This window comes from Carboxylicivirga linearis, assembly GCF_018271995.1.
Lineage (GTDB): Bacteria > Bacteroidota > Bacteroidia > Bacteroidales > Marinilabiliaceae > Carboxylicivirga > Carboxylicivirga linearis.
The window spans coordinates 1-57,671 of record NZ_JAGUCO010000002.1 but is presented as its reverse complement, the minus strand read 5'-3'; the positions used below and the strand labels follow the sequence as shown (position 1 = coordinate 57,671).

The following is a 57,671-nucleotide window of genomic DNA, read 5'->3' as shown; positions in this document are numbered from 1 at the left end:
CCAGCGTATGTATATGGCCCAATGAATCCCAGAACAGTCTATTTTGGAATTAAATTAAGTAACATACTCTAATTTTTATAATGTCAATTGCTAGACCTATTCGGCCTCAACGAGTATGAGAAGTATTACAAATTTGAATATTCATAAAACCAGAAACCTGATACCGAAACTGCTGGAGACAACTTTACCGTTGCACATAGTTTTTAGGAAGCAAACAAGAGTCATTTTAATTATTACTTCTTAATATGAAAAGCCTCTTCGGAATAGTTCTGAAGGGGCTTTTTTTATGCATCATGTTGTAAACTTATCTAATCCATTTCTTTTCAGGAGTGGTGCAATCATACACTTTTAAATCAAACATCTCTCCTATTTTCAAAGCCTCTTCAATTGCTTTTTCTTTTTCTAATGATGTTAATTTCACAACTCGTTTGTGATCATCCACAGCTAAAATTAATTTATACTGATAATCACTGGAATCTGACTCTCCACTATCAGCATCACTTACTGAGATGTAACGCACCACAGATACATATTTAACAGGTGGTAAGTGTTTCCACCCACCTAAATTATATCCTAAAATTTTGGAATAGTTACGGTAACGATTATTCTTAACATCAATCTCTAAACCTGCTGAGTAAGTTAAGGCTGTAACACCTATGGCTAAAGCAATTAAGCCCGTTTCAATATAAAATACAGAGAGGACAATACAGGCAATAAAATAAGATATAAAGCTCAAATTGAGCCTATTGGCAGTGTAGGTAGATTTATACATTTCGGATATTAGTTAGTTGTTTCCGCCTTAAATATATAAAAGATATTTTAATCTCCAAGAAATATTACGATAATGATTTTAGTAATATTACACAGAACAACAAACACTACCTAGCTAAAAATCAAAAGGCTACCTATAAGGCAGCCTTTTGCATATATATAAATAAATAAGATGTTATGACAAACCGGTAATAACCCCTTCAGTATTAATATCCATTCCTTCAGCAGCAGGCACGGCCGGAAGTCCCGGCATACGCATCATTTTACCCAAAATAGGTATCAAAAATCCAGCACCGGCAGCAAATTCAAATTCTCTTACTGTAACATTAAATCCTGATGGTCTTCCTATTAGTTTATCATTATCTGAAAATGATTTTTGAGTTTTTGCCATACAAACAGGCAATTTATCTAATCCCAAAGACTCAATCTTCTTTATATCAGCCAAAGCTTGTTTTGAAAAATCCACACCATCAGCACCATAAATTTCGCGCGCAATGGTTTCAATCTTCTCAATAACTGGTGATTGATAATTGTACAATGGTCTAAACTGACTTTCTCCCTGCTCAATGGCTTCTACAACCGCCTGAGCTAACTCCATTGTACCATCTCCGCCAAGTCCCCAGCCCTGACTAACAACAGCTTTTACGCCCATCTCTTTGCATCGACATTTGACTAATGCAATTTCTTCCTCGCTATCAGACACAAAGTTATTAATGGCCACAACAGGTTTTAAACCAAACTTAAGTGCATTTTCGATGTGCTTTTCAAGATTGGCAAATCCAGCCTCAACTCTTGCTTTGCTAGGCATGTCATATTCTTCTTTAACAGCACCACCATGATGACGTAAAGCCCTGATAGTAGCCACAATCACCATTGTATCCGGACTTAAATCACCCGCAACTGATTTGATATTTAAGAATTTTTCAGCTCCTAAATCAGCACCAAAACCAGCTTCGGTTACTACATAATCAGATAATGATAAGCCCATTTTAGTTGCCAAAATAGTATTGGTTCCCTGAGCGATATTAGCAAAAGGTCCGCCATGAATAATGGCAGGATTTCCTTCCAATGTTTGAACCAAATTAGGTTTAATGGCATCTTTTAACAATAAAGCCATTGGTCCTTGTGCATTTAAATCACGCGCATAAACCGGCTTTTTATCAAAAGTAAATCCAACAAATATATTACCTAAACGCTCTTTTAAATCATCCAGACTTGTTGCCATACAAAGAATGGCCATCACCTCAGATGCAGCAGTAATGTTAAAACCATCCTGACGAGGAATACCATTGGCAGTTCCACCCAAGCCAATTGTTATATCGCGCAAAGCTCTATCATTCATATCAATCACACGCTTCCAAACCACTGTACGAGGATCGATATTTAAGCTTCGGCTTCTACTTTGAATATTGTTATCTATTAATGCAGACAAAAGGTTATTTGCCTTTTCAATGGCTGAGAAATCACCTGTAAAATGAAGGTTGATATCTTCCATTGGTACCACCTGCGAGTAACCTCCTCCTGCTGCTCCACCTTTAATTCCAAAAACCGGTCCCAACGAAGGCTCGCGCAGAACAGCAGTAGCTTGTTTACCAATTTTATTTAATCCTTCCGTTAAACCAATCGAAACGGTTGTTTTGCCTTCTCCCGCAGGTGTTGGAGTTAGAGCAGTTACCAGAATTAATTTATTTGATTTAACCTTATCTTCATCAATCAGATTTAAAGGTAGTTTAGCTTTATACTTTCCATAAAGCTCAAGGTCGTCCTCATCTATGTTCAGTTTAGCGGCAATTTTTGAGATATGCTGCATTTGAGCCGACTGGGCAATCTCTAAATCTGTTTTAATTGTTTTGGTTGTATTCAATTCCATTGATAACTACTCTTAATAATCAGTTTTTACTCCCTTCGAATTTGAAGCTGCAAAAATACCTTCTTATTATTAATTGTCTATGTGATTTTTATCAGATTTTTGAACTCTTAACATTTAATAAAGAAAAACCCGTTAAAATTTAACGGGTTTTATTCATTTTCAATCTATTATATTCTAATGCCGAACTCGGCAAATTACTTGAGCAGAATTGTTTCTTACTCTATAATAACCATTTTCAAACGGAATATAATAGTAGTCGGAATTATGATAGTAATTATAACCATTTAGTCTTGTAATACGGCAATGATGGGGAGCATACCTTACGGTTGGTAATTGCAATTCAATTTCAAGATATCCTCTGCCCGGCACGTAGGTATAAAATCTTCCCTGGCAATGATAAAAGGTATCATAACCAATGGCAAAACTAATGTAATGTTTGGATGGTAATCGTCTGTGATACACATAATGATTGTAGTGTGTATGATGATTATAGCCTTTACTATGAACATGCATTTTTGAAGGATGATGATCAACTACTGTACACCCTAAATGACAATGATTTTCTGCATGCTGTTGATGTATATTTCCTTTCTTTTGTTTGTATTTATTACTGTTATTATGGGCTTTTGACTGATAAGAATAATTGCGTGTTGACTGACGTTTAACGCGACTTCGGCTATTCTCATTTGATCGTTTCCCCTGACTTCTGCCCGATCTTCTTTCTTGTGAAGTAATTGTATTACCAGAAAATAAAATGAAGATCCCTATTAAACCTGTATATAATAATTGTTTCGCTTTCATGGCTTCTAGTTTAAGTTAGACATGTAATCAGGCTGAATGCATTAGCTGACTATTCCAATTCAAACTTTATGCCAAAACTTAACAATTATTAACTTTAAAACTTATCACGCCCCTTTTATAGCTAATAATATGAACGTTACAAAGCATCTGTTTTTTTAGCTTCATTCCATATTTTATCCATTTCTTCGAGCGACATAGCTTTTAAATCAACTCCCGCCTTAATGGTTTTTTCTTCCAGATAATTAAATCGATGAATAAATTTACGGTTGGTTCTTTCCAAAGCATTTTCAGGATTTACGCCATATAAACGAGCTGCATTGATAACTGAAAACAATAAATCGCCAAACACGGCTTCAATTTTGTCTTCATCCATTTGAGCAATTTCAACCTTCAGTTCATCCAATTCTTCATGCACTTTATCCCAAACCTGCTCTTTATGTTCCCAATCGAAACCAACACCCCGCGCTTTATCCTGAATACGATTGGCTTTAACCATGGCTGGTAAACTCATAGGCACTCCTGAAAGAACAGATTTATTACCATCTTTTTCTTTCAACTTTAACTGCTCCCAGTTCTCCTCCACCTGACGTGCATCTTGAACTTTTTCTTCACCAAATATATGCGGATGACGATATATCAACTTCTCATTCAAAGCTTCAATCACATCTTTCATATTAAAATCATTGGTTTCAGAACCTATTTTTGCATAAAACACAATGTGTAAAAGCACATCTCCCAATTCCTTTCTAATTAATTTAGGATCGTTTTTAATAATGGCATCGGCCAGTTCGTATGTTTCTTCAATGGTTAAAGTGCGCAACGACTCATTCGTCTGTTCCTTATCCCACGGACATTTGCTGCGTAACTCATCCATTATTTCCAATAATTCTTTAAATGCAACCAGGGTTAAATCGTGTTTTTTATTACTCATTATCTAAAGCCTTAAATGTTTTCTCACCTACAAATATATTGGAAAGTTAGCCCTTATTTAAAATATCAATGACCTATTTAAACAATTAACCACTATTCAGCTAATTCATGATTTATGTAATGGCAAAAGATGACTTTTTCATCCATAAGAAATGCAAAATTTGTTGTTACTTTGTGATAGAGTAAATGACGGAATTGAAACCTTTATATGATAGAAAAATTGATTTATCTCGAATCAGTTGATTTGGTGGAGTTTTTAGGTGTTAAAAACTCAAAGCTTGAAATTATTAAAAACCGTTTTCCAAAATTAAAAATTGTAGCACGCGGCAATTGGCTTAAGGCCATTGGTGATGCAGAAGAAATGGCTGATTTTGAGGAAAAAATCAATAACCTGCTGGAGCATTATAACGAATATAATGTTTTGAAAGAAGCCACTATTAGTGAGATTCTGGAAGGTGACAGGATTACAGAAGCAAAAAGTGATAGCGATGTTATTTTATATGGTGTTAGCGGACGCCCCATAAAAGCCCGTACTGAAAACCAGAATAAATTGGTACAGGCTTTTAAAAAAAATGACTTGTTATTTGCTGTAGGCCCGGCTGGTTCAGGAAAAACCTATACAGCCATTGCTTTAGCTGTTTCGGCATTAAAAAACCGACAAGTTAGACGAATCATCTTAAGTCGCCCTGCCGTTGAAGCCGGTGAGAAATTAGGCTTTCTTCCGGGTGATATGAAGGAAAAAATAGATCCGTATTTACAACCTCTTTATGATGCACTACAGGATATGATCCCTCCAGCCCGCTTAAGAGAATACATGGAAAACGGAACCATACAAATTGCACCTTTGGCATTTATGCGTGGACGAACTTTAAATGACGCCTGTGTTATATTAGATGAAGCTCAGAACACAACAAATAACCAACTTAAGATGTTTCTTACCCGTATGGGGGCTTATGCTAAGTTTATTGTTACGGGTGATGTTACCCAAATTGACTTGCCAAACCCTCGTAGCTCGGGCTTAATACAAGGTATGAACATCCTAAAGAACATTAATCGTATTTCAATGATTGAGTTCAATAAAAAGGACATTGTACGCCATCAATTAGTGCAAGATATTGTAGAAGCTTACGATAAAAAACAAAATCAAGACGATAAAAAGTAAAAACAAATATCAAATATCTATTATAAAATGAGTAAAGCAATTGTAAAGACCGACTATCAGTTTCCGGGTCAAAAAAGTGTTTACAAAGGTAAAGTTCGTGATGTTTACAACATTAACGACGACTATTTAGTAATGGTTGTTTCCGACCGTCTTTCTGCCTTTGACGTTGTACTTCCAAAAGGAATTCCTTACAAAGGACAAGTATTGAACCAGATTGCAGCTAAGTTTTTAGATGCGACAGCCGATATTGTACCAAACTGGAAAATTGCTACTCCGGATCCAACCGTAACTGTTGGTCACATGTGCGAACCGTTTCCTGTTGAAATGATTGTACGTGGTTACCTTACCGGTAGCTCCTGGAGACTTTATAAAGATGGCGGACGCGACATTTGCGGTGTGCCACTACCTGAAGGATTAAAAGAGCATCAGGCTTTTCCTGAGCCAATCCTTACTCCAACAACAAAAGCTGAGCAAGGTGCTCATGATGAAAACATCACGCGTGAAGAGATTTTAAAGCAAGGCTTGGTTTCAGAAGAAGATTACCTTGAACTAGAAAGAATTTCTTTGGAGCTTTTTAAACGTGGTAGCGAAATTGCTAAAGAAAAAGGTTTGATTTTGGTAGATACCAAATACGAATTCGGTAAAAAAGATGGAAAGATTTACTTAATCGACGAAATTCACACACCAGATTCATCTCGCTATTTTTATGCTGATGGTTACCAGGAACGTTTTGATAAAGGCGAAAATCAAAAGCAATTATCAAAAGAATTTGTTCGTGAATGGTTAATGGAAAATAATTTCCAGGGACGTGAAGGTGATGTTCTTCCAGAGCTTCCGGATGATTTTATAAATGAAATTTCGGAACGCTACATCGAATTGTACGAAAGTATTACCGGCGATAAATTCGAAAAAGCGGATGTTTCAACTGTAATTGACCGCGTAGAAAAGAACGTGACAGATTATTTGAACAATCTGTAATAATATTCCATTACACAATAAGTTAAGGCACTCCTTTTGAGTGCCTTTTTTATTTATAAACGGGTTAATTAATCTTCGACATTGAGCAAAACATGCCGTACAACATGTTAATGTTTGTTAAATATTTTGGCATCAATCATTCTAAATAAGATTGTAATCTATACATTACAACTTAAACTTTTGTTTTGCAATCTACACATTACACTTACCCAACATCAATGATATCAGACTATTTCAATTTAGATATCCCAAAAACAGAAATCGCCTTACTATTTAGAATGGTTGAAATTCAATCGCTTAAATAAGACCTAGATATCTTTTATTGCATTGAATAATTGGTTTTTTGATATTTACTTTGCACCCGCAATACAATTAGAAATAATAAAAGTATATCATATACAAGCTAAATAACAATTAATCATGAGCAAGATTAAAGACATGTTTAGAGATGGACTTTGGAACAACGAAGTAAATGTTAGAAACTTCGTTCAAATGAACATCACACCATACGAAGGTGACAGTACTTTCTTATGTGGTCCAACTGAAAGAACCCAAAAATTATGGGAACTTTGTAAAGAAGCCATCAAAGAAGAAACTGAAAACAATGGTGTACGTGCTATCGACACAGAAACAGTATCTACTATTGCCGCTTTCGATGCTGGTTATATCGATAAAGACCTTGAATTAATTGTGGGTCTTCAAACAGATCAACTATTAAAGCGTGCCATGAAGCCTTATGGTGGAATTGCTGTAGTTGAAAAAGCTTGTAAAGAACAAGGTTTGGAAGTTTCGGACCGTGTGAAGGATATTTTCCGCAATTATGCTAAAACACACAACGATGGTGTGTTTGATGTATATACTGAAGAAATCCGTAAATTCCGCTCTCTAGGTTTCCTTACTGGTTTGCCAGATAACTACGCCCGTGGTCGTATTATCGGTGATTACCGTCGTTTGGCATTATACGGTATCGATCGCTTGATTGAAGCTAAAAAAGAAGATTTACGTGGTTTGTTAGGTCCTATGACCGATGACAAAATTCGCTTGCGCGAAGAAGTTGCTGAGCAAATCAAAGCTTTAGCTCAAATGAAAGATTTAGGTGCTAAATATGGTTTAGACCTAAGTCGTCCGGCTGAATCAGCACAAGAAGCTGTACAATGGGTATACATGGCTTACCTTGCTGCTGTAAAAGAGCAAGATGGAGCTGCCATGTCATTGGGTAATGTTTCTTCATTCCTTGACATTTATATGGAGTACGATCTTCAAAAAGGAATTATTACCGAAGAGCGCGCTCAAGAATTTGTTGACCAGTTTGTAATGAAATTACGTATGGTTCGTCACCTGCGTATGAATGCATATAATGAGATTTTTGCGGGTGACCCAACCTGGGTAACTGAAGCAATCGGAGGTCGTTTAATGGATGGTCGTCACAAGATTACCAAAACATCATTCCGTTTCTTACAAACACTATACAACTTAGGCCCTTCCCCAGAGCCAAACATGACTGTACTTTGGTCGAACACATTGCCTGAAAACTTTAAAAACTACTGTGCTCAGGTTTCTATCGACACTTCATCTATTCAGTACGAAAACGATGATTTGATGCAAAGTACCCGTCAATCTGACGATTATGGTATCGCATGTTGTGTATCATTCCAGGAAATCGGAAAACACATTCAGTTCTTTGGAGCACGTACCAACCTTGCTAAAACATTGTTGCTGGCTATTAACGGTGGACGTTGCGAGATGTCAGGTAAACAAATGATTGAAGGCATTCCTGCATTGACGAGTGATGAATTGAACTTCGATGAAGTAATGGCGAATTATAAAATTGCTATGAAAGAAGTAGCTCGTGTTTACAACGAGTCGATGAATATCATCCACTACATGCACGATAAGTATTACTACGAAAAAGCGCAAATGGCTTTTGTTGATACCAACCCTCGCATTAACCTTGCATACGGTATTGCTGGTTTATCAATCGTAGCTGACTCTTTATCGGCCATTAAGCATGCAAAAGTAAAAGTAGTTCGTAACGATGAAGGTTTAAGTACCGACTTTAAAATCGATGGCGAATTCCCATGTTACGGTAACGATGATGACCGCGTAGATAATTTGGCTGTAGAAGTATCAGGATATTTCAATAGCATACTGTCTCAATTAGGTGTATACAAAAACGCTGAGCCAACCATGTCAATCCTTACCATTACTTCAAACGTAGTTTATGGATTGAAAACAGGTGCTACTCCTGACGGACGTGCTCATGGTGTACCATTTGCACCGGGTGCAAACCCAATGCACGGACGCGACAAAAACGGAGCTATCGCATCGTTGAACTCAGTTGCTAAATTGGATTACAAAAATGCGTTGGATGGTATCTCAAATACCTTCAGTATTGTACCAAAATCATTAGGTGCTGATGAAGATGTTCGTCGTGAGAACTTGGTGACTATGATGGATGCTTATTTCTCAAAAGAAGCGCATCACTTGAACGTAAACGTGTTGAACCGCGAACTTTTGGAAGATGCAATGGAAAATCCAGGAGAATATCCACAGTTGACCATTCGTGTATCGGGTTACGCAGTTAACTTCGTAAAACTGACTCGCGAGCAGCAATTAGAAGTGATTTCAAGAAGCTTCTTCGATCGTATGTAACAGACAAATGAGCAAAATACAGAAGGCAGTGGCTAAATAGCTTCTGCCTTCTTCTCATATTTACTTTTTTAAACTATCGCCATGCTAAACGTTCATTCATTTGAATCGTTGGGGACTTATGATGGTCCCGGAATTCGCCTTGTTGTATTCTTACAAGGGTGTAATTTTAAATGTTTGTACTGTGCCAATCCCGATACCATTGAATGTAAAGGAGGCACCCCTACTTCGGCTGAAGAGATTGTAAGCATGGCTAAAAACCAGCAACCTTTCTTTGGCAAAAAAGGAGGTTTGACCTTTTCTGGAGGCGAACCATTGCTTCAGGCAAAGGAGTTGATTCCTGTATTAAAGGCTTTAAAGGCCGAAGGATTCCATATTTGCGTTGACACCAATGGAAGCGTGTTAAACGATTTTGTTAAAGAAGCCTTAGAATACATCGATATTGTATTGCTCGACATTAAGCAAATGAATGATGAGCGTCATCGTGCATTGGTTGGACAAGGCAATGATAAAACACTAAAGCTGGCTCAATACCTTAATGAAATCAACAAACCGGTTTGGTTAAGATATGTATTGGTTCCTGATTATAGTGATGATCCACAAGATTTACAACAGTTGGGTGATCACTTTGGTGGATTTGAAAACATCGAAAAACTGGAGATTCAACCCTATCATCATTTGGGAGCTCATAAATACGATCACCTGGGTTGGAAATACCAACTGGAAGGTGTTCCATCCAATACAGCAGAGCAATTAGATGCTGCATATAAGCTATTCAAGCAATATTTTAAAGAGGTAATAATTAACTAATCTAACAAAGTAGAACCACCATTAGCAAGATTAAACCTTTTTGTTTTTAGCAAAGCATTACAATAATGAACTACTATAACTCAAAAGAAATCGTATCGGTTGTAAATAAAATAGCCGAAGCAAAAACCAAAACATCAGCCATCAACACCTTTGTATTAGCCATACTTGCCGGCGGATACATTGCCATGGGAGGTTTATTGGCCGTCGTTGTTGGAGGCGGTCTTCCTGGATTAGAAGCTAGCAACCCTGGAATTCAGAAATTCTTGTTTGGAGCCGTTTTCCCATTAGGACTAATTTTGGTGGCCATTGCTGGCGCCGACTTATTTACCGGTAACACTGCGTATTTTATACCGTCGTGGTTTCAGGGAAAAACCAAATTTCAATCCATATTAAAAAACTGGTCAATTGTGTATTTAGGTAATTTCATAGGCTCAATTATTGTTGCTCTATGTTTTGCTTACCTGACTGATTTATTCGCTAAAGATCCCTGGTTAGAAAGTATCAGAGGTATTGCCGAAGCAAAAACAGCTAATCCGTTTTACAAATCCTTTTTAAAAGGGATCGCCTGTAATTGGATGGTTGCATTAGCCATGTGGTTATCTTATGGGGCTAAAGATATCTCAGGTAAAATATTAGGTATCTGGTTCCCTGTTATGGCTTTTGTGGCGATGGGATTTGAACACTCGGTAGCTAATATGTTCTTTATTCCTACAGCAATATTTTATGGTGCTGATGTTACCTGGACAAGCTTTGTGGTTAATAACCTGATTCCGGTAACACTGGGCAATATTGTGGGAGGAGCCCTTTTTGTAGGTGCAGCCTACTGGTTTGTGTACGAACGTAACAATTCTTAAACTTCCATATAGTCGAATGACTGTTGAAAACCGGAGATGCAAATCTTCGGTTTTCTTGTTTTATATATCTTATAAATTTCAGCTTTTTTCAAAATAATCCACAGCATCTTTTATTGCCTCATCTATTGGGGTAAACTGTATTTTTAGTTCTTGTTTTGCCTTGTGGTTAGAAAAATAATTCCTGACCGTTAAAGCTTTAAGGTTCAAAAATGAAAGATCAGTCTGCACTCTAAAAAAACGAAGGATCTCCCCTGTTAAACCAATCATTAACAATACAAGATTAGGAATAGGTATGAGTGTAGTTTTTTGATGTGTTTGATTAATTAGTTTCGAATAAAACTTCTTATAACTGAGGTTCTCATTGGATAATATATATTTCTGCCCCGATTGTTTCTGATTAAAAGCATTGATAATTCCCTGAGGAACATCCTTAACATGAACAAAACTTTTTCCTCCGGTTGGATAAAATACCAAACGCTTATTCAAAGCCATCAAAATTATTTTACCTGAACTTGGCTTGGTATCATATTCACCCAACATAAACGACGGACAAATACTTGTGATATTCAATTCTTCCGAAGCTTTATCAATCAGATCCTGTGCCCTTTTCTTGCTCTTCACATAAAGCATCTTAGAAAAAGGATAATTCATGGGTGAATTTTCGTTGGATGGCTGAATTGGATCTCCACTACTAAATATATTAGCTGTGCTTATATATACCAGCTTTTCAATCCTATTTACCTTGCAGGCATCTATAATATTTTGTGTCCCCTGAATATTGGCCGAATAATAATCTGCCAGTTTTAGCAGTCCCTGCGATGTATTGGCAGCAATATGCGCAACATATTGGCATCCCATAATTTCATTGATGAGTAGATCTGTATTTTGCAAATCTCCTTCGATAAGTTTCAGATTTGTATGATGGAATTTTATAAAACTATCTTTCCTTCTCACCAGAGCTTTCACTGCAAATCCTTGTTCAACCAGCATTAAAACCAGGTTGGTTCCCAACAAACCATTTGCTCCTGTTACAAAAACACTTTTCATCGATGTTTCACTTAATTTATAATCAATGCTTCACCAACCTAATTACTTTCTTTCGCCAGCTCCCGCACCGAAATATCATCAATAAAAACATCTTTAACCACTGCCTCGCCTTCTTTAACACTTACCAATGCGTACGATATTTTACTGGTATCGCGTTGGGCTTCTCTGTGAATTTCCTCCGCTTTTTTAGCTTTGGATTCCTCCATGTAAAACCGATCAAAATTGTACTCAATACGAATCGATGTTGTATCATTCCAAAACCGATTTCCTATTGTAGCCTTCACATAAGGTTGATCATCGGTGATTACTTCTCTCGTTACTGACGCTATCCTGGCAAATCCATCCTCATCATTCCTGAAACATACAAATACCTTATCTCCTCTACTCCATTGTTCTATACTATCTTTTTTAATGGTATTTTCATCGTAATCCAACACAATATATTTGCCTCTGAATGGATCATTTGGGTCGATAGGTGCTGTTTTTAGCTTTATTTCTATTCCCTCTTTTAAAATTGCTTCCCTGTCCCAAATCATTTTATAAGGCACAAATAATTGGGCCACTGCAACCAAAATAAAAAGGGCTAATATTATACTTTTCCTATTCATCAGATTTCCTTTTTTTCAGCATTACATAGTTTGATACAAAAAAGCCCACTCCCACTAACACAAACAGAACACCTCGAAGCACAAAACTCATATCGGAATCAAAAAATCGACAAACCACCAATGCTGTGATAATTAGCAATCCATAATTTAATATGCCCAAATGGTTTTTTCGGGCTCCCTGAAGTATGGTTAATACACTTAATGCCAACCCAAACAGATTAATCAGGATGATTGCTGTCGAGGAATTTAATCCGATAATATAGGTGGGTATAAACAATAGAAATATCAACGCGAAAGGATTAATTTTATCAAGCCTCCATTCTTTTTTACGATAGAGTAGTAACACCAAGGCCAATGCAATTAAAACTATACTTGATAGAAACTCGGCCGATCGCACCAACTCATTCAAATTATCCTCCGTCTTCCTTAAATGATCCCAAAACCAGCTAAAGCTTAACATCAACAATACAATGATGGTTCCTAATGACCCTATGATTCTATAGCCATTACTGAAGGTTCGCTGTTTGGAAAAGAATTCTTTTTCGCCTATCAGACTTAAAATACCAAATAACGCCATATAGGCTACATACATTAACTCATCGTATTTACCAGCCAACGTACCCAACGTAATTACCAATGAAAGTGGTATCATCCAGTTATGAAAAATCATAAAATTACTCCGAGGTTTATTCCTGTATAACTGATAATAATGAGGAAGTATTAATAGAAACAGCACCCAATATAGATACGATTCGGATGAAGGATATATCCAATAGCTGGCTTGCGTTGCATAATAGGTAATACCAGCCAAACAAAGCAATGAACTTACCGACGATTTCATCAGATATATCAGAGGGATACACAACAACATCCAAGTAAGCAGAAATGAGCTTAAATTACCAGGAATATTGTAGATCTGACTCACCAACGAAATGCTTGCTCCAATGGCAAAAAACAAGAAAACACTCACACTCTCGCGCCAGGCAATACTTTCGCTCTTTTTTATAATCACCCATCCGTTCAATAATTGTCCGATTATCAGTGGAAGAAAAGCAAAAATGGTTTTTGTCGTTCTCGTAAGCTCATCCCAATTATGAGCAATAATCAGGATGATCCCAAGGCCAACCAGTATAGCACCTAAAACTCCAAAAACAATAAACAGTTTAGTGGTTGGTGATCCTTTCTTACTTTTATAGTAATCCTGAATCCGATCTGCGGTTTGCTGAGTGATAACACCTTCATGCAGCAGCTCCGGTATTTCTTTTAATATACTCATAGGTTAGAAGATAAATGACTAATCATTACTTGTCTAAAGTAAACAATATATTAATAAGAGCAATATTTATAATAGTCAACCATTATTTCACATATAAAGTCTGTTAGCAATGATTTAAAAGCGGTTGTTTAACACACAAAAGTATTGTGCAATGCATTTTAAGCAGCTTAGCATAGGGAAAAAGCGAGAGAGCAGCCCTTAAATGTGAGCGAGCAAGACCCCAAAGCGCCAGAGTTATGTCAAAAAGTCCGATAGCAACCCCTAAAAGTGAAAGAGCGACCCCCAAAAGTGAGGGAGCGACCCCCAAAAGTAAGTGAGTAGGGATCAAAAGCAGCCAAATTGACAGACCTATGGAGAATCTAGAACAAACAGTTATCTTCGCAGGCAAATACGAAAAAATGAACAGACTCGACCTCATCAAACGACTTCTTCCCGGCTTTTTACCCATTATTATTTTTATTGTAGTTGATGAAATATGGGGTACCTTATACGGATTAATCGTTGCCATTACCGTTGGGATTGTTGAGTTGGTTTACAGCTATATTAAGGAGCGTAAGATCGATCGATTTGTAATCCTGGATGTAGGTTTACTAGTTGCTTTAGGAGCGGTATCCATCGCTTTAGACAATGAAATATTCTTTAAACTGAAACCCGGAATCATCAGTCTGTTAATGACTGGTATGATTGGTTTTTCCTCTTTTTCGAAACACAATATTTTGCTTCAAATGAGCCAGCGTTATATGAAGCAGATACAAATGAATCCATATCAGGTGTGGGAAATGCAACAAAGTATGAAACGCATCTTCTGGGTGATGTTGGTATATTCCCTTGCTGCTATTGCCTCTTCTTTTGTTGAAATAAAAGAAGTCTGGAGCTTTATCAACGGTGCCGGAATGTTTGTAGTGATGGGTATATTCTTTGCTTTTGAATGGTACTCTAAAAAGAAGCAGGCTCCAAAGCTTCAAAAAGAAGAGTGGTTACCCTTAGTGAACGAAAAAGGTCAGCTATTGGGTTCTGCACCCCGATCGGTGGTTCACAATGGTTCACAACTGTTGCACCCGGTGGTTCACTTGCATGTATTTGATAAAGGTAAATTGCTTTTGCAAAAACGACCGATAAATAAGCTGGTGCAGCCCGGCAAATGGGATACAGCAGTTGGCGGACATGTAAGTGCCGGCGAAAATATTGAACAAGCACTTCAGAAAGAAACTTTTGAGGAAATTGGCTTGCAACAATTCAAAGCTGAAGGCCTAAAACCATACCTATGGAAAAGCGAAATTGAGCATGAGCTTGTTTTTCTCTTTAAAACCAATCATAAAGGCCCGTTTAAAAAAGCCGAAACCGAAGTAGATGAATTACGTTTTTGGTCGATGGACGAGATCAATGAAAATATGGGTAAAGGTGTGTTTACACCTAACTTCGAGCATGAGTTTAAGATGTTTTTGTCACCGCAATATTAAAAGATAATCTCATCCGACTATTTTAAGAGAAAGCTTTATATCAATTTAACGATTAACCAACTCCACAATTCAACAATTGAAAATCGAACAATCGTCTATTCGCTTAATTGCCCCATCAAAACAGGCTCTTCTTTTGAATCAGTAAGACCTATCAATTTTACTTTATACAAGCCATTCTTCTTCACCTCATCAGCCTTAAACTGAACGGGCACATAGTACTCGCCATAGCCATGAGCAAAACCTCTTTTATCAATCTTTTCTACCAAAACGGTTTGCTCTGATCCGATGAATTGTTGTCGGTAACTTCTTTTTGCCTCAGCTGCTTTTTTACGAAGTTGCTGACTCCTCTCCGACTTTACTTTTTCAGGAACCACATCGGTCATTCGGGCAGCACGGGTATTATCACGCTTCGAATATTTAAAGGTATGCACATGACCAAAACCAATCTGATCCACTGCATCCAGTGAAGCCTTAAAATCATCTTCCGTTTCTCCCGGAAAACCAACAATAATATCAGTTGTAATATTAAATTGAGGATTGATATCTCTTAAGCGTTCAATAATTTCTTTATACGATCGATAGGTATACATTCGACGCATTTGCAACAAAATGGATTCCGATGCACTTTGTAAACACAAGTGCAGATGAGGCGTCATTTTTGGATGCTTCAGCAAGGCAAAAAACTCCTCATCAAAACTATCCGGTTCAATGGATGATATACGCACCCTGAAATCCAATGGTAATTCTAAAATCTTCGCCAGAAGTCCCGAGAATTTCACTCCTTCATGCTCATATCGACTAATATTAACACCGGTAATTACCACCTCTTTATAGCCAAAGCCAACTACCTCACGAATGTTCTCCAAAACAGCTTCCACCGAACGACTGGTAGCCCTTCCTCTCACCTTAGGAATAATACAGAAGGTGCAAAAATTGTCGCATCCATCCTGAATTTTAATCATACTGCGAGTATGAAAAGTCTCCGATGCAGGTGCATAATTAAAAACTCCTCCCTGAGCAGTATTAGCCGGAACAATTTCTTTATTGAAATGAGCTTGCACCAACTGTGGGATGGCACTTTTATTCTCATTATCCACCACGTAAGCATTGGGATATTGAGTTTCCAAAGCTTCTTTATGATGATTGGCCATACATCCGGTAATAATCAGCATTCCGCTATGACCATTTTTAAGGGCATGGTTTACTGCATAACGCGATTTCTGATCGCTTTGATTGGTAACCGTACAGGTATTCACCACAAACACATCGGTATCTTTACTGTCTTCCACCACATCGTAGCCCATAGCCACAAACTTCGATGCCATCGCATCGGTCTCAAACTGGTTTAAACGACAGCCCAATGTTTTAAACCCAACCCTCTTTTTAGCTAACTGAAACATTTTAAACTTCCTGCAAACTTTCTACTTCCACCAACTCACCTTCTACCGAAAAATTAGTAGCTGATGTTATTTTCACTTTCACAAACTGACCAATCAGACTTTTATCTTCTGATGCAAAACGAACGGTAATCTTCCCTTCCGTCTGACCACTTAAATAACCACTTTTACGATCAGTATCGCGCACCAAAATGATGAATTCCTTATCCACCATATTCTGATTATACTTACCCGATACTTCACCTAAATCTTCAGTTAATAATGCCAGGCGCTCTTTCTTTATTTTCTGATCCACATCATCGGGCCAGCTGTACGATGCTGCTCCGGGACGTTTCGAATACATAGCGATGTAAGCCATATTGTATTCAAACTCGCGCATGGCTTTGCGAGTATTCTGAAACTGTTCTTCCGTCTCGCCTGAGAATCCTACAATGATATCAGTAAACAAAGTCGCCTGCGGAATTAATTCGCGAATAGCTTCAATCGATTCACGATATTTTTTAACCGAATGTTTACGGTTCATCTTAATCAGCACCTTATCATCCCCCGACTGGATAGGAAGATGAATTTGCTTACCCAAACATTTATATTTGGCAATCACTTCTACTACCTCTCGTCCCATATCGCGTGGATGCGGCGAAGTAAAATACACCCAAAAACGATGCTGGGTTGATTCACCTATCTTACCGATCTCGTCAAGTAGCTGAGCAAAATTGATTTCCGCTCCTTTCTTATCCAACCCGTAAGAGTTTACATTCTGTCCTAATAAAGTAATTGATTTATATCCTTTCTCAACCAGATTTCTCACCTCATTTATTATTTCCACCGATGGACGACTCACTTCACGTCCACGTGTATAAGGTACTGCACAGAACGAACAAAATTTATCACATCCATTTTGGATTGGGATAAAAGCTTCAAAAGAACTATTGTATTTAGGCTTTACCTTCCAGAAGAAGTTAATTTCTTCCTTCGGATTCAAATTATCTTTTTCTAATCCGGCAGGAGTTGTTACACCATATTGCGATAACATTTGCGGAAACTTAGGAAGTTCGCGCATGGCAAACACAATATCAAAAAGCTTTAGAAACTTCTTCTCATCCGCCGGAAGAATACATCCGCTAATAAAAGTAATCAGGTTCTGCGATTGTTTGCGCTTATTCCAAAGTGCAATTTTTGAATACACCTTGTCAATGGCCTTCTGACGAACCGAACAAGCCAATATTCCAATTATATTTGCCTCCTCTTCATTTTCTACCCATTGATACCCCATGCCTTCCAGCACATTCCGCACTCTCTCACTGTCAGACATATTCATCTGACACCCCAATGTTACTAAATGGTATTTCATTCTTTTAGCTTCTAGCTGTTAGCTACTGGCTTTAATTTCTTAAAAATAAACTTCTGCGTGGATGTTATCTGTACTTACACCCTGATCTTCCAGAATATCATACACATCATGTATCATATTGCAATTACCACACAAGAAATACTGAACATCTTTTCCGAATTTATTCTCTTTCAGGTAATCCGTCACTCTTCCGTAATAATTACCGGTTCCTTCGCGCGATGTACATTTCACATAACGCTTTTTGTCATATTTCTCCGATTCATAACCTTCAGAACCATATTTTACACCATGCAATAAGGTATAATCAATACCCGGCTTTGATTGCACAAAACTATGAAATGGTGATATACCAGTTCCGCTAGCGATAAATACATACTTCTGATTCTTTGGTAAATCTTTATTGATTGTGAAATAACCAACAGGCTCTTCAACCACAACAAAACCACCTTTCTGAAGTTTTTTCAAACTTGGAGAAACTAAACCATTCTCCACCTCCTTCACCAAAATCTCGATAAAATCATCCTCCTCTGCACTGTAAATCGAATACTCACGGGTATGAATACCGTTAGGTGGCCCAACACAGATATGCTGTCCTGCTTCGAACTCCATTCCTTTACGTTCAAAACGCATTACAAACGTTGATTCTGTTAGATTACGAACTTCCAATATTTCGTGTAAATCGGTTTTTATTTTATTGGCAACTGGTACTTTATGACTCATTTCAATAATTCTTTTACTTACTTAATTATAACAGGTCAATGCTATAAACAGGTTTATGTCATTTTGGTTTAATTAAACAATCTGCAAATTTGGTACTTTTTTACCGATTAACACATTCTTTCATGTCAATTTTAAGATATTTTAATCTTTATATATCTTATATAGTGCTACCCCAGTGTTTATTGAGAAAATAAATATTTATAAGAAAGAAAATCACACGAAATAAAATTTGTGTTTCAAGTAATCATAACAAAAGAGTATATTTGAGCCATGAGTGTGTTAGTTGGATTTATTTTTTACTTTTTTATAGCATTACTTGGGATTACCCCTTTCTTTATGCTTTATCTTTTGTCGGATTTGGCCAGACTGGTTATTTGTAATTTATTAAAATACAGATACAAGGTAATTGAATCAAACCTAAAAAGGGCCTTTCCAAACAAATCATATAAGGAGATTAATCAGATCATTAAACTCAATTATCGCAATCTGGCAGATAATCTTGTTGAGAGCCTTAAAACATTTACGCTTAGTAAGAAAGCTATCATAAAAAGGCATAAAATACTTAACCCTGAATTGTTAGATCAGTACCTTAATAATAATCAGAGTGTTATTGGAGTAACGGCACATTACAACAATTGGGAATGGGGAAGCGTTTCTGCAGGTATACAAACTCCTTACCGTTATATTGCCTTTTATAAACCAATTCGAAACAAAATCATCAATAAAGCTATTCTTAAAAGTCGTTCAAGATGTGGAACACAGTTGGTTTCAATTTATGAAACATCAAAAACTTTTGAGAAAAATAAAAATAATCCAAGTATTTACTTGATGGCGGCTGACCAGAGTCCATCAGGCAAACAACTAAAACACGCTTATTGGTTTGATTTTTTTGATATTAAGACGGCATTTTTACATGGAGTAGAAAAACATGCTAAAAAAAATAATTATCCGGTAATATATATTGATATTCAACGAGTGAAAAGGGGGTTTTATACTGTTGAATTATCGAAACTTTGTGATAATCCAACCGTAGTAGAGGATGGTGAAATAACCAAACGCTATGTTAAAAAACTGGAAGAGATAATAGTTGCCAAGCCAGAAAACTGGCTATGGTCGCATAAAAGATGGAAACACACTCCTAAAGAGTAATTGGGAAAAAGTAATGAATGAAGTACACCTTGCGCAAATGTTGCGTAATCGGTCAGAGAAATATGGCCAAAGAGAAGTATTTAGATTCAAGAGTGAAGAAAAATACAAAAGCATAAGCTGGTTTAGTTTTAAAGAACAATCAGAGAAGGTTGCACAATTTCTTTTATCACATCATACAGAAATTAATGATAACATTGGAATATTTAGCAACAATTGCCCCCAATGGACTATTTCTGATTTAGCAATACTATCCTGTCGTGCCACTGTTGTTCCGTTTTACTCTACCTCAACCACAGAACAATTAAAATACATTGTGGAAGAAACAGAGATGAAGATTCTGTTTGTAGGTAACGAAGAACAACTTAATAGAGCCCTTCCTCTTTTAGATGATGATTCCGGATTAAAAAAAATTATAACATTCAGCTGTCTCTCCTCTAAAGACAGACGGATTATTAGCTATGCTGAAATAATGAAATCTGATAAGGATCAGGAATTATTGACAGTTTTAAACAAAAGACTGGAAACAGCTACTAAAGAAGACCTTGCAACCATAATATACACATCCGGCACTACGGGTGAGCCTAAAGGTGTTATGCTTACTCATCATAACATAATGGCATCGATGAAGATACATGAGAAACGATTAACGGTTACTACAGAAGATGTTTCGTTGTGTTTTCTGCCACTGAGCCATATATTCGAACGAGGATGGACTTTCTTTCTTTTATACTCGGGAGGCACCAATGTTTATAACGAGAATCCTAAAGAAATAATTAATGAAATAGCCGTTGTTAAACCCACTATAATGTGTGTGGTACCTCGCTTCTTCGAAAAAGTGTATGACGGTATTCAAAAAAAGATTCAAAAACAGAGCAAGATCCAACAAAGAATATTTAACCGGGCTGTGTCTATTGGTCATAAATATATCGAATATCAAAAAGATGGTTTAAAAGCTCCTTCTTTACTAAACATTCAACGTAATCTGGCTGACCAACTGGTGTACAAAAAAATTCGTAAACTATTTGGTGGAAACATAAAATACATGCCTTGCTCAGGAGCTGCAATAACACCTGAATTAAAACGCTTTTTTCATGCAATGGGTATTTTTATTAATTATGGCTATGGCGCATCAGAAACAACAGCTACTGTGTCGTGCATGCGCGATGATAAATATGATTTTGAATATACCGGTGAAATAATGCCCGACATTCAGGTTAAACTTTCACCCGAGAATATGATTCTGGTTAAAGGAGATACCATTTTTAAAGGATATTATAAGAAACCTCAACAGACAGAAGAAGTACTTAAAGACGGTTGGTATTACACCGGAGATCAAGGCCTATTGCCAGGCAATAACCAGCTTCACATGACCGAACGTATTAAAGACATCATTAAAACTTCAACAGGCAAATATGTTTCACCTCAAAAAGTTGAATTAGTATTAGCAAAGAATGAGCTTATTGAACAAACATGTGTTATTGGTGATAACAGACAGTATATCACCGCCTTAATTGTACCTAAACATCAACAGCTAGTTGAATGGTTGCATGAAAAAGGGGAAATGGTTTCTGATATTAAAGATGCATTGATCAATCAAACGGCCAAAGAATGGTTTCACGACACATTGAAAGCTATTCAGGAAGAATTACCTTGTCATGAAAAAGTAGTGCAATTTGCTTTACTTGAAGAGCCTTTCTCAATCGAAAACGGTCTTCTGACCAATTCCTTAAAAGTAAGAAGAAAGTATGTAGTTCAGAAATATGAAGAGCTGATTGAAAGTTTATATTAGAATTTAAATCAATAGAATATTAGACTAATAAAAAAGTCAAAATAAAAACGGCAACCTGATTCAAGTTGCCGTTTTTCGTATTATCTAATTTGAATTACTTCTTTTCTTCAACCCATTTGCGGGCATTTACAAATGCTTCAATCCAAGGCGAAACCTCATCAGCTTTGCGATCGGTTGGGTAATGCGCCCATTGCCATGGAAAGATCGCTCTTTCCAGGTGAGGCATCATAGCTAAATGACGACCATCTTTAGAACAGATAGCTGCAGTAGCAAAATCACTTCCATTAGGATTAGCAGGATATGCATTGTAAGAATATTTACCTGCAATATGATATTGATCCTCAGCATAAGGCATATTGAATTTTCCTTCACCGTGTGCAATCCAAACACCTAGACGACTTCCCGCCAAAGTATTTAACATTACTGAGTTGTTTTCTGCAATATCCATGTTCACAAAGTTCGATTCGAATTTATGCGACTCGTTATGTAACATTGTTGGTTTTTCAGCGTGATCGGGATAAACCAGACCTAACTCTACCATTAACTGACAACCATTACAAACACCTAAACTCAAGGTATCCTTACGAGCATAAAATGCATCCAGTGCCGCTTTAGCTTTTTCGTTATATAGGAAAGCACCCGCCCATCCTTTTGCAGATCCAAGTACATCAGAGTTTGAGAATCCCCCAACAAAAACAATAAAGTTAATGTCTTCCAATGTTTCTCTACCTGTAATTAAGTCGGTCATGTGAACATCCTTCACATCAAAACCGGCTAAGTACATTGAGTAAGCCATCTCACGATCACCATTCACTCCTTTTTCACGAATAATAGCCGCTTTAACACCTGATTTTCCTTTACGTACAGCATCTAAACCTAAATCAGCCAGTTTACCACTGAATCCTTCTTTAAAGTTGAATTGTAAAGGTTGATTTTTATAATTATCGAAACGCTCTTTAGCCAACTTCTCAGTACTTTGTCTTCTGTCTAACAAGTAAGAAGTTTTGTACCAGGCATCTCTCATTTCGTCAATATCGAAAGATAAAGTATCGGCTCCTTTAGTAATTGTTAAAGTTCTTTCCTCAACAGGAGAACCAATTACCGTATAACCTAATTCTTTTTCTTCTAACAGAGCAGTTACTTTAGCAGCATCTTTCACCTGAATCAATACACCCGGATTTTCAGCAAAAAGAATCTTCACTAAATCTTCTTCAGCGATATCAGATAAATCAGCTTTAATACCGTGTGTTTTATTGGCAAAGTTCATTTCTAACAATGCAGTTGCCATACCTCCTGCAGATATATCATGACCAGCTAAAATTAACTCATCCTCAATTAAAGACTGAATAGTTTCGATACCCGTTTTGAAATAATCGGTATCAGTTACAGTTGGAGCTTCAGCACCCAACTTATTCACCACTTGGGCAAATGAACTACCGCCCAATTTATGGCTATCGAACGATAAATCGATGTAAATAATTGAAGTGTCTGTATCCTTAACCAATACCGGCTCAACAATCTTCTTCACGTCGCTTACTTCAGCAGCGGCCGAAATAATAACCGTTCCCGGAGAATAAACTACTTCACCATCCTTATATTTTTGAGTCATCGAAAGTGAATCCTTACCTGTTGGGATATTAATTCCCAAATCGGTAGCAAAATCACTTACTGCCTCAACAGCTTTATATAAACGAGCATCTTCACCTTCGTTTTTACAAGGCCACATCCAGTTGGCACTTAACGAAACACCTTTAATACCGTGAGTAAACGGAGCCCAAACCAAGTTAGTTAACGACTCAGCAATAGACAATACAGAACCCGCAGCAGGATCGATCATTGCAGCAGCTGGTGCATGACCTACCGAAGTAGCCAAACCAACAGTTCCTGTATAATCGATAGTAGTTGCACCCAAGTTGTTCAATGGTATTTGAACCTCACCGGCACATTGTTGCTTAGCTACTTTACCTGTTACCGAACGGTCAACTTTGTTGGTTAACCAATCTTTACAAGCAACGGCCTCTAATTGTAATACATTTTTAAGGTATTCCTCAATTTTAGATGCATCATATACAACAGGCGCAAACGATTCTTCAACCGTTTTGTCCGTCATAATAGTTTTAGGAGGATTCCCGAACATATCAGAAAGTTGCCAGTTGATTGGCGCATTTCCTTTATCGTCTTTGAAAACGAAGCTCATATCGCCAGTTGTTTCTCCAACCACATACATTGGAGAACGCTCGCGATCAGCAACTAATTTCAAACGCTCAATATCTTTTTCTTTTAATACCAGTCCCATTCTCTCCTGCGACTCATTACCGGCAATTTCTTTAGCCGATAACGTTGGGTCTCCAACAGGAAGTTTATCCAAATGAATAGTACCACCGGTTTCTTCAACCAACTCTGATAAGCAGTTTAAGTGACCACCGGCACCATGATCGTGAATTAACACGATTGGGTTTTCATCAGCCTCGGCCATGGCACGAATGGCATTCATGGCACGTTTTTGCATTTCCGGGTTTGAACGCTGAACAGCATTCAACTCAATGCTGTTATCGAACTCACCAGTAGCAACCGACGAAACAGCACCGCCACCCATTCCAATGCGGTAGTTATCGCCACCTAGCAATACCACTTTATCGCCAGCCTCAGGAGTATCTTTTAAAGCATCTGATTTTTTAGCAAAACCAATACCACCTGCCATCATAATCACCTTATCGAAGGCGAATTTCTTTTGATTCTCGAAATGCTCAAAAGTCAATACCGAACCACAAATCATTGGCTGACCAAACTTATTACCAAAATCGCTGGCTCCGTTTGATGCTTTAATTAAGATTTGCTCTGGCGTTTGGTACAACCATGGACGAGCTTCAGTAGCCTGCTCCCATGCTCTTCCTTCTTCAGAACGTGAATAAGAAGTCATATAAACAGCAGTACCTGCTAATGGTAAAGAAGCCTTACCTCCACCTAAACGGTCGCGGATTTCACCTCCTGAACCTGTTGCAGCACCATTAAAAGGCTCAACAGTTGTTGGGAAGTTATGTGTTTCGGCCTTTAATGAAAGAACCGTTTCAATTTCTTTAGTTTGGAAAAAATCAGGTTTATCCTGCGTTTCCGGAGCAAATTGAATGGCTTTTGGCCCTTCGATAAACGCTACATTATCTTTATATGCCGAAACCAGATAATTTGGATTTTCATTAGAAGTACGTTTGATCAACTTAAATAAAGAACTTGGTTTTTCTTCACCATCGATGATAAATGTACCATTAAATATTTTGTGACGACAGTGCTCTGAATTCACCTGAGAGAATCCAAAAACCTCACTATCGGTCAATTTTCTTCCTAATTTTTTAGCTAAACCATCCAGGTAGTTTACTTCCTCTTCGCTCAATGCCAACCCTTCGGCTTTGTTATAAGCAGCTACGTCTTCAATTTCAACAATCGGATCAGGTTCTTTATCAATGGTAAAGATTTCCTGTGTTAATCCTTTGTATAACACCTGCAGCATAGGGTCGAACTCCGCTTGATCTGAATCTACCTCAAAAAATTCCTCAATACGAAGAATTCCGTTAATTCCCATGTTTTGCGTAATCTCCACTGCATTGGTACTCCAAGGAGTTATCATCTCCTTACGTGGACCAACAAAAAAGCCTTCTAAAGTTTTACTTTCAGAAAGCTTTGCCCCGCTAAATAGCCATTCGAGTTTGTTAATGTCTTCAGCCAACAAGTCGGATTGGGTGCCGACAGCCAAGATTTGCTTATTGTTTCCCTTGAAAAACAGGACCATGAATGAAATTTTAGAATTGAATATTTGTTTGTGCTGCAAATTTAAGATAAAAACAGAAAAGCATCACACACAAAATCATTAAAGCTGATAAAAAATAATGATTCAACAGAAGAGCATCCATTATTTCTTAGGTCACTGTTAAAAAAAGTATGTACATAAGATAAGTACACAAGTTTTTATGGCTATATAACATGTATTTAATACGATCCCCTATGTACTTGGGTTGATCCCCTTTGTACTTATCGAAAAAAAACGAGGGATAATAGTTGTCCCCAAGGTACCAGCCATAAGTACACAAGGGATCATCGTTCTAACCTGTGTACTTAGTCCTTTCCCCTTTGTCCTCATAATAATCCCCGTTTTTATAATCACTAAATACAAAAAAATGAGGTTGTCGAAACCAACAACCTCACATCACTAATTATTAACATGAATCTATCTGAAGCAGTATTTTTATCTATATCTAACTGTTGTTTCCACATTAATCCACGAGCCAACAGTATATTTCGATCCTTCTTCAATGCCTTCAAAAAATCCGGTTTCTTTGTCAGGTATGTATTGCGAATAAACATGAATCTGTTTGTTAGCCTCTTCGACACACTCAGGGTCAACCGCTTTAGCTTTCATATACTGATCTAATGCTGCCCAATAAACGGTACGATGTTCGAAATCGCTTGATCCATACTTCTTACTCTCCATGGCATAAATATTACCAATCAGAATATGTGGCATACCCCAACTTGATTTGTTTTGAATAGCTTTGTGTGCATATTCGCGGGCTTTAGGTCCATCTTTGGTGTAAGAAAAGGTTAACAATGCCAGTTCGTAATAGTATTTTGCTCTTGCATCATCTTCTTCAACCAACTCAATGGCTTTATTATAATACTCTATGGCTAATTCTGTTTTTTGTTGCTTTAAAAAATACTTAGCTAAAAAATACGCAGCCGAAGAATTTGGATTTAGCTTATAGTTTTGCTCCGACGCTTTGGCAAATAATTCATTATTAGTACAATCTAAATTGTTCATTAATTGTAATAAGCGATTAATGGCCTCCTGATCTTCTTTAATATCATCATACCTTGGTGCCAAAGCCGACTCCAACTGATTACAGTCACTTAAGCCTCCATCAGCCAGAATATCAGCACATGCTTTACTTATTTTAGATAAGAGTTCTTTTTTCTTAGGATCATTTTCTTTGGCTATTTCGGTGGTTATAATCTCATCAACCTTAATATAGGTATCTAATATCTGATCGGGAGTTACTTTATTCTTTTTAGCCAATGCATTAGTAGTTTGCATCCAGTTTAAAGCAACCAAAGGCTCAACATTTAATTTCTGAAGTTGATATGATTTTTCAAAATACCCTAAGGCTTCTTGCAAGGCTTCAGTATTGGTACGTCTGTATTTAACCAGATCAACAGCCTTACGTCCTAAAATCCATCCTTTAGGGTATTTAGGGTGATCACCAAAATATTGTATTCGCTGATCATAAACCATCATTATACTATCTATATAAGTTTCTTTAACTGCAGGATCTTTTGCCTTTGACATATAATGTTTATATAGCGAAACACCATCAGAATATATACTTATGGTAACATCCGGGCAATTATTAAACATATCACGCCAGGCTGGCATGGCATAATCATACATTTTCTTTTTAAAGGATAAACTGTACAACGAGAAGTTTTTCAAACATTCTATACTATCCTGTTCAGAAGTTGTCTCCTGAGCATTAGCATTAAAACCCTTAATCATTCCCATTAATACAAAACCTATTATTATAATTCTCTTCATGGCAAATAAGGTTTAAGATTAACGATAAATGTGCATATGAAGATAATATTTCAATATTTATGCCATAAACAAACACACATCAGAATATCAATAACATACATTAAATCCCCCTTTAATAATCTGTGCCAATACGAACATCCGATGTACGAAATCGCACAGTTGAGCGATTTTAAGAATTCTTTGTACTTTAGCAGTTAGTAAAAATCCAATTAGTATGCTACAATATATTACTATCAGCATCTATTAGAGATATTTAATAAAGTTTGATAGTATTAATCCAGGTAAAAAGATGAAAACAATAATTGATTTTTTTGAAGAGAGTGTAAAGAACTATCCCAATAATACTTTAATCTGGGAAAAAGAAGATAAAGAATTTAAAAGTCATTCATATAAAGAGATACAAAAAGAAGTTTACACCTATGCAAACGGATTATTATCGCTTGGTATAGACAATGGTGATCGACTAGCTTTGCTTTCTGAAGGAAGACGTTTGTGGTTAGTATCAGAACTAGCCATCTTTCATATTGGTGCTATCAATGTACCTTTATCTACAAAGCTGGAAGCAGATGCCGACCTTGTTTTCAGACTAAATCACTCTGAAGCTGAAACTATAATTGTTTCAAAAAACCAGCTTCCTAAAATAAGAACAGTTAAAAAACAGTTAACTAAAGCAAAACGATTTATTATTTTAGATGATATTGAAAATCTTCAGGATGATGAAATAAGCATCGATGTTTTATACAAAAAGGCTGATACATTTAAAGATAAAAATCCGGAAGCTCTCAAAAATACTATCGAAAAAGTTACTCCTGAAACATTCGGAAATATTTGCTATACATCAGGTACAACTGCTGATCCCAAAGGAATTATCCTATCTCAAAGGAATTATACCGCTAATGTGGAACAAGCTTTTAGCTATATTGAAATACCCCAACACTATAAAACCTTAGTTGTTCTTCCGTGGGATCATGCTTTTGCTCATACAGCAGCCTTATATTCATTTATGCACAAAGGAGCTTCCATCGCATCGGTACAAATTGGTAGAAATCAGCACGAAACTCTAAAAAATTTCGTCTCTAACATGATGGAGGTTAAACCCGAAATATTAATGAGCGTTCCTGCTTTAGCTAAAAACTTCAAAAAGAACATTGAAAAAGGCATTGAGTCTAAAGGAAAAATGGCAAACTCACTATTTCATTCCGGATTAAAATTTGCCTATTGGTACAATGGAACAGGAAATAATGCAGGTAAAGGCATTAGAAAAGTTACCAAGCCTGTTTATGGTTTGTTTAGAGCTATCCTTTTTAATAAGATAAAAGAAAAATTTGGTGGGCAACTTCAGTACTTTATTGGAGGTGGAGCCTTGCTGGATATTGAATTACAAAGATTTTTCTATGCCATTGGTATGCCCATGTATCAAGGTTATGGATTAAGCGAAGCCTCTCCTATTATTTCTGCCAACACACCTAAATTTCATAAATTGGGTTCTTCTGGTAAAGTAGTAAACGATCTGGAAATAAAAATTTGTGATGAAGAAGGTAATGAACTACCCATTGGTGAAAAAGGTGAAATAGTTATCAAAGGTGAAAATGTAATGAAAGGGTATTGGAAAAATCCGGAAGCTACTGCTGATACTATTAAGGATGACTGGTTATTCACAGGTGATTTAGGTTATTTAGATAGGGAAAACTATCTATATGTACTTGGTCGATTTAAAAGTTTATTAATTGGAGCAGATGGAGAGAAATACAGCCCCGAAGGAATCGAGGAAGCCATCATAGACCATTGTCAATACATCGATCAGTTTGTATTACACAATAATCAAAACCCATATACAACTGGTTTAATTGTGCCTAACAAGGAAAAAATCCAAACCTGGCTTAAACAACACAAAACATCCATTGATGATGACAATGCACTTACCGAAATTCTGAATCTTATTAAAGAAGACATTGAGAATGTGAAAAATTCAAATCTGCCCGAACTATCCTTCCCTGCCAGATGGATGCCTTCAACGTCCGTTATTTTACCGGAAGCATTTACCGAGCATAATAAATTACTTAATAGCACAATGAAAGTTGTACGCGCTAAGGTTGAGGTGTATTTTCAGAAAGAAATTGAATACTTGTATACATCGGATGCTAAGAATTTTATATCAGAACAGAATAAAATCAACTTAAAAACAATTATAAATAGTTAGTAAATTAATCGTATTTGATAAAATTTAGTATTTTTATTTAAAATTAAGTATCAATTTAAGTCTAAGAGAAAGTAACATTCACTATAAAAAACAGATAATCCATGGAGTTTTTGTATCATTAATGCCAAAATTAGGGTTTTTACAAAAAATTGATTTTTCTAATAACAAACTTTTTCACATTTTTACACTCAAATTCAAAGCACATTCGAATGCCGAAATCATATAGATATCTAATCCTAACACTTGTTGTGTTTGCATTTGTCAGTCAGGCAAACGCTCAACGCAGACGCAGATCTACATTATGGGATGGTGTTCGCCTAACCCCCAGAGCAGGTATTAACATGTTCTATGGCGATTTAGTTGATCAATCAAGAACCAGTTATTCACTTGGTGGAGTAATTGATAAAGAGTTAATGCCATCTTTATCTGCCCGTATTCAGTTAATGGGTGGAAATATGAAGGGAGAGCAAGTATACAATGAAACTGGACAATTATATTCTTATTTCGAAAATTATTATGCAGATTTCATGGTTGGTGTGTCTTTTAAGCCTTTAGATTTAGCATTAGGGTACTTTAAACAGAGATCATTCAATCCTTATTTACTTGGCCAATTTGGACTAATGTATTATAATACGGATACATATTATGGAGAAGCTGGCTTTGATCCTAATACATTAAGACATAATGTTTCAGAATTTACTCCTGCAGTCTCAGGAGGTATAGGTTTATCATATTGGATCAACTCTATCATGAGTATTAATGCTGAATATACTGCCACTTTGCCTTTTTCCGATATGGTTGATGGGCACAAAGAATGGTATAGTGGTACTCCGGGAAACATTACTGCAGTCCATCAAACAGATGCTTCTGACTTTTATTACACAGCAACCCTCGGTGTTTCATTCCTTCTTAATGATAGCAAATGGAAGAATGAGCCCAAATACAACCGTAAGGCCTACCTAAAAACAAGAAGACAAATGAATTCTTCAAGTAGGAAAAACCTAAAGTCGATTAATAAGAAACGAAGGAGAAGACGATAAAAAATATACTAAGAGTTGCATTTGCAGCTCTTTTTTATTTACATACACTATCCTTTTCTTACATTTGGTTTTCATAAGCTAAAGAAGGGATGGATTTTAAAATAACAGCAGATTTCTCTCCTACCGGAGATCAACCACAGGCAATAAAAGCATTAAGTGAAGGTATAAATTCTGACACTACCCATCAGACTTTGTTAGGTGTTACAGGTTCAGGTAAGACCTTTACAATGGCCAATGTAATCAAAGAAACAAGTCGGCCAACGCTTATTCTTTCACATAACAAAACACTTGCAGCTCAACTTTATGGAGAATTTAAAACTTTCTTTCCGGAGAATGCTGTGGAGTATTTTGTATCCTATTACGATTATTATCAGCCCGAAGCCTACCTTCCGGTTACAGATACATATATTGAAAAAGATCTTTCTATTAATGATGAAATAGAAAAGCTGCGGTTAAGTGCTACTTCAGCACTTCTTTCAGGCAGAAGAGATGTTATTGTGGTATCTTCAGTCTCCTGTTTATATGGAATCGGTAATCCGGAAGACTTTCATGAAGGAGTAATTAACCTTAAACGTGGCGATGAGATAGGCAGAAACACCTTTCTTCGAAAGCTAGTTGATAGTTTATACTCAAGAAATGAAGTAATGTTTGAAAGAGGTCATTTCAGGGTAAAAGGTGATACTGTAGAGATATTTTTGGCCTATTCCGACTATGCTTGCCGAATCATATTTTGGGGCGACGAAATAGAGGAAATTGAAACATTCAATCCCGACAGTGGTGTAAGAATAGAATCACTTGACTCGACTACTATTTATCCGGCAAATATATTTATCACATCCAAAGCAAAAACTCAACAAGCCATCAAGAATATCCAAGACGATTTAGTAAGTCATCTTGAATTTCTCAAGGAGAATGGCAAAAACCAAGAGGCTAAACGATTGGATGAACGAGTAAACTACGACCTGGAAATGATCCGCGAATTAGGATATTGTCCTGGTATCGAAAACTATTCAAGATATTTTGATGGACGAAGAGAAGGTACACGTCCTTTCTGTTTATTAGATTATTTTCCTGATGATTTTTTGGTGATTATTGACGAAAGCCATGTAACCATACCTCAAATAAGAGCTATGTATGGTGGCGATAAATCAAGAAAACAAAACCTGGTTGAATATGGCTTCCGCTTACCGGCAGCAATGGATAACAGACCGCTTAAATTTGAAGAATTCGAGCATTTAATTAATCAGGCAATATACGTTAGTGCTACACCAGCGGATTACGAATTGGAAAAATCAGAGGGAGTTATTGTTGAACAACTAATCCGTCCTACCGGATTAATTGATCCAATAATAGATGTTCGCCCAAGTCTAAATCAAATAGATGATTTGATAAATGAAATTCAGGAGCGAATAGAGAAAAATGAGCGCACATTAGTAACCACTTTAACCAAACGAATGGCCGAAGAGTTAACCAAATACTTAAATCGATTATCAATCAATTGTGAATATATCCATTCTGATGTTGATACTCTTGAACGGGTTAAAATTATGGAAAACCTAAGAGCTGGTACATTTGATGTATTAGTTGGTGTAAACCTCTTAAGAGAGGGATTAGACCTTCCCGAAGTATCTTTGGTTGCTATTTTAGATGCTGATAAAGAAGGTTTCTTAAGGTCGGAAAGATCATTAACTCAGACTGCAGGACGCGCTGCAAGAAACCTTAATGGTAAAGTGATAATGTATGCTGACAAAATCACAAAAAGCATGCAGGCCACTATAGACAGTACCAACTACAGAAGAGAAAAGCAATTAAAATATAATCAAGATCACAATATAACTCCTACACAGATAAACAAACAAAAATCTAGCATACTACCTGGAAATGCGGAACCTAAGGCTTATGTTGAACCTAATGGAACAGATATCGCAGCTGATCCGGTTGTTGGATACATGAGTAAAGAGGCCCTGCAAAAAGCTATAGACAAGACCAAGAAAGAAATGCAAAAGGCTGCCAAAGAATTGGATTTTCTTTTAGCTGCTCAGTATCGAGACGAAATTAAGCGCTTAGAAGAGCTATTAAACAAAAAACCCTCGAAATAATCGAGGGTTCTAAATATTCTAATCTCTGGATTAGTTTAACCCAGATATGTTTTCAATAATTTACTACGAGATGTATGACGAAGACGACGAATCGCTTTCTCCTTGATCTGACGAACACGTTCGCGAGTTAATCCAAAGCGCTCACCTATCTCTTCTAGTGTCATTTCCTGACATCCAATACCGAAGAACAATTTAATAATATCACTTTCTCGCTCGGTTAAAGTAGCTAAAGCTCTTTCAATTTCGCGCGCTAATGATTCGTTAATAAGAGTTTTATCAGCATTAGGCGAATCACTATTCACCAATACATCCAATAAACTATTATCTTCTCCTTCAACAAATGGAGCATCAACAGAAATATGACGACCTGAAACCCTCATCGTATCTGCCACCTTGTCGGCTGGTAATTCTAACTTATCTGCCAATTCCTCAGGAGATGGCTTACGCTCATTTTCCTGTTCGAATTTTGAATATGCTTTATTAATCTTGTTTAATGAACCGACCTGATTAAGTGGTAAACGAACAATTCTTGATTGCTCAGCCAAAGCTTGCAATATAGATTGACGAATCCACCAAACAGCATACGAAATAAATTTAAAACCGCGGGTTTCATCAAATTTTTCGGCCGCCTTGATTAATCCAAGGTTTCCTTCATTAATTAAGTCAGGTAGGCTCAAACCTTGATTTTGGTATTGCTTTGCAACTGATACCACAAATCGTAAGTTAGCCCTGGTTAGTTTTTCCAAAGCAATTTGATCACCTTTTTTGATGCGCTGTGCCAACTCAACTTCCTCTTCCACAGAGATTAACTCTTCACGACCAATCTCTTGAAGATACTTATCGAGAGACGCGCTCTCACGGTTTGTAATTGACTTTGTTATTTTTAGTTGTCTCATATCCCTTTCGAAAATTACCGCGCGAAATTACTACAATTTAACCGCTTTTCCAACTATTGTCTAGTTTTATTAAAGATTTTATTCATGAATATTAATTGCATAATAGGCGACTCTTCCATTTGGATAGATACCTGTGAGGAACAAACCATCACCTATTTCTACACTTTTCACTACTTCTTTAAAATCCTCTACCGATTCTATAGCAATTTTGTTAGCTTTTGTTATTATATATCCTTCTTTAATTCCACTATTTTGCAAACTTCCCTCTGAAAGGCTTTCCACTTGAATTCCATATCGAATGCCAAGCCTATACTTTTCTTTATCACTCAACTCTTTTAGTGTTGCTCCTAAAGTCAGATCATCACTAGATCTTGTCAATATTCCGGTTGTTCCCCGTATATTACGTAAAGTTACGTTAAAAGTTTTCTTTTTGCCATCCCTTAGTACCATTATATTAACAACTTCACCTGGACGATGCCTGCTTACACGCTCTTGTAGCTGGGGAACTGAGTTAACTTTATCTCCATCCACACTTAAAATAATATCAGCTTTTCTAATGCCAGCTTCTGCAGCTCCTCCATTTTCCGAAACTCCCCCAACTAAAACGCCTTCCATTTTTTCCATTGGTTCAAGATCAAATTGAGCCAGACTTTCCTTACTAACATCTAAAATACTAACACCTAATAAGGCTCTCTGCACTTCACCGTATTCCATCAAATCGGCTACAACCTTTTTAGCTATTGAAACAGGAACAGCAAAAGAGTAACCTGAATAGGAGCCGGTACGCGAAGCAATGGCAGTATTTATACCAACTAATTCACCTCTTTGATTTACCAAAGCTCCTCCACTATTTCCAGGATTAACAGCTGCATCGGTTTGAATAAATGACTCAATTCCGTAATTCTGACGTCCATTAGCTATAATATTTATACTTCTGGCCTTTGCGCTAACAATACCAGCTGTAACTGTAGACGTCAGGTTAAAAGGGTTTCCTACGGCTAAAACCCATTCTCCAACTTTTATACCATCCGAATCTCCATACGATAAATATGGTAAATTCTTTGCATCGATCTTTAACAATGCAATATCCGAATTGGGATCAGTCCCAACCAATTTAGCAGTAAAAGTTCTTTTATCATTTAAAACAACTTCAATTTGTTCAGCTCCATCAATCACATGATTATTCGTTACAATGTACCCATCCGTTGTTAAGATCACACCTGAGCCTGCTCCCATTACTGGTGCGGGTTCGCGGTTATAACCACTTCCTGGTCCAAAAAAGTAATCGAACAATGGATTTCCCGAGCCACCATAACTCTGTCCACGCGAAACAGTTTTAACATGCACTACAGCATGTACCGATTTTTCTGACGCATAAGTAAGATCAGGTAATTGTCCATTTGATTGCGGTAAATTAACATTAGCTACCGGAACCGAACTTTCATGTACATATCTTACTTCTTTTTCTGGTTCTACAATATTTGAATAAACAATCACAGCAAGAACTGAGCTTACTACTGCAACAAAAAATGCAAGAAAATATTTTTTTGTATTCATAACAGTTAAGATTTAGATCAGACAATTATTAAAATTACCAATGCAATTTCTACAAATCCCATGCCTTATGAAAATATTGACAGACACTTAACCTTTTTTTATCCTTTGTTAATGGAATTTTAACACTACTAAATTATCTTTGCATATTCTATAAACGTCCCGTTTATACATTTGTTTTATTGACAGGACAACTTGTCAGGATTAAAGATAAATATGATAGATTTTTATAAATATCAAGGCACCGGTAATGATTTTGTGATTATTGATAACCGAGATAATCATTTTGATGGTTGTAATACTGAAACTGTTCGTTTTTTATGCGACAGAAGATTTGGTGTCGGTGGAGATGGACTAATGCTTTTGGAAAATCATGCCGAATACGACTTTACCATGCGTTATTTTAACAGTGATGGTAACGAAGCTTCGATGTGTGGAAATGGTGGACGTTGCATTGCAGCATTTGCTGTTCATTTAAATATTGTTCCCGCCAAAGAAACATTTCAATTTATGGCTGTTGATGGTCTTCATGAGGCAAAATATGACGATGGAATTGTTTCTTTAAAAATGATTGATGTAAAAAACGTTGATGCTAATGATGATTACACTTTTTTAGATACAGGTTCTCCACATTTTGTTCAATTTCATGAATCAGTTGAAAACCTAAACATTAATAAAATGGGTAGCGAGGTACGCTATTCTGATACTTTTATGCCTGGTGGAACCAACGCTAATTTTGTACATTTTATTAATGACAATACCATTAAAGTAAGAACCTACGAACGTGGCGTTGAAAATGAAACTCTTGCATGTGGTACAGGAGTTGTTGCCTCAGCCATATCGGCCCATTTAAAAAAGAAAGATATCAATGAGTTTAATGTTGATGTTCTTGGAGGAAAGCTAAAGGTAAGCTTTGAACCCAATGCAGATGGAGGTTTTAATAATATTTGGTTAGTCGGACCAGCAACCTTTGTTTTTAAAGGCACCATTGAGGTTTAAAATAGCATCACCATATTTAAAGCAAAACGGGCAGTTCAAATGAACCGCCCGTTCTTTTTATCTGCAAGATTGTTCTATGAACCTAAAGTTGCTACCATAACTGCTTTAATAGTATGCATCCTGTTTTCAGCCTGATCAAACACAATCGAAGAAGGTGATTCGAATACATCCTCCGTTACTTCCATGCCATCTAAACCAAACTTCTGGTAGATATCTTCACCAACTTTAGTTTCTCGATTATGAAAAGCTGGCAAGCAATGTAAAAACTTACAAGATGGGTTACCTGTTAGTTCCATTGTTTTACTATTAATCTGATAAGGTAACAATATGTCAATGCGCTCCTTCCATACTTCATCAGGTTCACCCATTGAAACCCATACATCAGTATATAGAAAATCACAGCCTTCAACTCCTTTTTCAACATTATCAGTAACTGTGATAGTGGCCCCCGATTTTTCTGCTATTTGTTCACATTGCTTAACCAAATCGGCATCTGGCTGTAAACTTTTGGGTCCTACAATGCGTACATCCATTCCCATAATTGCTCCTCCAACTAATAATGAATTGGCCATATTATTGCGTGCATCACCCAGATATGCATACGAAACCTGGTTTAAAGGCATATCGGTATTTTCCATCATAGTAAGGAAATCTGCTAAAATCTGGGTTGGATGAAACTCATCAGTTAAACCGTTCCATACCGGAACACCAGCATATTCAGCAAGTTCTTCAACAATCTTTTGACCATAACCACGATATTCGATTCCATCATACATACGCCCCAGTACTCGCGCTGTATCTTTCATCGACTCTTTATGGCCGATCTGAGAGCCTGATGGCCCCAAGTAAGTTACATGAGCTCCCTGATCGTGCGCCGCTACTTCAAAAGCACATCGTGTGCGCGTAGATGATTTTTCAAATATTAGTGCAATATTTTTACCCAATAATCGGGGCTGTTCATTCCCTGTATACTTAGCCGTTTTAAGATCCTGTGCCAGTTTTAATAAGAATTTAATTTCTTGTTGTGTAAAGTCCAGCAGTTTTAAAAAGTTCCTGTTTTTTAAGTTGAATGCCATAGCTTTATAGATTTTACTTGATTCTTTATTAGGTTTTATCTTTAGATGTTCTGATATTTCTTTAAGTCCAGATCATCGTAGTTTAAGGTGATTTTCGTACCAAACGATTTATCTTCCAGCTTTTTCGATTCCGTTATCACACTCATCTCCCCACCTCCTTCAACAAACTGAAGAGCTGCTTTTATCTTGGGCGCCATACTTCCTTCACCAAAAGTACCTTCATTTAAATATTTCTGAGTGTCTGATGCATCTAAAAATTCCAATACTTTTTGATCCGGCTCACCGAAGTTAGCATAAACAAACGGAACATCTGTGAGAATATAAAAACGGTCTGCCTTGATTTGATTGGCCAATAACGAAGAAGCAACATCTTTATCAATTACAGCTTCGGCAGGTCGTATATCACCTTCTTCATCAACGTACACCGGAATACCGCCACCCCCAACAGCAATAACAATGGTTCCCTGCCGCGCATTTCGCTCAATCACTTCCCAGTTGACAATATTAATCGGTTGTGGAGATGGAACAACTCTGCGATATCCACTTTTAGACTTTTTCTCTTCTTTAAAAACCCATCCTTTAGAGGCATTTAGTTGTTCTGCTTCTTCTTGTGATACTTGTTTGCCAATACGTTTAGTTGGATTCGAAAAAGCTTCATCCTGAGGATCAACTTCAACAGAAGTCATAAGAGTAAGTACATTCTTATCTATTTTATGTTTTCGCAAAACATTTTTAAGGGCTCGCTCAATCATATATCCAATACCTCCCTGCGAATCAGCCACGCAAACATCCAACGGCATCTGAGGAATACTATACATTTGCTCTCCGGCATCGTTTCGCATTACAATATTTCCTACCTGAGGCCCGTTGCCATGCGATATAACAATATTAAATCCTTCCTTGAGTAAAAATATGATATTCTCGAGTGTTTCTGTTGTATTCTGCTCCTGTTCTTCAATTGTACCAGTTTGGTTATCTCGTAACAAAGCATTTCCTCCGAGGGCAATAACAGCTAATTTACTCATGATCTTTTCTATTTGGTTTATTTTATAAGGATATCTATATGCGATATAACAAATTTTAACTCATTTATTAAATGATTTTAATCACTCAATCGTATGGTAAATTACCTTGACTGAAATGAGTAATTCTTTTTACATCCACCTCCTCAAATCAGTGAAATCATCAATCAACAACTTAAATTATCAGCAATAATGCACTAACTATTTTTTGTAACACCAGCCATCCAATCATTAATCAGTTTTTTATAAACTATCATAAATTAACGACTAACAAACAAGCTTCTCAGTATATAATTACTATTTTTGAAGCCTTGCTTTGCAATAAGGGAAAAACTGTATGAAACAAACTTTACTATTAATTTTAGTTGTTGCGCTTTTAAGCTCCTGTTCTGATAAATCCGCATCAGAGGATTCTCATGATGGAGTTATAACTTATTCCATTTCCTACCCGGATCAGATAAAAGCTCATGCGTTATCTACCTTTTTGCCTGGAGAGATGACTGCTATCTTTAAAGAAAATGATTATAAACTTCATATAAAGGGAGAACTCAACCTATATAATCTGGAATACATCTCAAAGTCAAAAGGAGATACTTGTTTTACATTGTTAAGAGTATGGGATAAAAAACTTTATTATCCACAAAAAGAAGGAGAAGAGTTATTTCTATTCAATGCAAATGGGCAACCCAAGATCACCTTTCAAAAAGATTCAACTAAATTAATAGCGGGTTATAATTGTAAAATGGGAACTGCCGTATTTCCAGACAGACGACTTCCTGCTATGAAATTTTATTATACCGAAGATATTAACTTTAAAGCTCCCAATGCAAACACTCCATTTAAGGATGTTCCTGGACCAATGCTTGAATTTAATATTAACTTTCAGGGAATGGATATTTCCTTTGCTGCCAAAACTGTTAAGATAAAACAAATCAAAGACGATGAATTTAAGATTCCGGAAAGTTACCGCGAAGCGGATTCTAATGAAATAAATGAGATCGTTTCTTCGTTATTGCTATTGTAAGCTTTGCCGTTTTTTAAAGATTTCTACCTGAAATAATATTTTGGCGAGGCTTTTATTATTTTTGTGGGTGGCAAGCACCATTACAATTTAATCTTATGGCCAAAAAACAAAAAAAGCAAAAAGTTAAAAAAACACCTGTTTCTGAAAAATTTAAATTGTGGATTGAAAACCTGCGACATTTTAAGTTAAGGTTTATTGCCGGAATTTTAACCATCGGAATTAACTTCTTTCTGTTACTTGCTTTTTTCTCCTATCTATTTACAGGCTTTGCTGATAAAAGCAAGTTTGATATTCCACTATGGGAATTAATCTCAAACGCAGATATAACAGTTGAGAACTGGACAGGTAAGCTGGGCGCTTACCTTGCCGACTATTTTATTAACGACGGTGTAGGTATTGCTGCCTTCTCGTTAATAGTATTTCTATTTGTAGGAGGTTTTAGATTATTAGGGGCACGAATATTACCTTTAAAGAAAACCTTTTATCACTGCTTTTTTATAACTATTTGGCTATCCATAACACTTGGATTTTTATTTACATCTAGTGCCGACAGTCAATACCTGTTATTGGGGGGAGCACACGGTTATTTTATTAGTAAATGGCTATCAGCCTTTATTGGTTCTGTTGGAGCACTTATATTAATAATTGTTTCATTGGTAATATACCTTTCTATAACATTCGAGGCTTTTTATCGTGCTATGCGAAAACCGTTTGATAAAAATCTACAAGAAGAAAAGACAATAACTACCGATGATAAAGAAGTTTCTTCTATTCAAGAAGAAAAGGAAAACAATGTTGAAAGTGATGTAAAAGACGAATTTGAAACTTCGCTTGAAATAAATGAAGAACCATCTTTAAACCCGGAACCTGAAATACAACCAGAAATTACAGAAGAGACTGAAGCAACAGAAAATCTACAAGTTGAAAAACATACAACGGTTGAACTCGACACTAAAGTAGATCCTGCCATAAAAGAAGAAGATGAAGCAGATTTAGATCTGAAGATTGAAAAGAATATTGAGGAAGAAATATCTGACTTTATTAACGACGAGCCATTGGGTGATTATGATCCAACTTTAGACCTTTCATCCTATAAATTACCAACCATTGAGCTACTCGACGATCATAAAAGCGATAATGGCGAAGTGACAATGGAAGAGTTAGAGTCTAATAAAAACCGAATTGTTAAAACGCTCGAGGATTATAAAATTCAGATCAAGAATATTAAAGCTACCGTTGGACCAACCGTTACATTATATGAAATTGTACCGGCTCCGGGTGTTCGAATCTCAAAAATTAAGAACCTCGAGGATGACATTGCCCTTTCTTTAGCAGCATTGGGTATACGTATTATTGCACCTATTCCGGGAAGGGGAACCATCGGTATTGAAGTGCCTAACTCCGATCCTGAAGTGGTTTCGATGCGTTCAATTATCAACGCTAAAAAGTTCCGCGAAACGAAATATGAACTGCCTATTGCTTTAGGAAGAACCATCTCAAACGAAACTTTTGTGATTGATTTGGCCAAGGCTCCTCACATGCTGGTGGCCGGTGCAACGGGACAAGGAAAATCGGTTGGATTAAATGCGATTATATCATCTCTACTATACAAGAAACATCCTTCGCAACTTAAATTTGTAATGGTAGACCCTAAGAAAGTGGAACTTAACATATATTCTAAGATTGAGCGCCATTTCTTAGCCAAATTGCCCGATGAAGAGGACCCAATCATTACCGATGTTCAAAAAGTTGTAAATACTTTGAACTCTTTGGCCATCGAAATGGACAATCGCTACGAGTTATTGAAGGCGGCACACGCACGAAATATAAAAGAGTACAATCACAAGTTTGTGAAGCGCAAACTGAACCCAGAAAAAGGTCATCGCTTCTTACCCTATATTGTTGTTGTTATTGATGAGTTTGCCGATTTGATTATGACGGCAGGTAAAGAAGTAGAATTACCAATTGCGCGTATTGCTCAGCTGGCTCGTGCCGTAGGTATTCATATGATTATCGCTACTCAGCGTCCGTCAACCAATATTATTACGGGTGTGATTAAGGCCAACTTCCCAACAAGGGTTGCCTTTAAAGTAGCTTCGATGATTGACTCACGTACAATCCTTGATTCACCAGGAGCAAACCAATTAATTGGTCGTGGTGATATGCTTATTTCGCAAGGAAGCGATCTGGTAAGGGTTCAATGTGCCTTTGTTGATACACCTGAAGTTGAAAAAATAAACGACTATATTGGTGAGCAACGAGGATATACATCAGCTTTCTTATTACCTGAATATACAGGTGGAGACAGTGGAGGAACAGAGCCTGGCGAAGTAGATCTTTCAAAACGCGACCAAATGTTTGAAGAAGCTGCTCGAATTGTGGTTGCGAACCAATCGGGTTCCACCTCTTTAATACAACGACGCTTTTCAATAGGATATAACCGAGCCGGACGAATCATTGACCAACTGGAAGCAGCAGGTATTGTAGGACCTTTTGAAGGTAGTAAAGCGCGTCAGGTTTTAATTGCTGACGATCTGGAGCTGGAAAAGCATTTAGCACAGTTTAATTAATTTTGGAATAATAATTGATAGAAATAGGAAAACAAATCATATGAAGACATTCTGTTCATTTATAGTATTACTTGCAATTACCATCGGAGTTAACGCCCAATCGGCTGAAAAGGCGAAAGAAATCCTTGATAAAGTATCTGCTCAAACAAAAGCATATCCATCTATCATTGCTGATTTCTCTTTTAAAATGGAAAACTTACAGGAAAATATTGAAGAAATATACGATGGCTCTATTACTTTAAAAGATAATAAATACAAAGTATCATTAATGGATGTGGATACTTACTTTGATGGTGAAGTAATGTACACACACATGATAGATGCCGGCGAGGTCAACATTACCCTACCCGATCCGGATGATGAAGAAACATTAAATCCTGCTACCATATTTAATATATATCAGGATGGTTACAAATTGAATTATGTGGGTGAAGGTAATGCCGAAGGGCGTGATGTTTACGAAATTGATTTATATCCGACTAATCGTGACAAACCCTATTCAAGAATCAAACTGCTAATTTTTCAGGACGATCTGACATTGTTTTCATTCCGCCAGGTAGGTAAAGACGGTAATAACTATACCGTTATTGTTAAAAAAATGATTACAAACAAGCAGGTTGACGATAAAACATTTGTATTTGATACCGCGGCACATTCTGATGTTGATGTAATTGATATGAGATAATCAATTTGAAAAACCACAGATTTTAAAGATTAAGTCGATTATTCGACTAAATAAATCTTTTATAATCCTTATCATCTGTGGTTAATTGATTTAAAAATGTTATTTCAAATCCTGTCTGCCGGCAGGATTTTTTTGTTACTTTTGCCACCTATCTATAAATATGGATTTATCTATATGTAATTAATTTGAACCAAAGCAGAATAAATTAGTTTACAGGATATGGAAGCAATACTAACCTATATAGCCGATTTCTTTTACTCATTATTTGACTTGCTTAAAGCAATGTCACCCTATTTATTATTGGGATTTTTCTTTGCCGGAATACTTAAAGTTTGGTTTCCGCAAAGTTGGATTGATAGATATATGGGTAAAAGCAACCTGGGATCAGTGGTAAATACAGCCATACTGGGCATACCGCTACCTTTATGCTCATGCGGCGTTATACCAACCGGTATTTCATTTTATCGCAATGGTGCTTCCAAAGGATCCAGCGTTAGCTTTTTAATATCAACCCCGCAAACCGGTGTTGATTCCATTATGGTTACCTATTCGTTATTAGGTTTACCCTTTGCTATTATACGCGTGGTGGTAGCGCTGGTAACAGGAGTTTTAGGAGGTGCCGCCACTAATGCAATTGCAAAAGACGATAAAGTTGATGCATCGCAATCAGGCGAAAGTTGCGAATCGGACAAAATGGGAACAAAACAAGGTTGGAAAGGTATTTTCCGATATGGCTTTTACGAGTTCTTGATGGATATAGCCAAATGGTTAGTAATTGGTATATTGATCGCTGCCGTACTGGCTGTTCTTATTCCTGATGATTTCTTTGTGAATTACCTCGATAACGAACCATTAAGCATGCTAATCATTCTTTTAGCATCCGTTCCGTTGTATTTGTGTGCAACAGCATCAGTGCCCATTGCAGCAGTATTAATGTTAAAAGGATTATCGCCAGGGGCAGCTTTAGTTTTGTTAATGGCCGGACCGGCTACCAACGCTGCAACTATCACTATTATTCAAAAGGTATTCGGATTGAAGACGCTTCTCTCCTATTTGGGTTCAATTATTTTGGGAGCGATGCTTTTTGGTACATTAATCAATACTTTCTTGCCTCGCGAATGGTTTACACTGGCCGAACATGCCATGCACGAAGGACATCGTCACGAGTTATTGCCCGAATGGTTTCAGCTATTATCAGCTATTACTCTGATTGCTTTAATTACCAATGGTTACATTCAAAAGTATCTGAAGAAACAACGTCTGAAAAAGGCAAGCATTAAAACAAAACAACTCTCGAAATCAATCATTTTTAATAACGATACTAAACCAACAGCAGCAACTCCTGTTGCTCCTGCTTTTAACACCTCTTTTACCATGGCAAAACCAACTATTAAAACAACTTATATTGTTGAAGGAATGACCTGCAGTCATTGCAAAATGAGTGTTGAAAAGAACTTATCGAAGGTAGATGGTATCAGCTCTATTGAAGCCGATCCTCAAAGCAACCGTGTAGTTGTGGAAGCTACAGAACAGGATAATGCAGTTATTGAATCAACTATCGAATCGTTGGGATATTCGTATAAAGGACTGGCTTAAAAATGTTTTTTTAAGTACCCCGCAAGAGATACAACTACATTCTTGCGGGTAATAATTATTCTTTCCTAACAACCTATCACCCTACCTTATGAGTAGATTGCTTTATCCGGCAAATACCTCACATCTTCGGTCTTCTTCCCCATGGTTCGACAGGCTCACTATTTCACATCCTTACATCCAAATCTTTTATTACTTTTGCATCACTAAGGTGCGCAAGCATAATAGGGAATCCGGTGCCTCAGTCAACTGATATTCCGGAGCTGTCCCCGCAGCTGTAAGTCTCCATGTCAATAGCAATATGTCACTGATTAACACCAGATATCGGGAAGACGTTATTGATAAGGGATGAGCCAGAATACCTGCCTTAGCAGTATAAACTTCGGGGTAAAGTAGTCAGGTATGTGCATAATGCAGTACATTCTTTCCACTTCCCTCCTGAAGCTAATTGTTTAACTTTTAATGCATAAACAATGCAGGAGACTCAGATTAAAGTACTTGATCGCACATTAGATCAAGCGATTACCGAAAAAATTAACGGTAAAACCAAACCATTAGGTTCGTTGGGCCAACTCGAAACTGTTGGCGCCCAAATTTGTCGTATTCAACACACCTTACAGCCTAAACTTGAAGAACCTGCCATTCTGGTTTGCGCAGGCGACCATGGCATTACTCAGGAGGGCATTAGTCCTTTTCCACAAGAGGTAACTTTTCAAATGGTAATGAATTTTCTGGCCGGTGGAGCTGCCATTAATGTGTTTAGTCGTCAACACAACATTAATTTACTTGTTGCTGACACAGGGGTTAACTTCGATTTTGAAAGTACTCCTCAACTACTTAATAAAAAAGTAGCTAAAGGAACCCGCAACTTTGCTGTTGAACCAGCCATGAGTATAGATCAATGCAAACAAGCCATGCAAAATGGTGCTGATATGGTTACCAAACTTCATCAAGAAGGAACAAACATTATTGGCTTCGGAGAGATGGGAATTGGAAATACAACCTCTGCTGCGGCCTTGCTTTGTAAGTATGCAGGTGTACAACCTGAACAAGCTTGTGGTGCAGGAACTGGATTGGACCAAAAAGGAATTCAGCATAAAGCAGAAGTAATCGAAAAAGCATTAAAACTGCATCAAGCAATTACCAGTCCATTGGAGATTCTGGCTTGTTTTGGAGGATTTGAAACAGCCACTATTTGCGGTGCTATGCTAAAAGCCGCCGAACTAAAAATGATCATCATGGTAGATGGTTTTATTGTTACCTCTGCCCTGTTAGCGGCTCATGCCATGCAGCCTCAAATTTTGGATTATTGCATTTTTACACACCAAAGTAACGAGCAAGGCCATCAACACATGCTTTCGTTTTTAAGGGTAAATGCACTTCTTAATATAGGTATGCGACTGGGCGAAGGAACCGGAGCGGCAGTGGCTTACCCTTTAATTCAGTCAGCCGTAGCCTTTATTAATGAAATGAGCAGCTTTGCCGATGCCGGTGTGAGTAATCGATAACATATTAAGCTATTAGCTGATAGCTATTGGCTAATAGCTTTTATTGTCTTCTAACAAATAAACCATGAAACACCAGATAAATCTAATACTTACAGCCTTTGGATTCTTTACACGAATACCTATTCCTTTTAACATTGCCTTTTCGCAGGAAAACCTGAATAAGTGCAATCGCTACTTTCCATTGGTTGGATATTTCGTGGGAGGAGCAGCGGCTTTAATATACTGGCTGGCTACTTTTCTTTTTCCCGATTCGTTGGCCATCTTACTGTCAATGGCAGCAAGTATTTTACTAACAGGTGCTTTTCATGAAGATGGTTTTGCCGATGTATGCGATGCTTTTGGTGGCGGGTGGACAAAAGAAAAGATTCTAGTCATAATGAAAGATTCTAGAGTTGGAGCTTATGGCGCTATTGGAATCATTCTTTTATTGATTTCTAAATACACGGCTATAAGCAGTATTCCTACAGGTTTAATTGCTTTATCAATGATAGTGGCTCATGTTAACAGTCGTTTTATGGCTGTATGGACTATGCACACCCTTCCATACGTACGCGAAGATGAAAGCAGCAAGTCAAAACCCATTACAAAATCATTACATCACAAAGATCTTTTAATCGCCTTTGTTCTAACCATTCCTTCGTTATTTATATTGGCAGATGTCAAAATACTTTTTATCATTCCTCTATTAATCGTTTCTAAATTATTTTTGGAGCAATATTTTAAAAAATGGATTGGCGGTTACACTGGCGATTGTCTGGGAACAATTCAACAAACCTGTGAGTTAGTTATTTATTTAACACTGGTTGCCATCTATTATAGTAAACCGTTAATAGTATTTTAATGAAGAAAGAAATATTACTCATCAGACATACAACTCCTGAAGTTGAAAAGGGAATTTGCTATGGGCAGTTAGATTTAGATGTTACTGCTAACTTTGAACAGGAAGCCTCTGAGATTGCTCAATCAATAAATGGTTTTAATCCTGATGTAATATTTTCCAGCCCTTTACAACGTTGCCGAAAGTTAGCCAATCACTTATTTCCAAACCATAGTATTGACATTGATGAGAGAATTATAGAAATGAACTTTGGTCAATGGGAAGGACAAAAATGGGAAGGCATTGAACGATTTACCATAGAACAATGGAGCAATAATTTCTTGAACCAAAGTCCACCTAACGGTGAAAAGTTCTCAGAACTACTGGCCCGTACTAATAACTTTTTCGAGTTTCTTGAAAATTCTAACAAGAAATATCTGGCAGTTGTAACCCACTCTGGAGTAATACGAAGTGCATTACATAAATATCTGGCCATTCCTCCTAATAACATCTTTAACCTCGACTTACATTATGGGTGTATCATTAAAATAACCTTTAAGGGAAATAATTATTACCAGGTTGAATTCATAAAAGGATAAATGGCTAAAATAATTCTAATAACCGGCGGACAACGCTCAGGCAAGAGTAGCTATGCACAAAATTTAGCTTTAAAATTAAGTGCTAATCCCGTTTACCTGGCAACATCGCGCATTTGGGATAAGGAGCACAAACAACGAATCCTGCGCCATCAAGCCGATCGAGGTCCTGAATGGACTAACATTGAAGAAGAAAAGCAACTATCGAAACACAATCTTGATGGAAGAGTTATCATGATTGATTGTGTCACACTATGGTTAACCAATTTCTTTTTCGATAACCAAAGTAATATCGATCAATCTCTTCAGGAAGCTAAAGATGAATTTACTCGATTCATACAACAAGACGCAACTTTTATATTTGTAACCAACGAAATTGGCTTGGGTGGCATGCCCGAAAACGATATCCAACGTAAATTCACGGATCTTCAAGGTTGGATGAACCAGTATATAGCTAAAAAAGCAGATGAAGTCTTTCTGATGGTATCAGGCCTTCCATTGAAGGTAAAATAACCATTCCTCGCCAACCATTTAGAGCAAAATCATACTTATACAAAAAACAGAAGGGACGCTTCACAGCGCCCCTTCCTCACACAACTAAACCTTTAATCTACGTCCCACCACAGCTTAGAGGTTTAATATTATAATTAGTTAACATCCCAAAATATTTTGGCAGTTGGTGAATCATCATTATATCTTGCTGCCGCAATATCATAATTGCTACCATTCAATTCCGGCTCTGATATAGGATAAATAAATCTGGTTGGAATATCAGACATAGCCATTCCAGGAGGAGGTGTTAAACCAGTAAAGTCAAATTGTCTCCACGTACACCATCCATCAAATCCTTGATTAAATAATGATAACCATTTTTGTATTCCAATTTTTTGTCTCCAATCACCACTTGCAGTTGAATAAGCAACATCTGCATTAGCTATATAGGTAGTATAATCTTCAGTAGTACCACCCCATTCTAAAATAGATGCTTCAATACCTGCGTTATAATGTTCTTCAGCAGTACCAGAAACAGCAAATCCACGTTCAACAGCCTCAGCTAACATAAATTCAACTTCAGCATAGTTTAAAACTGTACCTTTTAAATCTGGTTGCAAAAATGGATCGCCTAAATGCGAAAAAGATGTATAACTATTGGCTGTTCCATAAACACCACCAACATATCCTCCTTCATACTCTGTAAACCAAAACGCACGTCTTGGATCTTCAAGATCGTTCATAATATCAACCACAGTATTAGCTGGAACAAAATCTTTACGTCCACTTTGCACCAAATCAGTCCACATAGGGTTTGTATTTGGAGGCGACGTAAAATATGTTATTGCACAAGCTTCATCATTTGAAGAAATTAAATTTGGAGCTGCCTCTAATACCATTGTTTCTGCCTTTGAAGCATCAACATCAGCAATACGTAATGCAAGTCTCATCTTTAATGAATTGGCAAACATTACCCATCCGGCAACATCACCTCCATATATAGGGTCTTCTTCAGATGAAAACCCAGCATAATCTGCGTCTAAAGTTTGGATAGCATCGTTTAATTCAACTATAATAGCATCATAAACATCTTCAGCCTGGTCATATACTGGTAATACGTTTTCAGGATCTAGCGCTTCCGTTCTTGGAACATCTCCAAATAAATCAACGAGTACTGAGTAAGTATAAACTTCCATTACAGAAATGATGGCAAGCTTATTATCTTTCATCTCAGTTTCACCTGGATAAACTGGTTCAAATGTTTCAATAATCTTTTTAGATTCATCCAGATCTTTCAATACATCACGGTATAGTGCTCTCCACCAGTTATCTGGATTCTTTCTCGTAACCATGTTATACTGACTTTCATCAGGATAAGTTGTTTGCGCCCAATATTGTGAATATAATTTAAAGACATTTCGGTTAACATTCACATCAGCCATCATGTCAAACATATTACGCGTTCCATTGGTGAACAAAGGTTCACCAGGTACAGCCGATGGGTTTTTGGTATCAATGTTCAACTCATCAAGATCTGAACACCCCCAAACACCGAGGCTAATTATAAATAAGAAAAGTATCTTTTTCATATGATAAGTTTTTTTAGAATCCAATTTTTACGTTAAAACCATACTGTTTTACTGTAGGATAAGAACCTGATAAATACCCTTGAGCATTACCTGAACTTAAACCTGATTCTGGATCAGCAAAAGGAACATTTTTATGAATGATCCAAAGGTTTCTACCTGTAAAAGCTAATGAAAGATCTTTCACAACACTTCCTAACATACTCTTAGGGAAGTTATAAGTTAAAGTTAGATCTCTTAACTTCACGTATGAAGCATCATAAACAGTAAGTGCAGCTGGGTTTCTTGAATTATTACCCCAATAGTATGCTCCACCATAATAATCAGCTCTTGCATATACATCATTTGGTGTACCATCCTCTTTAACTCCAGGATTTAAAATACCTCCACCATCAGCAACTGCATCACGAATTGGATTTCCTTTATCATTAGTTCCTGCAGTAAAATCAGGTAATCCTGTACCTTGACCATAATGCATATCTAAAGAATAAACATCTCCTCCTTTTTGCATATCAATTAAGAAGCTAAGTCTTAAATTTTTATAAGATAGAGTATTAGTAACACCAGCTAAATAATCTGGAGTAGGATCAGCAATAATTTGATTTGCTTCAGCTACATAATATCCTGATTCATTTACAATCTTACCACCATTCTCATGATATTTAAAACCAGTACCTTTCATTACACCATATGGTTGTCCGATAGCAGCATTAACTGTTATACCTCCCTGGTACGATGCCAATACAATATTTTCCAAAGGTTCACCAGTTGCCGGGTTAATAAATAATTCTTTAACCTCACTACGGTTTCTACTCCAGTTAACACGTATTTCCCAATCGAAATCACCTGCCACAACAGGCTTACCATCAATTCCTAATTCAATACCTTTATTTTCTACTTCTCCTGCATTAACCCATTTACTGCTATAGCCTGTAGCTGGTGTTAAATCTGAAGGAATTAATTGATTAAAGGTATTAGTTTTATAAGTGGCAAAATCAAATCCAACACGATTGTTTAAAGCTCTCATCTCAAGCCCTAGTTCAATACTTTTTGTTTTCTCTGGTTTAAGCCCTTCATTATTCTTTCTACTATCAACAGAGAATAAAGTAGAACTACCAAAGTTATCAGGCTTAGCATAAGTATCATAAACATTAAGTGCTGGTAAGTCGTTACCTACTTCTGCATAGTTAAGTCTGATCTTACCTAAATTTAGCCAATCTGCCATCAATACACGATTAAACAAGAAGCTACCAGATACTGAATAATACCCATATGCCCTGTTATCCTTAGGAAGAGCTGAAGAAATATCATAACGATATGAACCTTCAACGAAAGCTAAGTTTTTAAATCCAACAGAAGCATTTACATAATAACCTTGTACTTCTTTTTCTGATAAGAATTCCGCTGGTGTTGGAGGAGTTGATACTGAGTTACTTAAAGAATATAAATTTGGTACTACCAAACCTCCATTAGTTGAAGCACGAATAGCCTCTGTTTTTTCTTTACGAATATTTAAACCAGCAATTCCATTTAAATTAAAGTCTTCTGTTAAGTCTTTATTGAAATTAAGGAACACATCGTAGTTATACTCACTAAAGTTTCTATTATACCTTTGATATCCAGATCCTTCATCTGATCTCAACAAACCAAAAGGAGCCGATACACTACCGACAGCTCTTCTTTCTTCCTGAAGTTCACTATAGGTATCAACCGAAGCTTTTGCCGTTAACTTCAACCCTTTGGTTAAATCATACGCTAATTGAGCAAAACCAATTAAACGATTTCTACTATCTGTCTGATAGTTTTTATATCTTGACCAATAAGGGTTATCCCAATAAAGTGGAGATAAATCACCGTCCCATGGAGCATTCTGGTTCCATGTTACATTTCTACCAGTTTTATTATAAAGACGTTCCTGTTCTTTGATGTCAACATTAACTTGCCACCATTGACGGAATTGCGACATAAGGTTATCACTATATCCAGTAGAGTTACGTCCGGTGGTACTTTGGTTAATGTAATTTACCCCAACATCGGCTCTTAACTTATCATTGAAATTATGAATACCTTTGAAAGATACATTATGCTTCAACATCTCACTATTAGGCAACACTCCATTGGTTTTGAAATTAGTATAACCCAATCTAAAACTTCCCTTATCAGATGCACCATCAATATTTACACTATTCGTATAAGTGATTTCCTGTTCGAAAAATTCAACAGGCGTATTCTTTGCGGCTTGCCAAGCATACTTTTTGCCATAATTAGCTGACTCAGGTACAAAAGAATCCCAATGATAAACCTCTAAGTTTGGATCAAATTTACCACCAAAAGAACCATCATCATATGTTGGAACAACAAAATCCAAATTACCGTCACCATCAATATCTGCATCTTCGAAGTAACCAGTAGATCCATAATATGGTCCATAACCAGCTCCATATTTATCCTGATAACTAATAAATGTAGATTTATCAATATTACCAATAGTAACACCACTATTTATAGTAACACCAAATCCATCTCTTTTCTTTCCTGATTTTGTAGTAATCATAACAACTCCGTTAGAAGCACGAGAACCATAAAGTGAAGTTGCTGCTGCACCTTTCAAAACATTAATACTTTCAATGTCTTCAGGGTTAATATCAGCTGCTGCATTACCGTAGTCATAACCAGTACTTCCTCCTCTTTGAGCAGCGGTGTTCCTGTTATCATTGTTGATAGGCACACCATCTACTACGAATAATGCCTGATTATTACCTGTTAATGAAGTAGTACCACGAATAACAACGTTGGTTGATCCACCAAAGTTATTATTGGTTCTAATCTGAACACCAGATGCACGCCCCGAAAGAGCATTTGCAAAGTTGGCATTACCTTTTACAGCACTGATATCATCTCCTGCTACTTCTTGAGTAGCATATCCCAAAGACTTTTTCTCTCTGGAAATACCTAGAGCTGTTACTACAACTTCATCCACTCCAACAGCTTCAGAAACCATAACAACATTGATTTCAGAACGTCCTTCAATTAAAACATCTTGAGTTTTCATTCCTACGAATGAATACAAAAGATTCGTCGCGTCTTCCGGAACACTTAACGAATAAGTTCCGTCAACACGAGTAATAGTACCAATAGTTGTTCCTCTAACAACAACGGAAACACCAGGTATTGGTTCGCCACTTTCTGTATCTGTGACTGTACCTGTGATTGTTGTTGTCTGAGCAAACATTGCGTTCAGTCCTGCAAATAATAGCAAGGACATGATTAATGCTAATCTGCGCATAAAACAAAAGGTTTAAGTTAATAATAGTGATAAAGAAATATTATACTACAATTCACCGTAAAATGCATTATATGCATTCTATCAAATTGAAATAAATAATTTTAAAGGAAGTAGCTATATGACTATATAGCTATTGCTTTCTAAACCGAATTGGTTTTTGTGAAATATTTTGGCGATTTCTTTCTTTCATTGATTAAAGGTTTAAATTAATAATGGCGATAAAGGTGTTTGTTTAGTTGTTAAAATTAATTAATAAACTCTAGTTCTTCTTTGGCGATTAATGACACAAAAATAATAAAATCACAATTCAATACAAATTTTAATAATAAAATATCGATTTATTACTAATCATCTTATTTCATTAACAACAATAAGACGTTTTGGTTTTACTATATACAAATATAGAATTTTAGATATATAATACAAAATTTTTATATATTATTGTTAATTTTTGTTATACATCTCTTTTGCAGTATATTACAAGACTTTACTTTGTCTTTCTAGTAGAATTACCACTAGCATTCCACAAAAAAAACAACTTCAAACTGTAAATTATTGGATCATCTATCAACTTTCAGATAGTAATAGAACTATACCTTTTTAGTGATAAAATTGAATATAATTAACTTTTATACCTTTAATATTTATTTATTCATAAGACACAAAAAAAGCAGCTCAAAACTGAACTGCTTTATATTATAGATTGAGATTTGCTATACTCCCTGAGATAAAAATGCAAGTAATATACCTGCTGCAACAGCCGATCCTATAACTCCAGATACATTTGGCGCCATAGCATGCATTAATAAATGGTTGTTTGGATCATTTTTCAATCCCTCATGCTGTACAACCCTGGCTGAGTCAGGAACCGCTGAAACCCCAGCCGCTCCAATTAAAGGATTTATTTTGTTTTCCTTTCTTAGAAATAGATTCATAATTCGGGCAAACAACAAACCTCCTGCTGTTGCGACCATAAACGATACAGCACCAAGACCAAAAATCTTTAATGAATCAGTTGTCAAAAAGTAATCAGCCTGAGTAGATGCACCTACGGTTACCCCTAATAGTATCGTAATAATATTAATTAAAGCATTCCTTGCGGTATCAGCTAAACGTTCTGTAACACCTGATTCTTTTAATAAATTTCCAAAGAACAGCATACCTAATAATGGTAACGCAGAAGGTGATATAAAGGTAGTTAATAGTAAGCCAATAATTGGGAATAATATTTTTTCGGTCTTAGAAACTGCTCTTGGCGGTTTCATTTTAATTAATCTTTCTTTTTTAGGAATAATTAACCGCATAATAGGTGGCTGAATAACCGGCACTAAAGCCATGTAAGAATAGGCTGCAATAGCGATAGCCCCCATCAAATGAGGTGATAATTTTGATGATAAGAAGATAGCTGTTGGTCCATCAGCACCACCAATAATACCAATTGCACCTGCTTCTGCTGGTGTAAAACCTAACGCTGAAGCACCTAGGAAGGTGGCAAAAATACCAACCTGTGCAGCGGCTCCCAAAATCATAAGTTTAGGATTGGAGATTAAAGATGAAAAATCGGTCATTGCGCCAATTCCTAAAAATATAAGAGGTGGATATACCCCTTTCTCAACTCCAAAATACAAATAATTCAGGACTGATCCTTTTTCATATATACCAATTAAGTTTCCAGTTACAAAAGGCACATTTCCAATTAAAATACCGGTACCAATAGGCACTAACAATAACGGTTCATAATCATATTTAATAGCTAGAAATATAAAAAACAAACCAACTCCAATCATAACAACATTGGTGAATTCAATATTGTAGAAGCCTGTTTTACTCCAGAATTGCATTAACCCATCTAACGGACCTCCCTGAAATCCTGCACCCTCACCAACAACTTGTCCTAAGGCTTCAAAGCCTCCCCCAACAAACTGCAAGCTTAATAATATGGCAAAAACTCCTAATAGTGTTACAAATCTTTTCATACTTAAATTCTTTTGTTTTGAATTGTTACATTCTCCAAATATTCAATCCGGAGTGAATGGAACTTATTCCATTTCAATTAAAACATCGTTTTGTAACACTGCGTCCCCAACAGAAACTTTTACAGAGGCTATTGTTCCTTCTTTTTCAGCCAACACATTGTTTTCCATTTTCATGGCCTCCATAACCAAAAGGACATCTCCTTTTTTAACTGCATCACCTGCTCCAACTAATACTTTGAAAATATTACCAGGAAGTGGTGCTAATACTTTCGCAGCTCCTCCAGTTGATTTTTTGGTGATAAATCCTTCACCCGGCTGACGCTGCACTTCTTTGCGCACCAATCGTGGTGTTTTAGCTTTTTTTACTTCCTGATGAATCTCGACTTCATATTGAGATCCGTTTACTTCTATTGTTGCAAGGTTATCTTCAATATCTTTAACCCTAACCTGATATTTATTACCTCTAATGGTAAATTCAAATTTCTTCATAGCTACATTTTTATTTCCATCAATAAGTTTCCTTATCTAGGGAAATTAACATTATTAAAACCATACACTTTAGAACTCCAGGGCGAATAACGTCTTTTAACCTCTTTAATGGTTATAACATTACTTTCTTCGTCATGCATTTCATTAAAATACAAGTGAAGTGCCATTGCAATAGCAGCATTTGTCTCTCCGGTTAATATTACCTTCTTATCTTTTAACTCTACTTGTTCAGCTCCTTTTTTCCTTTTCAAATCGCGATTGGCACCCCAATTTAAAATTTTTGGAACCGTAAGGAAAACTCCAATAAGAAAGACTAATGCAACAAATACGATAAACCATCCTAACACAGTAATAGTCCACGTCATTGAATCAACAAAATATAAACTCATATGTAAGTAGATTAAAGTGGAATATTAGAATGTTTCTTCGGAGGATTGGTTACCTTCTTAGTTTGTAAGTTCTGGAATGCACGAATTATTCTGAACCGTGTATTACGTGGTTCAATAACATCATCAATGTAGCCATATGCAGCTGCCTGATATGGATTAGCAAAAGCATCTTCATATTCATCTGTTTTCTTTTGAATATAGGCTGCTTTTTCTTCGTCCGTTTCTAATTTTGAAACAGCTCTTCCTTCTAATACTTCGATGGCTCCTTTAGCTCCCATCACAGCAATTTCAGCCATTGGCCAAGCATAGTTAAAGTCTCCTCTTAACTGCTTGCACGACATTACATCGTGCGCACCACCGTATGATTTACGGATGGTGACAGTTACTTTTGGCACTGTAGCTTCACCATAAGCGAACATCAGTTTAGCTCCGTGAGTTATAATACCGGCATATTCCTGACCTGAACCAGGCAAGAATCCGGGAACATCAACCAATGTTAAAATAGGAATATTAAAAGCATCACACATTCTAACAAAACGAGCAGCTTTGCGTGAAGCATCGCAATCTAAAACTCCCGCTAAAAAGTTGGGTTGATTAGCAACTACTCCAACCGATTGTCCGTCTAAACGACAAAATCCTGTTATAATATTTTTTGCATAATTACGATGAACTTCTAAAAACTCACCATCATCAGCAATAGAGAAGATTACCTCCTTCATATTGTAAGGTAAATTTGGATTATCAGGAACAATAGAATTTAACTGATCATCCAAACGATCAATAGGATCATTACACTCTATTACAGGAGGTTCTTCCATATTGTTTTGAGGAAGATAGGATATTAACTTTCTAATTAAAAGAATACCTTCTTCCTCGTTTTCTACCTTAAAATGTGATACTCCCGATTTTGAAGCATGAACATTAGCACCTCCTAAATCCTCAACAGATATATCCTCACCGGTTACTGTTTTAACAACTTTAGGACCTGTAACGAACATGTATGAAGTATCTTCAGTCATCATGATAAAGTCAGTTAATGCCGGAGAATAAACAGCACCTCCCGCACAAGGGCCGAAAATGGCTGAAATTTGTGGAATAACGCCTGAAGCTAAAATATTACGTTCAAATATTTCAGCGTATCCAGCCAGAGAAGTAACCCCTTCCTGAATACGAGCACCTCCAGAATCGTTGACCCCTATAACAGGAGCTCCAACTTTCATTGCCATATCCATAATCTTACAAATCTTCAAGGCCATTGTTTCAGACAATGATCCTCCAAAAACAGTAAAATCTTGTGCGTACACGTAAACAACACGTCCATCAATGGTTCCATGACCTGTAACCACACCATCTCCCAAAAATTTCTTCTCTTCCATCGAGAAATTTGTACAACGGTGGGTAACAAACATATCAAGTTCTTCAAAAGAACCTTCATCCAGTAGCATTTCAATACGTTCGCGAGCTGTCATTTTTCCCTGCGAATGTTGTTTTTCGATCCGTTTCTCTCCCCCGCCAAGCTTTGCTTGTGTGCGCAGGTCGATTAACTTATTTACTTTATCTTGAGTTGACATATTAAAAGGTAAATTAAAGTGGTGGTGGATTATTTATTAGGGTCTTCGCAAAGTTCAGTTAAAACACCGAAGGTTGACTTAGGGTGTAAGAAGCCAATATTTAGTCCTTCTGCTCCTTTACGAGGTGTTTTATCAATTAAACGAATACCTCTTTCCTCAGCTAAAGTTAGTTTCTCAGCAAGGTTTTCAACAGCAAATGCCATATGATGAATACCTTCTCCTTTTTTCTCAAGGAATTTACCGATCGGACCTTCTGGATCTGTCGACTCCAATAACTCTATCTTTGTTTGACCAACCATAAAAAAGGCAGTTTTCACTTTTTGATCAGCTACTTCCTCAACTGCATAACATTCTAATCCTAAAACTTTTTCATAGAACGGAATAGCCTCATCTAAACTCTTAACTGCAATACCAATGTGCTCAATATGCGTAGGTTTCATGCTTAATAATTTATTGTTTAATAAATAAATAAAAAACAAAAGTAGGAAGTTATCGCACTTTTACCTCATTTTTTCAAGTAAAAAAACATTGTTTTACAGCAGATCTTTACCGTTTCTTAAGGTTAAAGATCAATTGATTAGACTATTAAAGATTTAAAAATTACATGCTAACTATCTGTATTACCAATAGTTAATATTTAGTGTAATTATAGAAGAAAAATGAATAATAAGTTAAGTTTTAAAAGTAAAACCATAAAAATTAATCAAATATACAGAGTTTTTACTTACATATAATTATTACATAATGAAATTAACTTACACTTTTATACGTCAAATGATACAAATCACAATTAAACAAGACAAATAACAAAAGGAATAATGGAAGAAGAATGCAAAGAGATTATCCAGCGATTTTTTAGAAAGAAACGGTAAGCTATTAACACAAAAAAAACCGTTGCTCATGATTGAACAACGGGTTTCTTAAAAAAAGGGCGGCGACCTACTCTCCCACTTCTACGCAGTACCATCGGCGCTGCCGGGCTTAACTTCTCTGTTCGGAA

The 57,671-nt window shown here is 36.6% G+C and carries 44 protein-coding genes, 1 rRNA gene and 1 riboswitch (1 of these 46 running past the window's edge); of the genes, 21 read left to right on the top strand and 24 right to left on the bottom strand.

The window, feature by feature from the left end; all coding sequences use genetic code 11:
* Positions 1–72 carry the 3' portion of a TonB-dependent receptor gene (locus tag KEM10_RS03620; RefSeq protein ID WP_212213645.1) on the top strand. The gene continues 2,313 nt to the left of window position 1, outside the view, so the window shows 72 of its 2,385 coding nt (coding positions 2,314–2,385); its start codon lies beyond the left edge, outside the window; it ends in the stop codon at positions 70–72.
* A 232-nt stretch (positions 73–304) separates the two neighbouring features.
* Here KEM10_RS03620 and KEM10_RS03615 read toward each other — a convergent pair whose 3' ends face one another.
* From KEM10_RS03615 to mazG, 4 genes are all read right to left on the bottom strand, one after another.
* On the bottom strand, positions 305–772 hold the full coding sequence (locus tag KEM10_RS03615; RefSeq protein WP_212213642.1) for a hypothetical protein: 468 nt from the start codon (positions 770–772) through the stop codon (positions 305–307).
* 174 nt (positions 773–946) lie between these two features.
* Positions 947–2,641, bottom strand: a complete 1,695-nt coding sequence (locus tag KEM10_RS03610; RefSeq protein ID WP_244825537.1) for a formate--tetrahydrofolate ligase — start codon at positions 2,639–2,641, stop codon at positions 947–949.
* 174 nt (positions 2,642–2,815) lie between these two features.
* Entirely contained in the window at positions 2,816–3,442 is a 627-nt protein-coding gene (locus KEM10_RS03605; RefSeq protein WP_212213639.1) for a hypothetical protein, read from the bottom strand.
* A gap of 136 nt (positions 3,443–3,578) precedes the next feature.
* Positions 3,579–4,373: a nucleoside triphosphate pyrophosphohydrolase gene (gene mazG / locus KEM10_RS03600; RefSeq protein ID WP_212213637.1), complete on the bottom strand. Its 795-nt coding sequence runs from the start codon at positions 4,371–4,373 to the stop codon at positions 3,579–3,581.
* A gap of 207 nt (positions 4,374–4,580) precedes the next feature.
* Between mazG and KEM10_RS03595 the strand changes: the two genes are divergently transcribed.
* The 5 genes from KEM10_RS03595 (at position 4,581) to KEM10_RS03575 (ending at position 10,825) form a co-directional block, all read left to right on the top strand.
* Positions 4,581–5,534 carry a PhoH family protein gene (locus KEM10_RS03595; protein WP_212213635.1) on the top strand — a complete coding sequence of 318 codons (954 nt, stop codon included), beginning with the start codon at positions 4,581–4,583 and terminating at the stop codon, positions 5,532–5,534.
* 27 nt (positions 5,535–5,561) lie between these two features.
* On the top strand, positions 5,562–6,512 hold the full coding sequence (locus KEM10_RS03590; protein WP_212213633.1) for a phosphoribosylaminoimidazolesuccinocarboxamide synthase: 951 nt from the start codon (positions 5,562–5,564) through the stop codon (positions 6,510–6,512).
* A gap of 420 nt (positions 6,513–6,932) precedes the next feature.
* Positions 6,933–9,164 carry a formate C-acetyltransferase gene (gene pflB, locus KEM10_RS03585; RefSeq protein WP_212213631.1) on the top strand — a complete coding sequence of 744 codons (2,232 nt, stop codon included), beginning with the start codon at positions 6,933–6,935 and terminating at the stop codon, positions 9,162–9,164.
* A gap of 81 nt (positions 9,165–9,245) precedes the next feature.
* Positions 9,246–9,971 (top strand): pyruvate formate-lyase-activating protein, encoded by a 726-nt coding sequence (pflA, locus tag KEM10_RS03580; protein ID WP_212213629.1) that lies wholly within the window; start codon positions 9,246–9,248, stop codon positions 9,969–9,971.
* Between the two features lie 65 nt (positions 9,972–10,036).
* A complete protein-coding gene (locus KEM10_RS03575) occupies positions 10,037–10,825 on the top strand; it encodes a formate/nitrite transporter family protein (protein ID WP_212213627.1) in 789 nt (262 codons plus the stop codon).
* Between the two features lie 78 nt (positions 10,826–10,903).
* Here KEM10_RS03575 and KEM10_RS03570 read toward each other — a convergent pair whose 3' ends face one another.
* The 3 genes from KEM10_RS03570 to KEM10_RS03560 are packed head-to-tail and all read right to left on the bottom strand — an operon-like array spanning position 10,904 to position 13,756.
* Positions 10,904–11,872, bottom strand: coding sequence for an NAD-dependent epimerase/dehydratase family protein (locus KEM10_RS03570; protein ID WP_212213624.1), 969 nt, complete (start codon positions 11,870–11,872; stop codon positions 10,904–10,906).
* 38 nt (positions 11,873–11,910) lie between these two features.
* The gene (locus KEM10_RS03565) at positions 11,911–12,480 is read right to left on the bottom strand and encodes a GDYXXLXY domain-containing protein (RefSeq protein ID WP_212213621.1); all 570 of its coding nucleotides are present in this window, start codon (positions 12,478–12,480) and stop codon (positions 11,911–11,913) included.
* The gene (locus KEM10_RS03560; RefSeq protein WP_212213620.1) at positions 12,473–13,756 is read right to left on the bottom strand and encodes a DUF2157 domain-containing protein; all 1,284 of its coding nucleotides are present in this window, start codon (positions 13,754–13,756) and stop codon (positions 12,473–12,475) included. The genes KEM10_RS03565 and KEM10_RS03560 overlap by 8 nt, the downstream gene beginning before the upstream one ends.
* Positions 13,757–14,106: 350 nt before the next feature.
* Between KEM10_RS03560 and KEM10_RS03555 the strand changes: the two genes are divergently transcribed.
* Positions 14,107–15,216, top strand: coding sequence for an NUDIX domain-containing protein (locus tag KEM10_RS03555; RefSeq protein ID WP_212213618.1), 1,110 nt, complete (start codon positions 14,107–14,109; stop codon positions 15,214–15,216).
* A 95-nt stretch (positions 15,217–15,311) separates the two neighbouring features.
* Here the strand turns inward: KEM10_RS03555 and mtaB are convergent, their stop codons facing one another.
* From mtaB to KEM10_RS03540, 3 genes are read right to left on the bottom strand one after another with little or no spacing between them, the layout of a single operon-like run.
* Positions 15,312–16,616: a tRNA (N(6)-L-threonylcarbamoyladenosine(37)-C(2))-methylthiotransferase MtaB gene (gene mtaB, locus KEM10_RS03550; RefSeq protein ID WP_212213616.1), complete on the bottom strand. Its 1,305-nt coding sequence runs from the start codon at positions 16,614–16,616 to the stop codon at positions 15,312–15,314.
* A 1-nt stretch (position 16,617) separates the two neighbouring features.
* Complete coding sequence (gene miaB, locus KEM10_RS03545; protein ID WP_212213614.1) at positions 16,618–17,964, bottom strand: tRNA (N6-isopentenyl adenosine(37)-C2)-methylthiotransferase MiaB; 1,347 nt, start codon at positions 17,962–17,964, stop codon at positions 16,618–16,620.
* A 39-nt stretch (positions 17,965–18,003) separates the two neighbouring features.
* A complete protein-coding gene (locus KEM10_RS03540; protein ID WP_212213612.1) occupies positions 18,004–18,684 on the bottom strand; it encodes an FAD-binding oxidoreductase in 681 nt (226 codons plus the stop codon).
* A 270-nt stretch (positions 18,685–18,954) separates the two neighbouring features.
* Here KEM10_RS03540 and KEM10_RS03535 point away from each other — a divergent pair, with 270 nt between their 5' ends.
* Entirely contained in the window at positions 18,955–19,833 is an 879-nt protein-coding gene (locus tag KEM10_RS03535; protein ID WP_212213610.1) for a lysophospholipid acyltransferase family protein, read from the top strand.
* The gene (locus KEM10_RS03530) at positions 19,772–21,622 is read left to right on the top strand and encodes an AMP-dependent synthetase/ligase (protein ID WP_212213608.1); all 1,851 of its coding nucleotides are present in this window, start codon (positions 19,772–19,774) and stop codon (positions 21,620–21,622) included. The genes KEM10_RS03535 and KEM10_RS03530 overlap by 62 nt, the downstream gene beginning before the upstream one ends.
* A gap of 94 nt (positions 21,623–21,716) precedes the next feature.
* Here KEM10_RS03530 and purL read toward each other — a convergent pair whose 3' ends face one another.
* Positions 21,717–25,406 carry a phosphoribosylformylglycinamidine synthase gene (gene purL, locus KEM10_RS03525; protein ID WP_212213607.1) on the bottom strand — a complete coding sequence of 1,230 codons (3,690 nt, stop codon included), beginning with the start codon at positions 25,404–25,406 and terminating at the stop codon, positions 21,717–21,719.
* Positions 25,407–25,859: 453 nt separating this feature from the next.
* Complete coding sequence (locus tag KEM10_RS03520; RefSeq protein ID WP_212213604.1) at positions 25,860–27,203, bottom strand: tetratricopeptide repeat protein; 1,344 nt, start codon at positions 27,201–27,203, stop codon at positions 25,860–25,862.
* Between the two features lie 289 nt (positions 27,204–27,492).
* On the opposite strand from KEM10_RS03520, the gene KEM10_RS03515 reads away from it, so the two are divergent.
* The 3 genes from KEM10_RS03515 to uvrB all read left to right on the top strand — a co-directional run bounded on the left by KEM10_RS03515 (position 27,493) and on the right by uvrB (position 32,542).
* The gene (locus KEM10_RS03515) at positions 27,493–29,403 is read left to right on the top strand and encodes an AMP-dependent synthetase/ligase (RefSeq protein WP_212213601.1); all 1,911 of its coding nucleotides are present in this window, start codon (positions 27,493–27,495) and stop codon (positions 29,401–29,403) included.
* A gap of 209 nt (positions 29,404–29,612) precedes the next feature.
* Entirely contained in the window at positions 29,613–30,443 is an 831-nt protein-coding gene (locus tag KEM10_RS03510) for a hypothetical protein (RefSeq protein WP_212213598.1), read from the top strand.
* An 89-nt stretch (positions 30,444–30,532) separates the two neighbouring features.
* Positions 30,533–32,542, top strand: coding sequence for an excinuclease ABC subunit UvrB (gene uvrB, locus KEM10_RS03505; protein WP_212213595.1), 2,010 nt, complete (start codon positions 30,533–30,535; stop codon positions 32,540–32,542).
* 35 nt (positions 32,543–32,577) lie between these two features.
* On the opposite strand, the gene KEM10_RS03500 is transcribed toward uvrB, so the two are convergent.
* Both KEM10_RS03500 and KEM10_RS03495 read right to left on the bottom strand, forming a co-directional pair.
* On the bottom strand, positions 32,578–33,438 hold the full coding sequence (locus tag KEM10_RS03500; RefSeq protein ID WP_212213591.1) for a sigma-70 family RNA polymerase sigma factor: 861 nt from the start codon (positions 33,436–33,438) through the stop codon (positions 32,578–32,580).
* Between the two features lie 78 nt (positions 33,439–33,516).
* Positions 33,517–34,995, bottom strand: a complete 1,479-nt coding sequence (locus tag KEM10_RS03495; RefSeq protein WP_212213588.1) for a Do family serine endopeptidase — start codon at positions 34,993–34,995, stop codon at positions 33,517–33,519.
* A 213-nt stretch (positions 34,996–35,208) separates the two neighbouring features.
* Here KEM10_RS03495 and dapF point away from each other — a divergent pair, with 213 nt between their 5' ends.
* Entirely contained in the window at positions 35,209–35,991 is a 783-nt protein-coding gene (dapF, locus tag KEM10_RS03490) for a diaminopimelate epimerase (RefSeq protein ID WP_244825534.1), read from the top strand.
* 74 nt (positions 35,992–36,065) lie between these two features.
* Here dapF and KEM10_RS03485 read toward each other — a convergent pair whose 3' ends face one another.
* A complete protein-coding gene (locus KEM10_RS03485; protein WP_212213585.1) occupies positions 36,066–37,067 on the bottom strand; it encodes an ornithine carbamoyltransferase in 1,002 nt (333 codons plus the stop codon).
* A gap of 41 nt (positions 37,068–37,108) precedes the next feature.
* Complete coding sequence (arcC, locus tag KEM10_RS03480) at positions 37,109–38,092, bottom strand: carbamate kinase (RefSeq protein WP_212213581.1); 984 nt, start codon at positions 38,090–38,092, stop codon at positions 37,109–37,111.
* 334 nt (positions 38,093–38,426) lie between these two features.
* On the opposite strand from arcC, the gene KEM10_RS03475 reads away from it, so the two are divergent.
* The 8 genes from KEM10_RS03475 to cobU all read left to right on the top strand — a co-directional run bounded on the left by KEM10_RS03475 (position 38,427) and on the right by cobU (position 47,395).
* Entirely contained in the window at positions 38,427–39,113 is a 687-nt protein-coding gene (locus KEM10_RS03475; RefSeq protein ID WP_212213578.1) for a hypothetical protein, read from the top strand.
* Between the two features lie 95 nt (positions 39,114–39,208).
* The gene (locus tag KEM10_RS03470; RefSeq protein WP_212213575.1) at positions 39,209–41,683 is read left to right on the top strand and encodes a DNA translocase FtsK; all 2,475 of its coding nucleotides are present in this window, start codon (positions 39,209–39,211) and stop codon (positions 41,681–41,683) included.
* A gap of 40 nt (positions 41,684–41,723) precedes the next feature.
* On the top strand, positions 41,724–42,368 hold the full coding sequence (locus KEM10_RS03465) for a LolA family protein (protein ID WP_212213572.1): 645 nt from the start codon (positions 41,724–41,726) through the stop codon (positions 42,366–42,368).
* 219 nt (positions 42,369–42,587) lie between these two features.
* Positions 42,588–43,964 (top strand): permease, encoded by a 1,377-nt coding sequence (locus tag KEM10_RS03460; RefSeq protein ID WP_212213570.1) that lies wholly within the window; start codon positions 42,588–42,590, stop codon positions 43,962–43,964.
* A 189-nt stretch (positions 43,965–44,153) separates the two neighbouring features.
* A riboswitch (cobalamin riboswitch) is annotated at positions 44,154–44,345 on the top strand.
* Positions 44,346–44,434: 89 nt separating this feature from the next.
* Positions 44,435–45,469, top strand: coding sequence for a nicotinate-nucleotide--dimethylbenzimidazole phosphoribosyltransferase (gene cobT, locus KEM10_RS03455; RefSeq protein ID WP_212213568.1), 1,035 nt, complete (start codon positions 44,435–44,437; stop codon positions 45,467–45,469).
* Positions 45,470–45,533: 64 nt separating this feature from the next.
* On the top strand, positions 45,534–46,310 hold the full coding sequence (locus KEM10_RS03450) for an adenosylcobinamide-GDP ribazoletransferase (protein ID WP_212213566.1): 777 nt from the start codon (positions 45,534–45,536) through the stop codon (positions 46,308–46,310).
* A complete protein-coding gene (cobC, locus tag KEM10_RS03445) occupies positions 46,310–46,885 on the top strand; it encodes an alpha-ribazole phosphatase (RefSeq protein ID WP_212213564.1) in 576 nt (191 codons plus the stop codon). Before KEM10_RS03450 ends, cobC begins: the two co-directional genes overlap by 1 nt.
* Positions 46,886–47,395, top strand: coding sequence for a bifunctional adenosylcobinamide kinase/adenosylcobinamide-phosphate guanylyltransferase (gene cobU / locus KEM10_RS03440; protein ID WP_212213562.1), 510 nt, complete (start codon positions 46,886–46,888; stop codon positions 47,393–47,395).
* A 134-nt stretch (positions 47,396–47,529) separates the two neighbouring features.
* Here the strand turns inward: cobU and KEM10_RS03435 are convergent, their stop codons facing one another.
* The 8 genes from KEM10_RS03435 to rrf form a co-directional block, all read right to left on the bottom strand.
* Complete coding sequence (locus tag KEM10_RS03435) at positions 47,530–48,963, bottom strand: SusD/RagB family nutrient-binding outer membrane lipoprotein (protein WP_212213560.1); 1,434 nt, start codon at positions 48,961–48,963, stop codon at positions 47,530–47,532.
* A 13-nt stretch (positions 48,964–48,976) separates the two neighbouring features.
* A complete protein-coding gene (locus tag KEM10_RS03430; protein WP_212213558.1) occupies positions 48,977–52,246 on the bottom strand; it encodes a SusC/RagA family TonB-linked outer membrane protein in 3,270 nt (1,089 codons plus the stop codon).
* Positions 52,247–52,959: 713 nt separating this feature from the next.
* Positions 52,960–54,222 (bottom strand): sodium ion-translocating decarboxylase subunit beta, encoded by a 1,263-nt coding sequence (locus KEM10_RS03425; protein ID WP_212213556.1) that lies wholly within the window; start codon positions 54,220–54,222, stop codon positions 52,960–52,962.
* 63 nt (positions 54,223–54,285) lie between these two features.
* Positions 54,286–54,711, bottom strand: coding sequence for a biotin/lipoyl-containing protein (locus KEM10_RS03420; protein ID WP_212213553.1), 426 nt, complete (start codon positions 54,709–54,711; stop codon positions 54,286–54,288).
* Positions 54,712–54,743: 32 nt separating this feature from the next.
* Positions 54,744–55,100, bottom strand: coding sequence for an OadG family protein (locus KEM10_RS03415; RefSeq protein WP_212213549.1), 357 nt, complete (start codon positions 55,098–55,100; stop codon positions 54,744–54,746).
* An 11-nt stretch (positions 55,101–55,111) separates the two neighbouring features.
* The gene (locus KEM10_RS03410; RefSeq protein WP_212213546.1) at positions 55,112–56,671 is read right to left on the bottom strand and encodes an acyl-CoA carboxylase subunit beta; all 1,560 of its coding nucleotides are present in this window, start codon (positions 56,669–56,671) and stop codon (positions 55,112–55,114) included.
* A 29-nt stretch (positions 56,672–56,700) separates the two neighbouring features.
* Positions 56,701–57,111, bottom strand: a complete 411-nt coding sequence (gene mce, locus KEM10_RS03405; protein ID WP_212213543.1) for a methylmalonyl-CoA epimerase — start codon at positions 57,109–57,111, stop codon at positions 56,701–56,703.
* Between the two features lie 486 nt (positions 57,112–57,597).
* Positions 57,598–57,671 (bottom strand): 5S ribosomal RNA (rrf, locus tag KEM10_RS25160); the annotation flags it as partial.

Bases quoted from the DNA above. Each gene is read 5' to 3' on its own strand.
- KEM10_RS03420 (WP_212213553.1), bottom strand. From the start codon at position 54,711: ATGAAGAAATTTGAATTTACCATTAGAGGTAATAAATATCAGGTTAGG.
- KEM10_RS03540 (WP_212213612.1), bottom strand. From the start codon at position 18,684: ATGAGTCATAAAGTACCAGTTGCCAATAAAATAAAAACCGATTTACAC.
- KEM10_RS03555 (WP_212213618.1), top strand. From the start codon at position 14,107: ATGGAGAATCTAGAACAAACAGTTATCTTCGCAGGCAAATACGAAAAA.
- KEM10_RS03605 (WP_212213639.1), bottom strand. From the start codon at position 3,442: ATGAAAGCGAAACAATTATTATATACAGGTTTAATAGGGATCTTCATT.
- dapF (WP_244825534.1), top strand. From the start codon at position 35,209: ATGATAGATTTTTATAAATATCAAGGCACCGGTAATGATTTTGTGATT.
- KEM10_RS03470 (WP_212213575.1), top strand. From the start codon at position 39,209: ATGGCCAAAAAACAAAAAAAGCAAAAAGTTAAAAAAACACCTGTTTCT.
- mtaB (WP_212213616.1), bottom strand. From the start codon at position 16,616: ATGTTTCAGTTAGCTAAAAAGAGGGTTGGGTTTAAAACATTGGGCTGT.
- mazG (WP_212213637.1), bottom strand. From the start codon at position 4,373: ATGAGTAATAAAAAACACGATTTAACCCTGGTTGCATTTAAAGAATTA.
- KEM10_RS03560 (WP_212213620.1), bottom strand. From the start codon at position 13,756: ATGAGTATATTAAAAGAAATACCGGAGCTGCTGCATGAAGGTGTTATC.
- arcC (WP_212213581.1), bottom strand. From the start codon at position 38,092: ATGAGTAAATTAGCTGTTATTGCCCTCGGAGGAAATGCTTTGTTACGA.
- KEM10_RS03565 (WP_212213621.1), bottom strand. From the start codon at position 12,480: ATGAATAGGAAAAGTATAATATTAGCCCTTTTTATTTTGGTTGCAGTG.
- KEM10_RS03500 (WP_212213591.1), bottom strand. From the start codon at position 33,438: ATGAGACAACTAAAAATAACAAAGTCAATTACAAACCGTGAGAGCGCG.
- KEM10_RS03510 (WP_212213598.1), top strand. From the start codon at position 29,613: ATGCCGAAATCATATAGATATCTAATCCTAACACTTGTTGTGTTTGCA.
- KEM10_RS03535 (WP_212213610.1), top strand. From the start codon at position 18,955: ATGAGTGTGTTAGTTGGATTTATTTTTTACTTTTTTATAGCATTACTT.
- KEM10_RS03595 (WP_212213635.1), top strand. From the start codon at position 4,581: ATGATAGAAAAATTGATTTATCTCGAATCAGTTGATTTGGTGGAGTTT.
- mce (WP_212213543.1), bottom strand. From the start codon at position 57,111: ATGAAACCTACGCATATTGAGCACATTGGTATTGCAGTTAAGAGTTTA.
- KEM10_RS03465 (WP_212213572.1), top strand. From the start codon at position 41,724: ATGAAGACATTCTGTTCATTTATAGTATTACTTGCAATTACCATCGGA.
- KEM10_RS03485 (WP_212213585.1), bottom strand. From the start codon at position 37,067: ATGGCATTCAACTTAAAAAACAGGAACTTTTTAAAACTGCTGGACTTT.
- KEM10_RS03475 (WP_212213578.1), top strand. From the start codon at position 38,427: ATGAAACAAACTTTACTATTAATTTTAGTTGTTGCGCTTTTAAGCTCC.
- KEM10_RS03515 (WP_212213601.1), top strand. From the start codon at position 27,493: ATGAAAACAATAATTGATTTTTTTGAAGAGAGTGTAAAGAACTATCCC.
- KEM10_RS03410 (WP_212213546.1), bottom strand. From the start codon at position 56,671: ATGTCAACTCAAGATAAAGTAAATAAGTTAATCGACCTGCGCACACAA.
- KEM10_RS03520 (WP_212213604.1), bottom strand. From the start codon at position 27,203: ATGAAGAGAATTATAATAATAGGTTTTGTATTAATGGGAATGATTAAG.
- KEM10_RS03610 (WP_244825537.1), bottom strand. From the start codon at position 2,641: ATGGAATTGAATACAACCAAAACAATTAAAACAGATTTAGAGATTGCC.
- pflA (WP_212213629.1), top strand. From the start codon at position 9,246: ATGCTAAACGTTCATTCATTTGAATCGTTGGGGACTTATGATGGTCCC.
- KEM10_RS03460 (WP_212213570.1), top strand. From the start codon at position 42,588: ATGGAAGCAATACTAACCTATATAGCCGATTTCTTTTACTCATTATTT.
- KEM10_RS03495 (WP_212213588.1), bottom strand. From the start codon at position 34,995: ATGAATACAAAAAAATATTTTCTTGCATTTTTTGTTGCAGTAGTAAGC.
- KEM10_RS03430 (WP_212213558.1), bottom strand. From the start codon at position 52,246: ATGCGCAGATTAGCATTAATCATGTCCTTGCTATTATTTGCAGGACTG.
- cobC (WP_212213564.1), top strand. From the start codon at position 46,310: ATGAAGAAAGAAATATTACTCATCAGACATACAACTCCTGAAGTTGAA.
- KEM10_RS03575 (WP_212213627.1), top strand. From the start codon at position 10,037: ATGAACTACTATAACTCAAAAGAAATCGTATCGGTTGTAAATAAAATA.
- KEM10_RS03425 (WP_212213556.1), bottom strand. From the start codon at position 54,222: ATGAAAAGATTTGTAACACTATTAGGAGTTTTTGCCATATTATTAAGC.
- KEM10_RS03415 (WP_212213549.1), bottom strand. From the start codon at position 55,100: ATGAGTTTATATTTTGTTGATTCAATGACGTGGACTATTACTGTGTTA.
- KEM10_RS03570 (WP_212213624.1), bottom strand. From the start codon at position 11,872: ATGAAAAGTGTTTTTGTAACAGGAGCAAATGGTTTGTTGGGAACCAAC.
- KEM10_RS03450 (WP_212213566.1), top strand. From the start codon at position 45,534: ATGAAACACCAGATAAATCTAATACTTACAGCCTTTGGATTCTTTACA.
- cobU (WP_212213562.1), top strand. From the start codon at position 46,886: ATGGCTAAAATAATTCTAATAACCGGCGGACAACGCTCAGGCAAGAGT.
- uvrB (WP_212213595.1), top strand. From the start codon at position 30,533: ATGGATTTTAAAATAACAGCAGATTTCTCTCCTACCGGAGATCAACCA.
- pflB (WP_212213631.1), top strand. From the start codon at position 6,933: ATGAGCAAGATTAAAGACATGTTTAGAGATGGACTTTGGAACAACGAA.
- purL (WP_212213607.1), bottom strand. From the start codon at position 25,406: ATGGTCCTGTTTTTCAAGGGAAACAATAAGCAAATCTTGGCTGTCGGC.
- KEM10_RS03590 (WP_212213633.1), top strand. From the start codon at position 5,562: ATGAGTAAAGCAATTGTAAAGACCGACTATCAGTTTCCGGGTCAAAAA.
- KEM10_RS03615 (WP_212213642.1), bottom strand. From the start codon at position 772: ATGTATAAATCTACCTACACTGCCAATAGGCTCAATTTGAGCTTTATA.
- cobT (WP_212213568.1), top strand. From the start codon at position 44,435: ATGCAGGAGACTCAGATTAAAGTACTTGATCGCACATTAGATCAAGCG.
- KEM10_RS03435 (WP_212213560.1), bottom strand. From the start codon at position 48,963: ATGAAAAAGATACTTTTCTTATTTATAATTAGCCTCGGTGTTTGGGGG.
- miaB (WP_212213614.1), bottom strand. From the start codon at position 17,964: ATGAAATACCATTTAGTAACATTGGGGTGTCAGATGAATATGTCTGAC.